The sequence below is a fragment of the Ruegeria sp. MALMAid1280 genome (assembly GCF_049195285.1).
GTDB lineage: Bacteria > Pseudomonadota > Alphaproteobacteria > Rhodobacterales > Rhodobacteraceae > Ruegeria.
In genome coordinates, this window is the sequence record NZ_JBMIRT010000056.1 from 1 (window position 1) to 55993 (window position 55993).

At 59.2% G+C, this 55993-nt stretch carries 56 protein-coding genes (1 of these 56 cut by a window edge); 29 read left to right on the forward strand and 27 right to left on the reverse strand.

Features of this window, described 5'->3' with window-relative positions; translation table 11 throughout:
• Positions 1-157: 157 nt before the first annotated feature.
• On the reverse strand, positions 158-817 hold the full coding sequence (locus ACOQFT_RS15420; protein ID WP_421598772.1) for a TetR/AcrR family transcriptional regulator: 660 nt from the start codon (positions 815-817) through the stop codon (positions 158-160).
• Positions 818-1068: 251 nt separating this feature from the next.
• On the opposite strand from ACOQFT_RS15420, the gene ACOQFT_RS15425 reads away from it, so the two are divergent.
• From ACOQFT_RS15425 to ACOQFT_RS15460, 8 genes are all read left to right on the forward strand, one after another.
• Positions 1069-2175: a sugar ABC transporter substrate-binding protein gene (locus ACOQFT_RS15425; protein ID WP_421598773.1), complete on the forward strand. Its 1107-nt coding sequence runs from the start codon at positions 1069-1071 to the stop codon at positions 2173-2175.
• A 90-nt stretch (positions 2176-2265) separates the two neighbouring features.
• A complete protein-coding gene (locus ACOQFT_RS15430) occupies positions 2266-3231 on the forward strand; it encodes an ABC transporter permease (RefSeq protein WP_170448823.1) in 966 nt (321 codons plus the stop codon).
• 10 nt (positions 3232-3241) lie between these two features.
• The gene (locus ACOQFT_RS15435; protein WP_421598774.1) at positions 3242-4750 is read left to right on the forward strand and encodes a sugar ABC transporter ATP-binding protein; all 1509 of its coding nucleotides are present in this window, start codon (positions 3242-3244) and stop codon (positions 4748-4750) included.
• 10 nt (positions 4751-4760) lie between these two features.
• Positions 4761-5702, forward strand: coding sequence for an ABC transporter permease (locus ACOQFT_RS15440; RefSeq protein WP_421598775.1), 942 nt, complete (start codon positions 4761-4763; stop codon positions 5700-5702).
• Positions 5699-6736, forward strand: a complete 1038-nt coding sequence (locus ACOQFT_RS15445) for a zinc-dependent alcohol dehydrogenase (RefSeq protein ID WP_421598776.1) — start codon at positions 5699-5701, stop codon at positions 6734-6736. The genes ACOQFT_RS15440 and ACOQFT_RS15445 overlap by 4 nt, the downstream gene beginning before the upstream one ends.
• Before the next feature lie 21 nt (positions 6737-6757).
• Entirely contained in the window at positions 6758-7315 is a 558-nt protein-coding gene (locus tag ACOQFT_RS15450) for a hypothetical protein (protein ID WP_421598777.1), read from the forward strand.
• 27 nt (positions 7316-7342) lie between these two features.
• Complete coding sequence (locus tag ACOQFT_RS15455; protein WP_421598778.1) at positions 7343-8845, forward strand: aldehyde dehydrogenase family protein; 1503 nt, start codon at positions 7343-7345, stop codon at positions 8843-8845.
• Positions 8845-10446: a GMC family oxidoreductase gene (locus ACOQFT_RS15460; RefSeq protein ID WP_421598779.1), complete on the forward strand. Its 1602-nt coding sequence runs from the start codon at positions 8845-8847 to the stop codon at positions 10444-10446. Before ACOQFT_RS15455 ends, ACOQFT_RS15460 begins: the two co-directional genes overlap by 1 nt.
• 74 nt (positions 10447-10520) lie before the next feature.
• On the opposite strand, the gene ACOQFT_RS15465 is transcribed toward ACOQFT_RS15460, so the two are convergent.
• Positions 10521-11339 (reverse strand): aldo/keto reductase, encoded by an 819-nt coding sequence (locus tag ACOQFT_RS15465; RefSeq protein WP_421598780.1) that lies wholly within the window; start codon positions 11337-11339, stop codon positions 10521-10523.
• Between the two features lie 143 nt (positions 11340-11482).
• On the opposite strand from ACOQFT_RS15465, the gene ACOQFT_RS15470 reads away from it, so the two are divergent.
• Genes ACOQFT_RS15470 through ACOQFT_RS15480 form a run of 3 tightly spaced genes read left to right on the forward strand, consistent with a single transcriptional unit; the run spans position 11483 to position 14163 of the window.
• Complete coding sequence (locus ACOQFT_RS15470) at positions 11483-13063, forward strand: acyl CoA:acetate/3-ketoacid CoA transferase (RefSeq protein ID WP_421598781.1); 1581 nt, start codon at positions 11483-11485, stop codon at positions 13061-13063.
• Entirely contained in the window at positions 13063-13827 is a 765-nt protein-coding gene (locus tag ACOQFT_RS15475; protein WP_421598782.1) for an enoyl-CoA hydratase/isomerase family protein, read from the forward strand. Before ACOQFT_RS15470 ends, ACOQFT_RS15475 begins: the two co-directional genes overlap by 1 nt.
• A 24-nt stretch (positions 13828-13851) precedes the next feature.
• Complete coding sequence (locus ACOQFT_RS15480; protein WP_421598783.1) at positions 13852-14163, forward strand: Dabb family protein; 312 nt, start codon at positions 13852-13854, stop codon at positions 14161-14163.
• A gap of 9 nt (positions 14164-14172) precedes the next feature.
• On the opposite strand, the gene ACOQFT_RS15485 is transcribed toward ACOQFT_RS15480, so the two are convergent.
• The 4 genes from ACOQFT_RS15485 to ACOQFT_RS15500 are packed head-to-tail and all read right to left on the reverse strand — an operon-like array spanning position 14173 to position 18109.
• On the reverse strand, positions 14173-15033 hold the full coding sequence (locus ACOQFT_RS15485; RefSeq protein ID WP_421598784.1) for a sugar phosphate isomerase/epimerase family protein: 861 nt from the start codon (positions 15031-15033) through the stop codon (positions 14173-14175).
• Between the two features lie 5 nt (positions 15034-15038).
• Complete coding sequence (locus tag ACOQFT_RS15490; RefSeq protein WP_421598785.1) at positions 15039-16187, reverse strand: dihydrodipicolinate synthase family protein; 1149 nt, start codon at positions 16185-16187, stop codon at positions 15039-15041.
• Between the two features lie 9 nt (positions 16188-16196).
• Entirely contained in the window at positions 16197-16967 is a 771-nt protein-coding gene (locus tag ACOQFT_RS15495; RefSeq protein ID WP_421598786.1) for a 3-ketoacyl-ACP reductase, read from the reverse strand.
• Positions 16964-18109 (reverse strand): acyl-CoA dehydrogenase family protein, encoded by a 1146-nt coding sequence (locus ACOQFT_RS15500; protein ID WP_421598787.1) that lies wholly within the window; start codon positions 18107-18109, stop codon positions 16964-16966. Before ACOQFT_RS15500 ends, ACOQFT_RS15495 begins: the two co-directional genes overlap by 4 nt.
• Before the next feature lie 158 nt (positions 18110-18267).
• Between ACOQFT_RS15500 and ACOQFT_RS15505 the strand changes: the two genes are divergently transcribed.
• The 3 genes from ACOQFT_RS15505 to ACOQFT_RS15515 are packed head-to-tail and all read left to right on the forward strand — an operon-like array spanning position 18268 to position 20197.
• The gene (locus ACOQFT_RS15505) at positions 18268-19284 is read left to right on the forward strand and encodes an aldo/keto reductase (RefSeq protein ID WP_421598788.1); all 1017 of its coding nucleotides are present in this window, start codon (positions 18268-18270) and stop codon (positions 19282-19284) included.
• Positions 19281-19736, forward strand: a complete 456-nt coding sequence (locus tag ACOQFT_RS15510; RefSeq protein WP_421598789.1) for a MaoC family dehydratase — start codon at positions 19281-19283, stop codon at positions 19734-19736. The genes ACOQFT_RS15505 and ACOQFT_RS15510 overlap by 4 nt, the downstream gene beginning before the upstream one ends.
• A gap of 35 nt (positions 19737-19771) precedes the next feature.
• Positions 19772-20197, forward strand: coding sequence for a GlcG/HbpS family heme-binding protein (locus ACOQFT_RS15515; RefSeq protein WP_421598790.1), 426 nt, complete (start codon positions 19772-19774; stop codon positions 20195-20197).
• 12 nt (positions 20198-20209) lie between these two features.
• Here ACOQFT_RS15515 and ACOQFT_RS15520 read toward each other — a convergent pair whose 3' ends face one another.
• The 10 genes from ACOQFT_RS15520 to ACOQFT_RS15565 all read right to left on the reverse strand — a co-directional run bounded on the left by ACOQFT_RS15520 (position 20210) and on the right by ACOQFT_RS15565 (position 29608).
• Positions 20210-21760: a polyamine aminopropyltransferase gene (locus ACOQFT_RS15520; protein ID WP_421598791.1), complete on the reverse strand. Its 1551-nt coding sequence runs from the start codon at positions 21758-21760 to the stop codon at positions 20210-20212.
• Positions 21761-21837: 77 nt separating this feature from the next.
• Positions 21838-22425 carry a hypothetical protein gene (locus tag ACOQFT_RS15525; protein WP_421598792.1) on the reverse strand — a complete coding sequence of 196 codons (588 nt, stop codon included), beginning with the start codon at positions 22423-22425 and terminating at the stop codon, positions 21838-21840.
• 9 nt (positions 22426-22434) lie between these two features.
• Complete coding sequence (locus ACOQFT_RS15530) at positions 22435-23742, reverse strand: rhomboid family intramembrane serine protease (RefSeq protein WP_421598793.1); 1308 nt, start codon at positions 23740-23742, stop codon at positions 22435-22437.
• Between the two features lie 7 nt (positions 23743-23749).
• The gene (gene speD / locus ACOQFT_RS15535; protein ID WP_421598795.1) at positions 23750-24139 is read right to left on the reverse strand and encodes an adenosylmethionine decarboxylase; all 390 of its coding nucleotides are present in this window, start codon (positions 24137-24139) and stop codon (positions 23750-23752) included.
• 239 nt (positions 24140-24378) lie between these two features.
• Positions 24379-24843, reverse strand: a complete 465-nt coding sequence (queF, locus tag ACOQFT_RS15540; RefSeq protein WP_421598796.1) for a preQ(1) synthase — start codon at positions 24841-24843, stop codon at positions 24379-24381.
• A 15-nt stretch (positions 24844-24858) separates the two neighbouring features.
• Complete coding sequence (gene queE / locus ACOQFT_RS15545) at positions 24859-25569, reverse strand: 7-carboxy-7-deazaguanine synthase QueE (protein ID WP_421598797.1); 711 nt, start codon at positions 25567-25569, stop codon at positions 24859-24861.
• A complete protein-coding gene (queD, locus tag ACOQFT_RS15550; RefSeq protein WP_421598798.1) occupies positions 25566-25919 on the reverse strand; it encodes a 6-carboxytetrahydropterin synthase QueD in 354 nt (117 codons plus the stop codon). The genes queE and queD overlap by 4 nt, the downstream gene beginning before the upstream one ends.
• A complete protein-coding gene (queC, locus tag ACOQFT_RS15555) occupies positions 25919-26620 on the reverse strand; it encodes a 7-cyano-7-deazaguanine synthase QueC (RefSeq protein WP_421598799.1) in 702 nt (233 codons plus the stop codon). The genes queD and queC overlap by 1 nt, the downstream gene beginning before the upstream one ends.
• Positions 26621-26781: 161 nt before the next feature.
• Positions 26782-28497 carry a caspase family protein gene (locus ACOQFT_RS15560; protein WP_421598800.1) on the reverse strand — a complete coding sequence of 572 codons (1716 nt, stop codon included), beginning with the start codon at positions 28495-28497 and terminating at the stop codon, positions 26782-26784.
• A 418-nt stretch (positions 28498-28915) separates the two neighbouring features.
• Positions 28916-29608 carry a winged helix-turn-helix transcriptional regulator gene (locus ACOQFT_RS15565; RefSeq protein ID WP_421598801.1) on the reverse strand — a complete coding sequence of 231 codons (693 nt, stop codon included), beginning with the start codon at positions 29606-29608 and terminating at the stop codon, positions 28916-28918.
• Positions 29609-29706: 98 nt separating this feature from the next.
• On the opposite strand from ACOQFT_RS15565, the gene ACOQFT_RS15570 reads away from it, so the two are divergent.
• The gene (locus ACOQFT_RS15570; protein WP_421598802.1) at positions 29707-30513 is read left to right on the forward strand and encodes a class I SAM-dependent methyltransferase; all 807 of its coding nucleotides are present in this window, start codon (positions 29707-29709) and stop codon (positions 30511-30513) included.
• Between the two features lie 53 nt (positions 30514-30566).
• Here ACOQFT_RS15570 and ACOQFT_RS15575 read toward each other — a convergent pair whose 3' ends face one another.
• The 6 genes from ACOQFT_RS15575 to ACOQFT_RS15600 all read right to left on the reverse strand — a co-directional run bounded on the left by ACOQFT_RS15575 (position 30567) and on the right by ACOQFT_RS15600 (position 37150).
• Entirely contained in the window at positions 30567-31253 is a 687-nt protein-coding gene (locus ACOQFT_RS15575) for a DUF1868 domain-containing protein (protein WP_421598835.1), read from the reverse strand.
• Between the two features lie 81 nt (positions 31254-31334).
• A complete protein-coding gene (locus ACOQFT_RS15580) occupies positions 31335-32345 on the reverse strand; it encodes an Ldh family oxidoreductase (protein WP_421598803.1) in 1011 nt (336 codons plus the stop codon).
• A 12-nt stretch (positions 32346-32357) separates the two neighbouring features.
• Positions 32358-32987 (reverse strand): DUF3726 domain-containing protein, encoded by a 630-nt coding sequence (locus ACOQFT_RS15585; protein WP_421598804.1) that lies wholly within the window; start codon positions 32985-32987, stop codon positions 32358-32360.
• The gene (locus ACOQFT_RS15590) at positions 32984-34672 is read right to left on the reverse strand and encodes a hypothetical protein (protein WP_421598805.1); all 1689 of its coding nucleotides are present in this window, start codon (positions 34670-34672) and stop codon (positions 32984-32986) included. Before ACOQFT_RS15590 ends, ACOQFT_RS15585 begins: the two co-directional genes overlap by 4 nt.
• Before the next feature lie 4 nt (positions 34673-34676).
• Positions 34677-35651: a membrane dipeptidase gene (locus ACOQFT_RS15595; RefSeq protein WP_421598806.1), complete on the reverse strand. Its 975-nt coding sequence runs from the start codon at positions 35649-35651 to the stop codon at positions 34677-34679.
• Positions 35651-37150 carry an aldehyde dehydrogenase family protein gene (locus ACOQFT_RS15600; protein ID WP_421598807.1) on the reverse strand — a complete coding sequence of 500 codons (1500 nt, stop codon included), beginning with the start codon at positions 37148-37150 and terminating at the stop codon, positions 35651-35653. Before ACOQFT_RS15600 ends, ACOQFT_RS15595 begins: the two co-directional genes overlap by 1 nt.
• 45 nt (positions 37151-37195) lie before the next feature.
• Between ACOQFT_RS15600 and ACOQFT_RS15605 the strand changes: the two genes are divergently transcribed.
• The gene (locus ACOQFT_RS15605) at positions 37196-38068 is read left to right on the forward strand and encodes a LysR family transcriptional regulator (RefSeq protein WP_421598808.1); all 873 of its coding nucleotides are present in this window, start codon (positions 37196-37198) and stop codon (positions 38066-38068) included.
• 92 nt (positions 38069-38160) lie between these two features.
• Here the strand turns inward: ACOQFT_RS15605 and ACOQFT_RS15610 are convergent, their stop codons facing one another.
• The gene (locus ACOQFT_RS15610) at positions 38161-40299 is read right to left on the reverse strand and encodes an ATP-binding protein (protein WP_421598809.1); all 2139 of its coding nucleotides are present in this window, start codon (positions 40297-40299) and stop codon (positions 38161-38163) included.
• Positions 40296-41003, reverse strand: coding sequence for a response regulator transcription factor (locus tag ACOQFT_RS15615; RefSeq protein ID WP_170448765.1), 708 nt, complete (start codon positions 41001-41003; stop codon positions 40296-40298). Before ACOQFT_RS15615 ends, ACOQFT_RS15610 begins: the two co-directional genes overlap by 4 nt.
• 219 nt (positions 41004-41222) lie before the next feature.
• Between ACOQFT_RS15615 and ACOQFT_RS15620 the strand changes: the two genes are divergently transcribed.
• On the forward strand, positions 41223-41951 hold the full coding sequence (locus ACOQFT_RS15620; RefSeq protein ID WP_421598811.1) for an adenylate/guanylate cyclase domain-containing protein: 729 nt from the start codon (positions 41223-41225) through the stop codon (positions 41949-41951).
• 133 nt (positions 41952-42084) lie between these two features.
• On the opposite strand, the gene ACOQFT_RS15625 is transcribed toward ACOQFT_RS15620, so the two are convergent.
• A complete protein-coding gene (locus ACOQFT_RS15625; protein WP_421598812.1) occupies positions 42085-42852 on the reverse strand; it encodes a DUF5765 domain-containing protein in 768 nt (255 codons plus the stop codon).
• Between the two features lie 73 nt (positions 42853-42925).
• Between ACOQFT_RS15625 and ACOQFT_RS15630 the strand changes: the two genes are divergently transcribed.
• Both ACOQFT_RS15630 and ACOQFT_RS15635 read left to right on the forward strand, forming a co-directional pair.
• Entirely contained in the window at positions 42926-43747 is an 822-nt protein-coding gene (locus ACOQFT_RS15630; protein ID WP_421598813.1) for a class I SAM-dependent methyltransferase, read from the forward strand.
• A gap of 138 nt (positions 43748-43885) precedes the next feature.
• The gene (locus ACOQFT_RS15635) at positions 43886-44896 is read left to right on the forward strand and encodes a fatty acid desaturase (RefSeq protein WP_421598814.1); all 1011 of its coding nucleotides are present in this window, start codon (positions 43886-43888) and stop codon (positions 44894-44896) included.
• A 72-nt stretch (positions 44897-44968) separates the two neighbouring features.
• Here the strand turns inward: ACOQFT_RS15635 and ACOQFT_RS15640 are convergent, their stop codons facing one another.
• On the reverse strand, positions 44969-46003 hold the full coding sequence (locus tag ACOQFT_RS15640) for a zinc ABC transporter substrate-binding protein (RefSeq protein WP_421598815.1): 1035 nt from the start codon (positions 46001-46003) through the stop codon (positions 44969-44971).
• 56 nt (positions 46004-46059) lie between these two features.
• Here ACOQFT_RS15640 and ACOQFT_RS15645 point away from each other — a divergent pair, with 56 nt between their 5' ends.
• From ACOQFT_RS15645 to ACOQFT_RS15680, 8 genes are all read left to right on the forward strand, one after another.
• Positions 46060-46572, forward strand: a complete 513-nt coding sequence (locus tag ACOQFT_RS15645; protein ID WP_421598816.1) for a Fur family transcriptional regulator — start codon at positions 46060-46062, stop codon at positions 46570-46572.
• A 2-nt stretch (positions 46573-46574) separates the two neighbouring features.
• Positions 46575-47315 (forward strand): metal ABC transporter ATP-binding protein, encoded by a 741-nt coding sequence (locus ACOQFT_RS15650; protein ID WP_421598817.1) that lies wholly within the window; start codon positions 46575-46577, stop codon positions 47313-47315.
• On the forward strand, positions 47315-48112 hold the full coding sequence (locus ACOQFT_RS15655) for an iron chelate uptake ABC transporter family permease subunit (RefSeq protein WP_170448748.1): 798 nt from the start codon (positions 47315-47317) through the stop codon (positions 48110-48112). Before ACOQFT_RS15650 ends, ACOQFT_RS15655 begins: the two co-directional genes overlap by 1 nt.
• Before the next feature lie 133 nt (positions 48113-48245).
• Positions 48246-48914 carry a Crp/Fnr family transcriptional regulator gene (locus ACOQFT_RS15660; RefSeq protein WP_421598818.1) on the forward strand — a complete coding sequence of 223 codons (669 nt, stop codon included), beginning with the start codon at positions 48246-48248 and terminating at the stop codon, positions 48912-48914.
• A 103-nt stretch (positions 48915-49017) separates the two neighbouring features.
• A complete protein-coding gene (locus ACOQFT_RS15665) occupies positions 49018-49230 on the forward strand; it encodes a YgaP family membrane protein (protein ID WP_421598819.1) in 213 nt (70 codons plus the stop codon).
• A 46-nt stretch (positions 49231-49276) separates the two neighbouring features.
• A complete protein-coding gene (locus tag ACOQFT_RS15670; RefSeq protein ID WP_421598820.1) occupies positions 49277-50161 on the forward strand; it encodes an MBL fold metallo-hydrolase in 885 nt (294 codons plus the stop codon).
• A 21-nt stretch (positions 50162-50182) separates the two neighbouring features.
• On the forward strand, positions 50183-51862 hold the full coding sequence (locus ACOQFT_RS15675; RefSeq protein ID WP_421598821.1) for a TIGR01244 family sulfur transferase: 1680 nt from the start codon (positions 50183-50185) through the stop codon (positions 51860-51862).
• Between the two features lie 82 nt (positions 51863-51944).
• Positions 51945-53705, forward strand: coding sequence for a SulP family inorganic anion transporter (locus tag ACOQFT_RS15680; protein ID WP_421598822.1), 1761 nt, complete (start codon positions 51945-51947; stop codon positions 53703-53705).
• Positions 53706-53756: 51 nt separating this feature from the next.
• On the opposite strand, the gene betI is transcribed toward ACOQFT_RS15680, so the two are convergent.
• The gene (gene betI / locus ACOQFT_RS15685) at positions 53757-54341 is read right to left on the reverse strand and encodes a transcriptional regulator BetI (protein WP_421598823.1); all 585 of its coding nucleotides are present in this window, start codon (positions 54339-54341) and stop codon (positions 53757-53759) included.
• Between the two features lie 143 nt (positions 54342-54484).
• On the opposite strand from betI, the gene ACOQFT_RS15690 reads away from it, so the two are divergent.
• Positions 54485-54844: a cupin domain-containing protein gene (locus tag ACOQFT_RS15690; protein ID WP_421598824.1), complete on the forward strand. Its 360-nt coding sequence runs from the start codon at positions 54485-54487 to the stop codon at positions 54842-54844.
• Between the two features lie 5 nt (positions 54845-54849).
• A protein-coding gene (betA, locus tag ACOQFT_RS15695; protein ID WP_421598836.1) for a choline dehydrogenase crosses the window boundary here: on the forward strand, positions 54850-55993 show its 5' portion. The gene runs 593 nt beyond the window's last position; the window shows 1144 of its 1737 coding nt (coding positions 1-1144); it begins with the start codon at positions 54850-54852; the stop codon falls past the right edge of the window.

The window sequence follows — 55993 nt, forward strand, 5'->3', positions numbered from 1 at the left end:
TCGTCGCCCCCGCACTCGGCGTCGCAGCAGCCGCCGCAGGCCTCGCAGCCGCAGGCGGCGGCGGTTCCTCAAACAGCACAACCACAACCAGCACCGTCAGTACAAACTAAACCCATAAAAACAAATCATAAAAAACGCGCCGCAGATTGGGGCGCGCCTAATCCTTGCGGACGATCCGCAAGATGCTTTCGACGTTAAAGTCCAGACGCTCGTTCAGGGCCTGTTCTTCCATCATGTCGCGTTGAAACAGATAGGACCCGGTAAACCGGTTGGTCAGGTAGTAATAACCGATAGCCGCGATGGTGATATTGAGCTGGGTCGCATCAATGCCGGGGCGGAATTCACCGCTTTCCTCGCCGCGTCTGAGAATGTCTTCGACCATCTCGACCAGCCCGCGGGTCGATTCAGGCAGGCTGGACAGCGATTTGATGTGACGGGCACGGTGCAGGTTCTCGCTGTTGACCAGAGTAATGAACTCGGGGTTCTTCAGGTAGTATTTCCATGTGAATCGAACCAGAGATTCCAAGGCGTCCGAAGGCGACAGGGATTCAAGTTTCAACTTGCGTTCGGCGCTTCGAATGTCGAGGTAGGCGGCTTCCAGTACCGTTTGGAACAGCCCCTCTTTGCTGCCGAAATAATGGTATAACATGCGTTTGTTGGCGTTGGCACGTTCGGCGATTTCGTCGACCCGCGCGCCGCCCAATCCGTGTTTGGCAAATTCCTTCTTCGCGGCCTGCAGGATGCGCGCCTTGGTCGCTTCGGCATCTCTTTTCTTTTTGATTGTCGTCTTTTCGACCACAGCCACCTCCTTTGTCATGTAGCTGTCCCGGCGCAGCAAATCTGGTTAGAGCATTTCACACAAATGGCCGAGGTTCTTCAACTGTTCCGTGCCAGCGGCAAACTCAGACTTTTCCTATCCTAGTCTTAACGCTTGACACATCGTTTCGTAAAGAAGTAACTAGTTAGTGCATTAATGGCGTAGAGTGCCGCTGTGCGGGATCGTCGCCGGGGAGGGGTCGACACGCGAACGCCTTTGATCCCATGTGCTGATGGAAAAGGGAGGACGTCATGTCATTCATCAAGAAATACATCGAACAAGAGACGATAACTCGTCGTAACCTGCTGTTGGCATCTGCCTATGGCGTAGGTGGTGCAGCGATCTCTACCATGCTGGGTGGCATGGCGCGTGCGGCGATCACGGATCCGACCGTTGCCTGGTCGTACCGCAACCGGACGAACCCCTATTGGAATGAAATCGTTTCGGGTGGTGAGGCTTTTGTAGAAAGCCTCGGCAAGCCCAAGGATTTCCTGACCCACCTGATCAACGAAGGCTCGTCGGAAAAGTCGCTGGCCGACGTCAAGGCGCTGCTGTCCAAGACCAATGGCGAGCTGGCACTGGCCATCGACACCAATGACGCGCCCAACGCGCGTCCGGTTGTCGAATCCTGCGTGGAGGCGGGCGCATATGTGTCGACCCTGTGGAACAAGACTGACGACCTGCACCCCTGGGATTTCGGCGATCACTATGTCAGCCACATGAGCTGGTCCGACGAAGGCCCGGCGGAACAGACCGCGCGCATTCTGCTGGACGCCATAGGCGGCTCCGGCGGTGTTGTCCATCTGGGCGGTATCGCTTCGAACAATCCGGCCATCGAGCGCCTGGCCGGTCTGAAAACCGCATTGCTGGACTACCCTGACGCGGAACTGCTGGCTGCGGAACCTGCGGACTGGGATACGCAAAAGGCCAATCAGGTCATGAGCGCCTTCCTCACCCGGTATGGTGATGAGATCAAAGGTGTCCACTGCGCCAACGACACCATTGCTTACGGTGTGCTCGAAGCGCTGCGGGCCGAAGGGATCGAAGACATGCCGATTGTGTCCTATGACGGCAACCCGCAAGCGGTCGAATTGGTCGGCGAGGGCAAAATCCTGGCCACCGTCTTTACCAACCCCCATTGGGGTGGCGGCATCACGGCGGCACTGGCCTATTACGCGGCCACTGGCCACTTCAAGCCGTCGGAAGAGCCGAATGAACACCGCGAGTTCTATGGTCCGACCATCATGGTCCGCCCCGAAGATGCGCAGGCGTTCAAGGCGCAGTATCTGGACAGTGCTCCGGCCTATGACTGGAAGGATTTCTGGTCCACGTCGAACGGCCAAATTCAGTACAAATAACGGTGCCTGCAGGCCGGTCTCTGAACCGGCCTGCTCACTCGGGTCTGCGGTGAGCGCGACCCCGCCAATTCACTCAGTGGGAGGAAGCACGTGAGCAATGTGCTGACACGGGATGTGCTGATCAAATGGGCGCCCCTGATCGTCCTTTTGGTTCTGGTCCTGTTTTTCACAGCGATGGAGCCCCGTTTCTTTTCGCTGCGCAATTTTGCCCGCATCGGGATCTCGTCCGCGCCAGCGCTGATGGTGGCCATCGGTGTCACCTTCATCATCATCATGGGGTCGATTGACCTGTCGATGGAAGGCACCGTGTCGGTCTGTGCCGTGGTTTTTGCCTTTGCCTTTATCGGTTTGGGCGGAACGCTGGCGTCCTGGGCCTGGCTGGCCATTCCGTTGGCCTTGCTCGTGGGTGCGGCCATCGGGCTGGTGAACGGCCTTGTGCATGTCTTGCTGAAAATCCCCTCATTCATGGCTTCGCTGGCGATGGGCTTTGTGGGCACCGGATTTGCCCTGCTGCTGACCGGCGGTGACAGGATCAGGGTCGAGGATGACCTGTTCCGCTCCCTGCTGACCGAGCGTTGGTTCGGGTTCCCGATAATGTGCTATGTCGCGTTGCTGTTCCTGCTGATCGCCTGGTTCATCCAGTCGCGCACCACGCTGGGCCGCAACTTCTATGCGGTTGGCGGTGGTGAGGAACTGGCCCACGCTTCGGGTCTGAACGTCAACCGTGTGCGGATCATGGGGTTTGCGCTGGCCGGTGTCTTCTATGCCGTTGGTGCGCTGCTGGCGGTTGGCCGGATCGGGATTGCCGAAACTGCGACGGGTTCGAACTTTATGTTCGTCTCGATCACCTCGGTTGTGGTTGGCGGCACCGCGCTGTGGGGCGGGATCGGCGGTGTGTGGAACACGCTGATCGGGGTGCTGATCGTGAATGTCATCAACAACGGCATGGTTGTGATCGGGCTGCCCGGCTACGTGCAGGACGGTGTTCTGGGCGTGCTGGTCATCGCCGCGGTGGTTCTGTCGACCGACCGCAAATCCGTAACCTTCGTGAAATAGGGGCGGGCTGATGTACGAACTGATCAATGTCGACAAAAAATTCCCCGGCGTCCACGCGCTGAAATCCGTGGATTTCAAGATCGGACGGGGAGAGATCGTGGGCCTCGTTGGCGAAAACGGCGCGGGCAAGTCCACTCTGATGAAGGTGATCTATGGCGCCTACCAGCCTGATGGCGGCGACATCACCATCGACGGCACCAAGGTCCGGTTTCAGAACCCCCGTCAGGCGATGGATCACGGCATCGGCATGGTGTTTCAGGAACAATCCCTGATCACCAACCTGACCGTGATGGAGAACATCTTTCTGGGGTTCGAACAGCAATTCGTCAGCTATGGGGTGATCAACTGGAAAGCCATGGCCGAGGCCGCGCGCAAGCAGCTGGCCAAGGTCAAGCTGGATATCGATCCGGCCATGACCACCTCGAAACTGTCCTTTGCGCAGCGTCAGCTGGTGGAACTGGCCAAGGTATTGACGCTGGAGGAACGGATCGACGGTGATCTGGTGATCCTGCTGGATGAGCCGACCAGCGTGCTGGCCAAGGAAGAAGTCGAGCTGCTGTTCAGCCTCGTGCGCGAGCTGACCAACCGCGCGTCGTTTATCTTTGTCAGTCACCGCATGGACGAGGTTCTGGATCTGTCCGACCGCATCTATGTGATGAAGGATGGCGAGATTGTCGATGTCGTTGCCCATGACGACGCCGAGGTGGATGCCATCCAGCACAAAATGGTCGGGCGCGACGTCGACAAGGAATATTACCGCGAGCAGAAGCAGAAACCCTACCAGGCCGAGGCGCAGCCGCTGGTTGCCTTCAGCGACGTTTCCGTGGCTGGCAAATACGCGAAGATCTCATTCGAGCTGCGCCCCGGAGAGGTTCTGTGTCTGGTCGGTACTGAAGGGTCCGGGCGCGAGGCAATCCTGCGAACGATTTTCGGCCTGGAAACGCCCTCTGCCGGCAGTGTCGCGCTCAAGGGGCAAACCGTCGGCAAGTTCAACGCCCAGTCCGGAGTGGCGGGCGGCGTGGGGTACATCCCGCGCGAACGCAAGGTCGAAGGCATCGTGGCCGGGATGAATGTCTACGAGAACATGACGCTCAGCCAGATGGGGAACTATGCCAATTCGGGTGTGCTGCGTATTGGCGAGGAAAAATCGCTGGCCAAACAGTGGATCGACCGTTTGGCGATCAAGACACCGGATGTCTACAAGGATTGCGGCGGGCTGTCGGGCGGCAACCAGCAAAAGGTGGTGCTGGCCAAATGGCGCTCGGCCGGGTCCGACATCATCCTGCTGGATCACCCGACGCGCGGTCTGGATATCGGCGCCAAGGAAGACGTCTACGACATGGTGCGTGAGATGTCGGATGACGGCGTCGGCATCATCCTGGTCGCCGACACGCTGGAAGAGGCCATCGGCCTCAGCCACACGATCATCGTCCTGAAGGACGGGGTCGAACAGAAACGTTTCGATTGCAGCCCGGGGGACAAGCCGTCGCTTTATGACCTTGTCCACCACATGATCTGAGGCCTGATCCATGAGTTTTGAACGTATCAAACCCCATCTGCCCTGGATCACCCTGCTGGTGCTGGTGCTGGTCGTCGGCGCGGCGGATTCCAACTTTCTGCGGCCGGCAAACCTGATCTCGATGATGGCCGACATCGTGCCATTGTTCATCATGGCGCTGGGGATGACCTTTGCGATCTATATCGGCGGTATCGATCTGTCGGCGCAGTCCATCGCCAACATGACCACCGTGGTCGCGACCATTGCCCTGCCGACCTTTGGCATCGGTGCGGCGCTGTTGTGCATCCTGTCGGGCGTGGTGCTGGGCAGTATCTCGGGTTACGTGACGACGCGGCTTTTCGTGCCCTCCTTCATCTCGACGCTGGCGGTTGGCGGCATCGCCTTTTCCGCGGCGCAATACATGTCGGGCCAGCGCGCCCTGTTCATGGATGCCACCCTGCGGGATTCGAACTTTGGCTGGATGACCGGCTCGGTCGCCGGGCTGCCAAGCGAGATGATCATTGCCGCCGTTCTGGTTCTGGGCGCGTGGTTCCTGCAATCGCGGACAACCTTCGGGCGCGCGCTCAAGGCGGTTGGCGCAGGGGAACCCGCTGCTGTCGCCTCGGGGCTGAACGTCAATCGGATCAAGATCATGGCATTTGCGTTGTCCGGCGGGCTGGCGGCGATTGCGGGCTTGCTGTTCTCGGTTAAACTCTCCGGTGGTTCTCCCACACTGGCGAACGGGTTCCTGCTGCCTGCAATCGTCGCGGTTCTGGTCGGGGGTACCCCGCTGACCGGCGGTGTCGGCGGGGTCATCAACACGCTGATCGGTACGCTGATCGTGGCGGTGATCCGGTCCTCGATGCTGTATTTCGAGGTTGATGCGACCCAGCAGCAGATGGTGTTCGGCCTGATCCTGATAGCGGCGATTGCCCTGACCATCGACCGGACCAAGCTGAGGGTCGTGAAATGACCGGCACCATGAAAGCTGCCGTCCTCGTGAAACCCGGCCAGTTCGACGTGCGGGATGTTCCCCGCCCCGAACCCGGCCGGGACGAGGTTCTGGTGCGCATTTCACGGGTCGGCATCTGCGGCACGGATATCCACATTTTCAACGGCCACTATGCGGCGGAAAACCTGCCGATGATCCCGGGGCACGAATTCACCGGGACCATCGCCGAACTGGGCGAGGGCGTCTCGGGCCTGACAGTCGGTGCGCCGGTTGTTGTCGATATGAATATCGGCTGTGGCTCCTGCTACTGGTGCAGGCGAAACGAGATCTTGAACTGTCCCGAGATGCAGCAGATGGGGATCACCATGGATGGGGCCTTTGCCGAGTACATTTCGGTGCCCGCGCGGCTGGTGATCCCTACGCCACAGAACGTCCCGGTCGAAGTGCTCGCCCTGACCGAGCCTCTGGCCTGCGTTGTACGTTGTGCCCGCAAGGCCAATATCAGTTTTGGCCAGTCCGTCGTTGTTCTTGGGGCGGGTCCCATCGGCAACCTGCACGTTCAGCTGTTGCGCACCATTGGGGCGGCGCCGATCATCGTCGCGGACTTGTCCGAAGACCGGGTGCAATTGGCATTGGAGGCTGGCGCCGATGTGGGTGTCACCAACCCGTCAGCGCTGGAGGAAACCGTCTTGCGCCATACGGAAGGGCGCGGTGCGGATGTGGTGATCGAAAGCGTCGGGCTGCCCGCGCTTTACCAACAGGCTGCGCAGCTGATCCGCAAAGGCGGGCATATCGCAGCCTTTGGCCTGACCGGCGCGGGAGAGACTCTGCCCGTCGATATTCTGCAAACGATCCTGCAGGAAAACTCGATCAAAGGGTCGGTTGCAGGCATGGGGCAGGATATGCACGACGCCCTGACCCTGCTGACCCATGGCCGGATCAAAACCGACCGTTTCACCGGTGCCTCATACGCGCTGGATCACATTCAGCAGGCGTTTGACAGCATCACTGACAGACCCGGTGACCTGAAGACCCAGATTGTACTGACGCATTAGACAAAGCGGGAGGAAACACCAATGACTGTCGAAGTTTACACGTCCAAACCCGAAGGTATGATCCCCAACAGCCGCTTTCCGCTGTTGATCCATCGCGGGGCTGTTCCAGGTGGCGGGGTTGATGCGGTAAAGGCCCGGTTTCGTGAAAACGGCTGGGGCAATAACTGGGAATATCCCGGGGTGTATGAATATCCTCATTTCCACTCGACGTCGCATGAATGCCTGGGCTGCGCCCGCGGCTGGATGGAGTTCAACCTGTCGGTCGAGGGCTGGACCCGGGTCCGGATCGAGGCCGGTGACGTGATCGTCATGCCCGCCGGGGTCAGCCATGAGATGGTCGGCCATTCCGAGGATATCATGATGTGCGGCGGTTACGCCGGGGGCCGCGATTGGGACAACATTCAGGAAGCGTTCCTGACGCCCCAGCTGTTTCAGGCCGCCGTCAAGCGGATCATGATGCTGCCGATCCCCGACAAAGACCCCGCAACCGGGGACATTCTGCATCAATGGCATGATGCGCCGTCATCCGTAGATGGCGGCTGGAACGATTTCCGCGACGGGCTGGACGCTTCTGCCTAGCCTGCGCCCCAATTCGGAGCTTTTCTGATGGACCAAAACAGTCAGATACTGACACCGCCCTCTGAACCCCGCGAATTCGGGTACTTCATGGACGGCGATTGGGTGCCTGCCGGGGATCGTGACGTGTTCGAGCGGTCTTCGCCCGGACATGGCGTCCCCGTCACCCGCATTCCGCGCTGCACCGAAGAGGACCTGAACGCTGTGGTTGCCTCGGCCCGCACGGCCTTTGATGACCGCCGATGGTGCGGCCTGTCCGGTGCCGACCGCGCCGCGGTGCTGTTGAAGGCGGCCGAACTGATCCGCCAGCGTACGGATGAGATCGCCTATTGGGAAACGCTGGAAAACGGCAAGCCGATCTCTCAGGCGCGGGCCGAGGTGTCAGGTTGCGTTGGCATGTTCGAATTTGCCGCCGGTCTGGCACGGGCACTGCACGGGGACAGTTTCAACAACAGCGGCGATGGCGCCATGGGCATCGTCACCCGCGAGCCGGTCGGCGTTGTTGGCCTGATCACCCCGTGGAACTTCCCGTTCCTGATTCTGTGCGAACGCGTGCCTTATATCCTGGCCTCGGGCTGTACGATTGTCGCCAAACCCTCTGAGGTGACCAGTGCCACGACCCTGATGCTGGCGGAAATTCTGTCGGAGGCCGGGCTGCCGGATGGCGTGTTCAACGTGGTCACCGGGTCGGGCAGTGTGATCGGTCAGAAACTGGCCGAACATATGGATGTGGACATGCTGTCCTTCACCGGCTCAACCGCCGTGGGACGCTCGGTTGTCGCCGCCGCAGGTCAGAGCAATTTCAAGAAGCTAGGGCTGGAGCTGGGCGGCAAGAACCCGCAGATCGTCTTCGCCGATGCTGATCTGGAAGACGCCGCCGATGGTGTCGCCTTTGGCATCGCGTTCAACACCGGCCAGTGCTGCGTGTCCGGCGCGCGCCTGCTGGTCGAGCGTTCGGTTGCGGACAAGTTCGCCGAAATGGTCGCCGACAAGCTGCGCAAGGTGCGCGTGGGCGACCCATTGGACGAACGCACACAGGCCGGAGCCATCACCACCGATGCGCAGAACCGCACCATTCTGTCCTACATCGCCAAGGGTCAGGACGAGGGCGCGACCCTGCTGACCGGTGGCACCACTCCCGAAATCTCGGGCGGGCAGTATATTGATCCGGTCGTGTTCACGGACGTTACAAATGACATGGCAATTGCCCGGGAAGAGATTTTCGGACCTGTTCTGGCGGTCATCCCGTTTGACTCGATTGACGACGCAATCGCGATTGCCAACGATACCGAATACGGTTTGGCGGCCAGCGTCTGGACCAAGAATATCGACAAGGCGCTGACGATTTCCCGCCGTGTTCAGGCCGGGCGGTTCTGGGTGAATACAACTCTGGCCGGTGGGCCCGAGCTGCCGATCGGCGGGTTCAAAGCTTCGGGTTGGGGTCGTGAGGCCGGGATGCACGGGGTCGAGGAATACACGCAGATCAAGTCGATCCATGTCGAGATCGGCAAGCGGTCGCATTGGGTGGAGTGATGGCGGAAACCGGATATGACTATATCATCGTTGGTGGTGGATCGGCCGGATGTGTTCTGGCCAGCCGCCTGACCGAAGACAGCGCGGTCAGAGTGCTGCTGCTTGAGGCGGGCGGCAAGGACAGCCATCCGCTGATCCACATGCCGGTGGGTTTTGCCAAGATGACCGATGGCCCTCACACATGGGGCTTTACCACGGTGCCGCAGGTCAACGCCAACAACCGCGAGATTCCCTATGCGCAGGGCCGCGTGATCGGCGGCGGCAGTTCGATCAATGCCGAGGTGTTCACCCGCGGCAATCCCATCGATTACGACCGCTGGGCCAATGAGGAAGGCTGCGAGGGCTGGGCGTTCAAGGACATCCAGAAATACTTCGTCCGGTCCGAGCGCAACGCCATCCTGTCGGGTGAATGGCACGGAACCGAAGGGCCGCTGGGGGTTTCGAACCTTGACGCGCCGCAAAAGATGACGCGGGCTTTTGTGCGCTCGTGTCAGGAGGCAGGCATCCCTTACAACCCGGATTTCAATGGCCCGGTTCAGGAAGGTGCCGGGGTTTATCAGACGACCACGTGGAACGCCAAGCGCTGTTCAGCGGCGGTGGGGTATCTGAAACCGGCCCTGTCGCGCCCGAACCTGACCCTGGAAACCGGATGTCAGGTGCACCGCGTGGTGATCAAGGGCGGCCGGGCCACCGGTGTCGAATACGTTCAGGGCGGACAGATGCGCAGGGCGGGCGCTGATCAAGAGGTTCTGGTGACCTCGGGCGCGATCGGAACCCCCAAACTGATGCTGCTGTCCGGTGTTGGACCGGCGGCGCATCTGCGCGAGCATGGGATTGAGGTCCAACAAGACCTGCCGGGTGTGGGGGAAAACCTGAATGACCACTTTGGTATCGACATCGTAGCTGAATTGAACGGCCATCACAGTCTGGACAAGTACAACAAGCCACACTGGGCGGTCTGGGCCGGTATGCAATATTACCTGTTCGGTTCGGGTCCGGTGGCGTCGAATGTCGTCGAAGGGGGCGCGTTCTGGTATGCGGACAGCGCCCAGCCTGCTCCGGACCTGCAGTTCCACTTCCTGGCCGGTGCAGGGGCCGAGGCCGGGGTGCCGAGCGTACCGAAAGGCAGCTCTGGCATCACGTTGAACTCTTATACCGTGCGCCCCAAGGCTCGCGGAACGGTGCGGTTGCGGTCAAACCGGGTTGAGGACATGCCTCTGGTCGATCCCAACTTCCTCGGGCATCCGGATGATCTGAAGGTCTCGGTCGAAGGGGTCAAGCACAGCGTCGAGATCTTCCGGCAGAAAAGCCTGCAGAAATACATCCGCCAGATTCGTTTCCCCGATGACAGTGTGAAAACGCAGGCTGATTACGAGGCCTATGCACGGCAATACGGTCGGACCTCCTATCACCCGACCTGTACCTGCAAGATGGGCGTGGATGAAATGGCGGTGGTTGACCCGCAGATGCGTGTCCGTGGGATCGATGGGTTGCGGATTTGTGACAGCTCGGCCATGCCCAGCCTGATCGGATCAAACACCAACGCACCGACGATCATGATGGCAGAGAAGGCATCAGACATGATCCGGGGCAATCACTGAACCTCCCGGCTCTCAACGGCTCAGGGGTTTTCCCGGTAAAAAGGCGGTACCTTAAGTGGTACCGCCTTTTTCATTCAGTCCCACTTGGGTGCCCAGGGTACCAGGTCTTCACCAACGATCCGGTACTCGGTGTGGGTTTTGGCATCAATCCGGGCCATATCGCTGCTGGACAGGGTGAAATCCATAACATCGAAATTCGCGTCGATATTGGCGCGTTTGGTCGACATGGTGTTGATCGAAACGCCCTTTTGCAAAATCCATCGCAAAACGACCTGACCCGCTGTTTTGCCATAAGTCTTGCCGATCTCGTCAAAAATCGAGTGTTTGAAGACCTCGCCGCGTGCAACCGAGCAATAGGACGACAGGGGAATGCCGGTTTCCGCCGCCGCTGCCAGCAGAGTGTCCTGGTTGAGAAGCGGGTGGAATTCGACCTGATTGGTGACCAGCGGCGTATCGATGATCTTGACCGCGTCGCGCATCATCTGGGCGGTATAATTCGACACGCCGATATTCTTGGCCAGCCCCTTGGCATGGGCCTGTTCCAGCAGTTTCAGCGACGGGGCGATATCCTCACCTATCGGCGGCCAGTGCAACAACAGGACGTCGACGTAATCCAGCTGCAGCTTTTTCAGGCTTTCCTCGGCCGACGGAATGAATGCCTCTTCGGTGAAATTGTCGGGGTGAACCTTCGTGGTGACGCAAATCTCATCCCGGTCGAAACCAAGTTCGGCCAGGGCGTCGCCGGTTTCCTTTTCATTCTCATACATTTGCGCGGTATCGAACGAGCGATACCCGACCTCGGCTGCGATTTTCATCGCGTCTCGCAGTTCGTCCCCGGTCAGGGGAAATGTGCCGAAAGTGCGTTGATTGGTTTTTTGAAAGTAAATGTTCACGGTAGTCCTCCCGAAGCAATCCCTAAAGTAACTTAATGGTTACTTAGGTTCAGGTCAATTCCCGGGCCTGCGGATTCCTGTTGATTTTCGCGGTCCCTCGCGGCATAACGATATAACCAGTTAGTTACTTTAGTGGGGACCGCATGACCAAGCAGATGACGGCACGCGATGCAGCAAATCTTGTTCCTGACGGGGCGACCGTTGCGGTGAATTCGTCAAGCGGCCTGTGCTGTCCGGACGCGGTTCTCAGGGGTCTTGGTGAACGGTTTGACGACGAAGGTGCGCCGCGGGACCTGACGACAATTCACCCTATTGCCGCCGGTGATATGTTTGGCACCAAAGGGGTGGATCATATCGCCAAGCCAGGGCTTCTGACCCGGATCATCGGAGGATCGTACCCGTCTGGTCCCAGCAAGGCAGAACCCCCATTGGTGTGGCAGATGATCACCGCCGAACAGGTTCGCGCCTACAACGTGCCATCGGGAATTATCTTCGACATGCTGCGCGAAGCGGCGGCCAAGCGGCCGGGCGTTCTGACAAAGGTGGGCATGGATACTTTTGTAGATCCCGATATCGAGGGCTGTGCCATGAATGACGCAGCGCGCGCCGAGCCCATCGTCAAACGCATGGAGTTCGAGGGCGAGGATTGGCTGTATTTCAAGTCCATGGCCCCCAATGTCGCGATCATCCGCGCGACCACGGCCGACGAAAAAGGCAACCTGAGCTTTGAGCACGAAGGCGCCTATCTTGGTGCGATGGAAATGGCGCTGGCGGCGCGAAACAATGGCGGAGTGGTCATCGCACAGGCCAAGCGCGTTGCCGCAGCGGGCAGCATCCGTCCGCATGACGTGCATGTGCCGGGCATTCTGGTTGATGCCATCGTTGAGGCGCCGGACCAGTTGCAAACCACGGCCACCGAATACGACCCGGCGATTTCGGGTGAACTGACACGCCCGATCGAAAGCTTCCGTACGGCGGAATTCAATGTCGGTAAGGTGATCGCGCGCCGTGTGGCCATGGAACTGAAGGACGGCTGGGCGGTCAATATCGGCTTTGGCATCTCGGCCAATGTGCCTCGCATTCTGGTCGAGGAAGGGCTTCATGGTTCGGTCACATGGATGATCGAACAGGGGGCCGTGGGCGGCGTGCCGCTGTTGGACTTCAAGTTCGGTTGTTCCGCCAATGCCGAGGCTTTCGTACCCTCGCCACACCAGTTTTGCTATTTTCAGGCGGGCGGGTTTGATGCCTCGCTCTTGTCCTTCCTCGAAGTTGACAAGAACGGGTCGGTCAATGTCTCGCGCCTGTCGGCCATTCCGCACCGCACGGCGGGGGCGGGCGGTTTTGTCGATATCACGGCGCGAGCCCGCAAGATCGTGTTTTCGGGCAATTTCAACGCCGGGGCCAAGATGACGATTGAAAATGGGCAGGTGAAAATCCTGCAAGAGGGCAAGGTTGCCAAATTCGTGGATGAGGTCGACCAGATTTCCTTCTCGGGCAAGCGCGCAAAGGCGCAAGGGCAGGATGTAACCTATGTGACCGAGCGCTGCGTGATCAAGTTGACGGATCAAGGGTTGATGGTCACCGAAATTGCGCCCGGCCTGGACGTGCAGCGGGACGTTCTGGATCAGGCGGCAACGCCTTTGCTGGTGTCGGATGATCTGAAAACCATGGATCCGGCCCTGTTTGATCCGGTGCTTATGGGTCTGAACCTGTCTGCCGCGTGATGGACCATTTCCAGCTGGATATCGGCGACGGGATTGCCCGCCTGACGCTCAACCGGCCCGAGCGGCTGAACGCTCTGACCGAGCAGATGATGGATGATCTGATGGCGCTGTGCCGCCAGATCGAACATGCCGAGGATGCGCATGTGGTGATCCTGACCGGGGCCGGCAAAGCCTTTTGCGCCGGTGGAGACATTGATGCCTGGGCGGCCCGGTCGGCGGACGGCTTCGGGCGTCACTGGCTGCGCGATGGGCATCAGGCATTGGACGCGCTGGCTCGTCTGCGTCAGCCGGTGATCGCGGTTTTGAACGGCCACGTTCTGGGCGGCGGATTGGAGCTGGCGGCCTGCGCCGACTATCGCATTGCGGAATCGCATATCCGCATCGGGCAGCCGGAGCCCGCGCTCGGGATCATCCCCGGCTGGTCCGGGACACAGCGCACAGTGCGCCGTTTCGGCTCGCAACTGGTGCGGCGCATGGCGATCTTTGGCGAGGAGTTTTCAGCCGAAGCGGCGCTTGCGGCAGGGATCGTCGATCAGGTTGTTGAAAAAGGGCAGGGGATTGACGCTGCAACGGAACTGGCCGACCGGATGCGCCATCGCGGTCCGGTCGCGACCGAACTGGTGAAAATGCTGATCAATGCCGCCGAAGGCGAAGAGAGTGAGCGGGTGTTTGAATCGCTAGCGGGCTGGATTGCCGCTGCGCAGCCCGAGCTACAGGTCGGACTGGCTGCATTCAAAGACCGCAAAAAGGCAGATTTCTGGTAAATGTCTCTGGGAAGGAAGAATGAAATGATACGTCATCTGGTGCATCTGCGCTTTGAAAGCGATGTTTCCGAGGCTGAGAAGTCCTCGCTTTTCAAGGATCTGGAAGGTCTGAAAGGACATATCGACGGCATTCTCGATTTCCAGAGTCGCAGGAACGTGTCCGTCGAAACCGATCTTGTGCGCGATTTCAACGACATGTTCTGGTTCGATTTCCGCGATGTTGCGGTGCGCGATGCCTATCTTGTCGATCCGACCCATCAGGAGATCGGCGGCCGGATCGTTGCGAAGACCGTGGGCGGTGTGGATGGCGTGTTTGTTTGCGATATCGAGGTCTGATCGCGGGGCCTAACAACAGGTTCTGAAGCGATTCACGATCACGTCCCGAACCTCATTCGGGTCTCGTTTCCACCAGTTCCCGGCCGAGAAGATTTCAACCTCGCACAGGCCATCGTACCCCGCATCTTCAACGGCGGCGCGCAGCGCGTACAGATCGGCAACGCCGTCGCCCATCATGCCCCGGTCCAGCAGGATGTCCGAGGTGTCGGCCAGCCAGTCGCACAGGTGATAGCCGAGAATCCGACCCTTGGCCCGGGTTGCCAACGTATCGGCCAGGGTTGTGTCCCACCAGACGTGATAGACATCGATCGCGACACCCACATTGTCTGCGCCAACCACATCACAGACATTCAACGCATCTGCTGCGGTCATCAGGCAGGTACGATTGCCGGCGGTCGCTGGGTTCAGTGGCTCAAGGGCCAGTTTCACGCCGCGTTCAGCAGCGTATGGGGCCGCGCGCGCCACGCGGTCCGCAAGGATTTTCTGGCTTTCCAGAACGCCTTTGGTGCCCGGTTCCGGGCCGCCGGTCACGATGGTCAGAACCTCGGTTTCCAGCGCCGCGGCCTGATCGATGGACAGGTGAAAATCGTCCATGATTTTCTGATCCGATGGCAAGGCAAGTGGCCCGGTCAGGAACGGTGAGCGGCACAGGCCTACAACCTGCATCCCGGCGGCGCGGACACGCTGGCCGATCTGCGCCGCGCGCCCGTCCAGCTCGCGCCGCCAGAAGGTGATCCCGCCATATCCACGTGCCGCGCAGGCATCGATCACCTGCTCGGGGCTCCACCCCGCGCCATGGCCATCCAGATTGTGACCCAAGGTCGCCGTGTTCAGCGCCAACGCGGAATGGTCTTGCGAGAAATCGCGCATCGCTTTCAGATCCCGTAGAGTTTGAGCATGTGCCCCATCCGCTCAGTCGCCAGATCGGGATCGCGCAGCAACCCGCACTCATCGGCCATTTTGAAGCAATTGGTGAAATAGGGCAGGGACCGTGTCGCCTGCGCGCCGTTCAGCATGATGAAATGGTCTTGAAACCCGTTCAGCCAGGCCAGGAACACCACCCCGGTTTTATAGTACTGCGTCGGCGCACGGAAGATATGGCGGGCCAGCGGGACCGTCGGGTCCAGCGTCGCGCGGAAGGTTTTGGCGTCTCCTTCGCTCAGCTTGCTGACCGCATAGGCCGCTGCCGGGGCGAGGGGGTCGAATATCCCCAGCAGCGCGTGCGAGTGGCCCTGATCGTCGCCTTCAATGAGTTCGGGGTAGTTGAAGTCGTCGCCCGTATACATGCGGACGCCTTCGGGCAGGCGGCGGCGCATGATCACCTCTTTCTCGGCGTCCAGAAGTGAGATCTTGATCCCGTCCACCTTGTCTACATTGGCGCCGATGATCGACAGGGCGGTTTCCAGCGCATTGTCGAAACTGTCCGATCCCCAGTAACCGGCAAGCTGCGGGTCAAACATCTCACCCAGCCAGTGCAGGATGACGGGCTCATCGCAGGCGGCCAGCACATCGTTGTAGACCGCGATATAGTCGTCCGGCCCGGTCGCCACTTTTGCCAAAGCGCGCGAGGCCATCAGGATGATGCGCCCGCCCAGTTTCTGGATCGCCTCGACCTGCTCAAGATAGGCTCGGCGCACGTCGTCCAGCGATTTCGCGTCCGCGGGGTCCAGATGATCCGTGCCGCAGCCATTGCCGACCAGCGCGTCGGGCAGTTCCTCTTTGGTGCGCCGGATCAGTTCCAGCGCGCCGCTCCAGTCCAGCCCCATGCCGCGCTGCGCGGTGTCCATAGCCTCGGCAATGCCCATGCCCATACCGGCCAGATAGTGGCGGAATTCCATGGTCTTGCCCCAATCGACATGAGCCGGGCCGGTCGGGTCGTGATCACCAAACGGGTCCGCCACCACATGGGCCGCCGAATACAGAATCCGGGCCGAGTTCGGGGTCAGTTTCGAAGGCTGAACCGGGGTGCCGACCAGCGCGTAATCATGCAGTTTTCCGGTGGTATCGGGCAGCTGAATTTTCATCGAAATACCTCAGAAACGGGGAACAAGCATTCCGGCATCCGCCGAGATGGCCTGGCCGGTTGTGTAGGGAAGTTTGCCGCTGGCCAGAGACGCGATGATCCGGCCCATATCCTCGGGCTGGCCGACGCGGGGAAACAGGGTCAGCCCGTCTTTGGCGCGCTGGTCATACATCTCGATCACCGGGGCGGTCATGTCGGTGGCAATGAGGCCGGGCTGCACATCATAGACGGCGATATTTTCCTGACCCAGACGCACGGCGAAGGTTTTCGAAATCATCGCGGCCGCCGCTTTGGACGCGCAATACTCGGCGCGCGGAACGGCCACCGCCACCGCGTTCGAGGACGTCACATTGACGATACTGTAAAACAGCTCGGCATCGCGGTCGCGGGCGATCAGCCGCTTGGCAAAGGCCTGCGACAGGAAGAACATCGCCTTGGTGTTGATCGCCATGCAGCGGTCATAGCTGGCCTCACTGACCTTCAGCAGATCACCGCGTTGCATCACACCGATGCCAGCGTTGTTCACCAGGGTTGTCAGCGGGCCGATTTCGGCTTCGATGGCGGCCAGTTGGTCGTCATGCGCGCCGATTTCGGAAACATCAAAGGGTGCTGCAACGGCAGGCACGCCGAGGGCGCGGATCGTGTCCAATGCGCCCTGTAGTTCGTCGTCCAACTGGGGGCCGTTTATTGCGATGGCAAAGCCTTCGTGTGCCAAGGCAACGGCCGCCGCCAGACCGATCCCCCGAGAGGACCCTGTGACAAGTGCTGCGGGGCGGCTCATGCGGCAGCCCCTTTTGACAAGAGTTCACGGGCAATGATCATGCGCTGAATCTGGTTGGTCCCTTCGTAAATCTGGGTGATCTTGGCGTCGCGATACAGGCGCTCGACCTCGAACCCGCGAATATAGCCCGACCCGCCAAAGACCTGCACCGCGTCCGACGACCGCTGCACCGCCATGTCCCCCGCAAAGCACTTGGCCATCGAGCACGCCTTGGTGGCATCCTGTCCGGTGTCGATCTTGTAGGCGGCGGAATGGACCAGAAGGCGGGCGGCCTCGACATCCTTGGCAATGTCGGCCAGCAGCCATTGGACCCCCTGAAAATCCGCGATGGGCTTGCCGAACTGTTTGCGCTGTTGGGCATAGTCGGTCGCGGCCTCAAGCCCCGCCTGACCGATGCCAACCGCCAGTGCGGCGATACCGACGCGCCCCTTGTCCAGAACGCTCATCATCATGTGAAAGCCACGCCCTTCGGTGCCCAGCAGGGCATCAGTCGGCAGGCGGACGTCATCGAAAGACAGCGGGCCAACCTGGCTGGCGCGCTGACCCATCTTGATCTCTTTGGGGCCGCGGGTGACACCATCGGCGTGCAGATCGACGATGAAGATCGACATGCCACGGTGCCCCGCCTCAGGGTCGGTCCGGGCCAGAACAAAGCCGACATCAGCGACCGGAGCATTGTGAATCCAGATCTTGCCGCCGTTCAGCACCCAGCCATCGCCATCACGCACCGCCGTCGTGCGAATGCCCGACACATCGGTGCCGGCTTCGGGTTCGGTGATGCAATAGGCGGGGCGCAGCTTTGCGGCCAGCAGATCCCCCAGCCATTTGCCTTGCTGTTCTGGCGTTCCGTGGCGCACCAGCAGCGTTGAGACCAGTTCAAGCAAGCCGCATTGATCGGCGATCGAGGCGTAGCCACGCGACAGCTCCTCCATCACCAGCGCGTAGGTGACCGTGTCGAAGCCCGGCCCGCCAAGTTCCTCGGGTACGCCGATGCCGAACAGGCCCAGTTCGGCCATCTGGTCATAGATTTCGGTTGGAAAACGCGAGTCGCGATCCAGTTCCTCGGCGGCAGGGCGAATGACGTCCTCGGCGAACTGCCGGGTCATATCGCGAACCTGTTGGTGGGTTTCGGTCAGAAACATCGTAGCGCCCCGTAATGTAACTAATCAGTTACTAATACGCGTGCCCAGGGCGGTTCGTCAAGTGGGTTGATCGGTTTCGCCACTTGAGGTAAATAACCAAACAGTTACTTATTGACTGCGCAAATACCGGCGATCCGGTTTGCATTTGGGAGGCTTGCATGAATCCGCACACACTGAACAAGTTTGGCCGGGTGGATCTGAACGTATCCGCCTTTGGCTTTGGCACTGCGCCGATCGGCAACATCTTTCGCGAGATTGACGAGGCAACGTCTGACGCGATGATCCAGCACGCCTGGGACAAGGGTGTTCGGTATTTCGACACTGCCCCGATGTACGGGCACGGCCTGTCGGAAATGCGGACAGGACACAGCCTGCGCTGGAAGGACCGTGGTGATTTCATCCTGTCGTCCAAGGTTGGACGGGTTCTGAAACCCGCGCGTCGTCAGGACATCAATTTTGAGCCCTGGACCAACGCCGCGCCTTTCACAATGCATTTCGACTATAGCTATGACGGGATCATGCGGTCATTCGAAGACAGCCTGCAACGCATGGCACTGGAACATATGGATATCTGCTTTATCCACGATATCGACGTGTTCACCCGTGGCGCCGAGCAGCCCGAAGTGTTCAAACAGGCCATGGATGAAGCCTGGAAAGCGCTGGAAAGCCTGCGTGATCAGGGTGTTGTCAAGGCCATCGGTGTCGGCGTGAACGAATGGGAAGTGTGCCATGCCGCCCTTGAGCAGCGAGACTTTGACTGCTTCCTTCTGGCCGGGCGCTATACGTTGCTGGAACAGGACGCTTTGGACAAGTTCCTGCCGCTCTGCGAAGAGCGCGGCGCCGCAGTTGTGGTCGGCGGCGGCTTCAACTCGGGCATTCTGGCGACGGGTGCCAAGGAAGGGGCCAAGTACAACTACGCTCCGGCCCCTGCCGATATCATGGACAAGGTCCGCAAGATCGAAGCTGTCTGCGCCGAATACAACGTGCCACTGCCAGCCGCTGCTCTGCAGTTCGTGGTGGCGCATCCAGCGGTGCCGACCTTTATGGCGGGCACCCGCACGGTCGAGCAGCTGGATCAGAACCTGAACTGGTTCAGCCATGACATCCCGACCGAGTTCTGGGCGGACCTGAAAACCAAGGGATTGCTGCGCGAAGATGCTCCGGTTCCGGAATGACCGCCAGGCCACTGACTGCAGGGACCTATGGCTTTCACGATCTGCAGATCGGGGACGTGATGAAAACCGGGTCTGCCGAGATAACGGCAGATCTGATCACGGTTTTTGCTGAACTGACCGGCGACAAATACCCGTTGCATCTGAATGACGATGTGGCCCGACAGCTTGGCTATAGGGCGCGGGTGGCGCATGGGCTATTGGTCCTGTCGGTTGTCGATGGGTTGAAGTTTCAGTCCGATGCGCGGCCTGACGGGTTGGCCTCGCTGGGGTGGAACTGGCGGTTCGAACAGCCGGTTTTTGCCGGGGATACGATCCGGGCCGAGCTGAATGTGGTGTCAAAACGCGAAACCTCATCCGGTCGGCGCGGGATCGTGGCCTTCAGGTTCGACGTTTTCAATCAGGCGGGTCAACGGGTTCAGCAGGGTACGAATGAGTTGATCTTCGATCTGTGACCAAAGCCGCAACACTCCAGGATCAAGGGAAAGACATGTCTGTTTCATTCACCAAACGCTTCATCTCGCAAGGTGCTGCAAACACGGCGGTGCAGGAGGCCCTGGCTCATGCCGCTGAAAACGGGTGGCAGGTTGCGGCCGTTGTTGTTGACCCCAGCGGTCACATGGTTGCTGCGGGGCGCATGGATGGTACCCCGGCGGCAGTGGCCGAATTCGCCTCGGACAAGGCCAGAACCGCCGTTTTGGGCAAAACCACACGCGCCTTTGCTGAACGCATGTTGTCGGCGCCTGCATTGCAATTGGGGCTGGCAAACCGCCCAAATCTGTGCGCCTGGGATGGTGGAATGCCCATTCTGGAAGATGGCCAGCTGATCGGTGCGATTGGAGTGTCAGGTGCCGCTGGCCCGGATGACATTCTGTGTGCCGAGGCCGGGGTGCGGGCAATTGGCCTGACCACGTGATACGGTTCTACCTCAATAGCCGGACACGTCGCGCGAATATTCGTGGTAGATGCCGGGATCGAAGATCGAGTTGACGGCCAGTTCGCGCTTGGGCCGCAGGTCCTCGGAAAACACCTGGGCGGCCGCGAATACCTTGGGAGTTACAAACCTCAGACCTTCGGGCAGATCACCCAGCGTTGAATTCGGATCATTGGCCGCAAGGTTGTACCCCCAAATCCCGAATGATGGGATCGACATCTGATAGTTCACGACCTGCGGGAAAATCTCGGACAAGGTCTCGGAAACCGTCCAGTAGGTATGGGGCGAGAAAAAGGGTGAGCTGCTTTGCGTGACCAGCACCCCATCCTCAGACAGGATGCTCTGGACCATGGCGTAGAACTCGACCGAGTAGAGTTTCGACAGCGCCTCGTTATGGGGATCGGGGAAGTCGATGATGATCCGGTCATAGGTCTGATCAGTGGATTTGACATAGTTGAACGCGTCGGTGTTGTGGATGTTCAGCGCCGACGCCTCCATGCTGTGTTCGTTCAGGCGGGCAATCGGGGCCAGATTGCGCCCCAGGTCGGTCATCGCAGGATCAAGGTCGACCAGGTCAATGCGTGACACGCCGGGATGTTTAAGGACCTCGCGCACGGCGAGCCCGTCACCTCCGCCCAGCACCAGAACGGACTTCGGGTCACTGTTGCCCCAGGACAGAACCGGATGCACGAGCGCCTCGTGATACCGATATTCGTCCGCTTCGGCGAATTGCAGATGGCCATCGATATAGAGGCGCACGTCGTTTTTTTGCCAGGTATTGGTGACCACAAGTGACTGGTATTGCGACTGTTTGCGCCAGACGATGCGGTCAAAATACAGATGGTCCTGCGCAAAGGCGGTGATCCGCCCGGCCAGCAGGGTCAGTGCGAACAGCAGGACAATGGTGCCAATGGCGCAGGCCAGCATCCGTTTGGGTGCGTCCAGCTGGTCGCGCAGACAAAGAACGCTCAGCAGGGCGACCATGGCGTTGGTCAGGCCGATGGCGAACGAGGATGAGATCAGCCCAAGGGACGGCAGCAGCAGGATCGGGAACAGAACCGATCCGCCGAGCGCACCGATATAGTCCAGCGAAAGCACATCGGCGATGGATTCCCGCGTGGTGCTGCTTTCGGACAGAACCCGCATCAGCAGCGGTATTTCCAGCCCGACAAGAAACCCGATCGACGAGATGAAGGTGAACATGCCGACCGTGTAAAACCACGGCGCATAGGGAAACAGCATGAACAGCGACACGCTGCACAGGCCGCCGATCAGCGCCAGGATCAACTCAACCCAGATGAATGTCTGGATCAGGTTGCCGTGGAAAAAGCGCGACACATAAGAACCGACGCCCATGGCGAACATGAAAAACCCGATGGTCAGTGAGAACTGATAGACCGAGTTGCCCAGCAGGTAGCTGGACACCGTTCCGATGATCAGTTCGTAGACAATGCCACACAGGGCAACAACAAGGATTGCGCCCAGCAGAACCATTGCCTGCCGGCGGGGCAGGTCCGTGTAGCGCGGTGTCAGGGTGTCGGTCATGCAAATATCCGGGAAACTGGAAAGCCCGGCGCGATCGATGCGCCGGGCCCTGGTAGGGTGTTATGTCAGTGCAATGTTTACTTACCGGCGCGTAGACCGCCCGAGCGGGCACTGCGCGGGGCCGAATAGCTGGTGCGCGGAGTCACCGTGCGGTTGTTGAAGCTGGCGGCGCTGATGCCGGCCGAACGCTGGCGGCCGATCAGGTTGCCAATCAGCGCACCGGCCAGAAAGCCCGCACCCGAGAACCGCAGGCCAGCGGACTGACCGGTGGTGTCGGTGGCGATCAGGCGGTTGTTGGCCTCGTCGATCTCGATGGTGAAAATCTCACCCTCACCCGTGTCGCGGACGCCGTTTGCGTTCGGATCGGCATAGCCCGAGAATTTGGCGTCTGACAGAATTTCCAGACCCAGAGCAGTGTCGTAAAACCGCGGCTCCGAATTCATCACCTGCGTCAGATAGCCGGTGAATTCATCCACTTGCGCGTCAGAGGCTTCGGCGATGCTGTTGGCCTCAAGATACTCTTGATATTGGATGATGGCGAATTCCGTGCGGTCAAGAACCTGCCCGAGATCGGCAGTCTGTTCCGATTTCGGGGCAAGGAAAATTGAATAGGCCGCAAAGCCCAGAACGCCCAAAATGACGATCGTTTTCAGTTTGCCAAACATTGAATACTCCTATGGATTTTCAAACTGTGTTTTTTCAAGTTCGCAGCGCCACCAGGTCTGGTGCAGGTCTTTGCCGTAGAACTCTTTGAGTTCACCGCATTTTTGCAGACCCTGCGCTTGCAGGCCCGCCGCATTGGCGTTGGACAGGTCGGATGGGATAGCCAAGACAGCCATGCGGTATTTCTGGGTGCGTGCCAGCGAAAGCTGTTGATCCAGACCGCTCAGCCCGGTGTTGGTTTCGCGCCAGCGCAGGCCCGCCACGTCGTTGGTTTCGGGGGCTTTGTGAACCTCGAAGATCGACAGGCCGGTATTCGGAGAAGGTTCCGCAGGCAGGATTTCGGGTGCTTCGGGGTTTTCCAGCCCATAGACGATCTTGGCCTCGTTCGGGCCGTGATATGCGGGCACGGTCAATTCGACCGAGGCCCCGAACTCTTCATAGAGTTTATGCGCGGCGGCATAGAGTTTCTTGCCAAACTCTTCATAGTCGCTGGTTTCGATGAAGATCTTGCGAACCTGCAACTGCGCCAGCTTCCCCAGCAGGTCGTTCAGCATCAGGTTGCCCAGGCCCTTTCCGGTATGGGCCTGATCCAGATAGGTCCAGGACAGCCAGGCAACGTCCGGCACATCCTCGTCCAGGCTATAGCCGATCAGACCAATCACGTTGCCCTTGTCCTGCAGGACGAACATGTTGTCCGTCCCGTCTTCCACGAACTTGCTTTCCGCCTCGGTCGCGTCATCCTCATCGGTCTGCGCGATGATCTGGATGGCAGAAGACACGTGCCGCCACTCCATCGGTTTGAGCTTGGGCCCACCCGAGCCGAAAAGGGCGCTAAACATGGCCAGTCCTCCGCCGATCAAGGCGCTTGCGATATGGGTGAAAACAGCGATCTGAGGGCGCAGAAACAGCCACTCGGCCGCAAGAGCGACGCAGATAAGGGTCAGCGTCCAGCCGCGCCGTTCCGGTCTGCTTGCGGTCGTCAAGCCAAAGGAAACAAGGCCGTATGCAACACCCGACAGCCCAACAAACCCCGGTCCGCCGAACAACAGCTCGGCGGTTGTTCCGGCAAAGGCGAACAAGACGGCGAGCGCCAAAGTTCGAAGCCAGCCCAGAACGGGTTCGGTCAAGCTCCCGCCGACAAGGATCAGCAGGCAATTGAGCGTCAGGTGACTTGGATTGCCATGCCGAAACATGAACAGCAGATGATCGGGAAAATCCACGATCGGTCCGGAATACCGGACCGGACCCAGCAAGGCATAACCCGCAATCGCGCTTAGTATGAGGCCTATCGTAACCGGGCATCTGCGCAGCTCTTCCATTCGCCTTTCAGAAACCCGCCGCAGCGAACCGATGCGTCGCGTGGCCAATCAGGCCGCGACGTATGGATTGCACATTGACGCGTTGCGGACGGAAATAGGATTTCAGAACGTCCAGACTGAGCTGTGGTTCTGCATCGCCGCACATGAAGATATCGATGGCGGCATACCCATGTTCGGGCCAGGTGTGGACCGAGATATGCGACTCGGCCAGCAATGCGACCCCAGTGAACCCCGCCCGTTGCCCGAAATCATGGGTATTCACCCGCAGAACATGCGCTTTGGCAGCACTTGCGGCGCGTCTCAGGGCTTTTTCGGCGGGGACGGGATCGTAAAGCGCGCTTGAGTCGAAAAAATCTGCTATAAGGTGTATGCCCAGCGAAGACGAAATGCCGTCCATAAAAAACCTAAGCCCCAGAACTCAAACTATTGGACCATGTGTAATATACTGTTCCATATCGTCAATCTCAGTTTGAGCAGATCTGGGGTCAAGTATCATTCTGTGACAAAATGGCACAACCGGCAGAGGATATGTAACTCGACCGGAAACCTGCTTGGGTATGTTGTATGGACCGCTTCCAAAGCTGCGCCAGTTCTTTTGCCGGAACGCCGCCCCGATCGCGGAGTTCCTGTAACGGCCTAGCCGCGACCGCGATAGGGCGGCACGCCCTGATCGGGGATCCAGACGTGATCGGGGGTGGCTCCGGTTTGCCAGAACACGTCGATGGGAATGCCGCCACGCGGATACCAGTAGCCGCCGATCCGCAGCCAGCGCGGGTCCAGAAATTCAACCAGACGGCGGGCGATGGACACGGTGCAATCCTCGTGAAATGCGCCGTGGTTGCGGAACGATCCCAGAAACAGCTTCAGGGATTTCGACTCCACCAGCCAGTCGCCCGGCACATAGTCGAGCACCAGGTGGGCAAAGTCCGGCTGTCCGGTCATCGGGCAGAGCGAGGTGAACTCGGGCGCGGTGAACCGCACACAATAGTCGATATCGGCCTGCGGGTTTTGCACCCGCTCCAGCTCGGCCACATCGGGTGAGGCCGGCAGTTCTGTTTTCCCGCCCAGCTGGGTCAGGTCGCTGTAAATGGTTTCCATCATGTGCTCCTTTCGGGGTCAGACCCCGCGTTTGTTGCCCCAAAGCAGGACGTGCAGTTGCGGCAGGACCCGTGGCGTGAACCAGCCATCGGCGGTCACCTTTTCCACCAGCCACAGCAGCCGGTCCGACAGGGTTTGCGGATCGACGGGCAGGTCGGGGTCGACCTCGGAATTGCCCGGTTGCAGGTAAAGCGCCAACGTCGGATAGCGGTCGGCTACGGCGCGGGCCCAGTCATAGTCAGCCTCATCGAAGACCACGATTTTCACCACCACCTTCGGGCCATCCTGCGCCGCCTCGATGCAGGCCGCGAAGGCGCCCCAGTCCACGGTTTCACCGCTCGAGGGCGGCTTTGGGCTGAGGACCAGCGTGTCCAGATCACCGAACCACGGCTTTGCAATCGATCCTTGGGTTTCGCAGGCAAAGCGATACCCTTCGGCCTGGCCCCTTGCGATCAGGGGGGCAAAGTCCTGAATGGCCGGATTGCCCCCGGAAAGCGACACAGTCAGAGGCCGCCCACCCGACAAGGTGCGCACCCGGTCCCAGACCGCATCCGTAGCCATCGCCGCCCAGTCGTGGCGAAAGGCGGTATCGACCGCGTGCAGGCTGTCGCACCAGCTGCAACGATAGTCACAACCGCCGGTGCGCACGAACACGGTAGGTTCCCCGATCAGCGCGCCTTCGCCCTGAATCGTGGGGCCGAAAATCTCGGCTATGCGCAGGCGGGTCATGGGCGATACTCGGCCCAGGTCTTTGGCGTTTCGCTGACCCGCACGGCGGCGGTTTCCGGCCAGCGCGCGGCGCACCAGTCATAGAAATGGCGCGCCATGTTTTCCGCCGTGGTCAGAATGTTCATCACGTCGTTCAGGTGGCGATGATCGAAGGTCTCGTCGACATAGGTCTTTAGCGGCTTCAGCTCGCCATAATCCCGCACGAACCCGTCGACGTTCAGTTGGGGCGCGGCCAGTTCGACCTCGATGATATAGTTGTGCCCGTGCATCCGCGCGCATTGGTGATCATCGGGCAGATGGGCCAATTGGTGTGAGGCGGAAAAGTGGAACTCTTTGGTGATCCGATACATCAGGCGGTTTCCTTCTGCGCCGTGGCGGCGACCCAGAAATCGGGATCTTCATATGTTGTCGGGTCCTCGATACCGGCCAGATGGAACGCCTCGCGCCGTTCGACGCAGGTGCCGCATCGCCCACAGTGATGCTCGCCGCCCTTGTAGCAGGACCATGTCTGCGCGAACGGCGTGTCCACGCGTGCGCCATCGGTCACGATATCGGCCTTGCTGCGATGGACAAACGGGGTGAGCAGCGACACATCGGCATAGCCGTCCAGCGCATGTTTCTGCATCGCCTCGAAGGCCCGCGTGAAAGCTGGGCGGCAGTCGGGGTAGATAAAGTGATCCCCGCCATGCACCGCCGTCGCCACCGCATCTGCCCCGCGTGCTGCGGCGGCCCCAAAGGCCACGGTCAGCATGATCGCGTTGCGGTTGGGCACCACGGTCACGCGCATACTGTCCTCGGCATAATGCCCATCAGGCACGTCCACATCATCGGTCAGCGCCGACCCGGTCAGAACCGCCCCGACCGAGCGCAGGTCAACGATGTCATGGGGAACGCCCAGCCGCTGTGCGCAAAGCGCGGCATAGTCCAGCTCTTTCCGGTGGCGCTGGCCATAGTCAAAGGAAATCAGTCCGGTCAACTGGTGGTCGCGCGCTACCATATGCGCCAGCGACACCGAATCCAGCCCGCCCGAGCAGATTACGATCGTTTTCATGTTTTGAACCCTTGTTTTGTTACCCGGGTAGGCTGCGACCGGGATGCGTCCTGTTATACCCGGGAACCGGGCGTGCCAAGTCTCATTTGCGCAATGTTTGCCCGAACGACATCCGAACTGCGGCAAGACCCTTCATGTCCAAATTGAAAGTGGCGCGGCCTTCACAAGCCTGACGCCACAAGGACCAAAAGCGCGAACAAAATGACAAACAGCAAGCCAATGTAACTGCAAACGCGCATGAATTTTCCCCATGCACTCAGTGATTTCCACGGTCTTTTCTGCGGCTTCGAGGGTGTTTGCGGCTCTGGATCGGGGGGGTCGGGTTTCAAGGTCTCCGTTATGCGGTGTTGGGCCGAAGAGAGGGCCTCGCCCGCACCCGCTTTGAGATACGCCAGCTTCTCGCCAAGGTTTAAGCGGCTTTCAGGATCAGCGGGCGTCGGTTCCGCCTGTTCGGGTGGTGCAGTCGGTTTGGCTGCACCTAGCCGATCCCATTCATCAAAAAACAGGCCAGGTTTGAAGTCACCCTTCAAATGTTTCTCCAACAGCCGGAACCGGCGACGCTGCAGTGCGTCCATCTGGTCGAGGTTCAGCTTCAACAAGCCCGCCAGCCGGTCCGATTGGCTTTCGGACAAGAACCCGTCATGCTGCAGGTCATTGACCCGTTTGCGCAGATTCCGGGCAAGGTCGCGATGGGGGTGCAGCCCGGTTTTGCGCAAGGCAACTGCACCGCTGCCTTGAAAGTTGAACTTCTGCGGGCGCTGAAGGTGTTCGGCCTTCATCATTTCTTCGAGATAATCAAACAGCTCGCGCGTATCGACAGAGCCGTCGCCGTTACGGTCCGCCGCGCCCTTCAATCCGTTCAGCAAGTGCTTTGTGAACACGCCGTGGCAGTAGTTCTTGGCTTCCCGGGCAACTTGGGTGCTGGTGGCTGACGTCATCACCAATGTGCGGCTGTTTGCGCCAAGCTCGGTTTGCAGTTGCTCGCTTAGGGCTGAGCGAGAGGCGTCGTCGGCTGCCGCACCGGCATAGCAGCAATCGAGTATGATCAGCCGGACACGCGCGGCCGCCTGTTCGACAACATCAAGAAGGTTGCCGTATTTCAACGCGGTTGAATGGACCAGGGTCGTGTGAGTGTTGGCAAAGGCCAGATGCAGCTTTTGATTTCGCACCAGACCGTGGCCCGCGTAGTAAACCAGCAAAAGGTCACAGCGCCCTGTCTTGGTGGCGATGCGTTCGATTTTGGTCAGCGCGTCGGAATGGTTGCCCCGGGTTATCAGTTCGACATGATCGAATTGCTCGCCCGTTTCACCCTGCAGCAGATTATGAAGCGCCGTTGCGTCGTTTCGCGCATAGCTCAGGTCATCCAGTTCGGGGTCTTCGAAACTGTCTATACCGATGACAATCGCGGTCTTTCGCGCCGTTTGACCGGCCCCTGTCTGTTTCTCGGGCGGCTCGAACAGTTCGACGATCGCGTCTGATGGACCTGTTTCCGTGACAGGTGGCGGTGAGGTTCGGGTAAAATCAGGAACCAACCGTGACAGAACGGCAAAGACCCGATCTTCGCTGAAGTTCCTGGCATCAAAGGTGACTTTTGCGCCATCATCCGTTTGAAATGCAAGGCTGACGGACTTTTCCCGGATTAGGTAAGCTTTCAGGACCTGGATGAGGGATGACACGGCGGCGGATTGCCCGACCTCGATCCAAAGCTGCGGGTTAAGCAGCAATTCCAGCGCACGCTCGCCCGTAGCGGGCTTGCGCGTTGCTCGCAAGGAACTGATCCCGTCAGCATCGTTCAAGTCACGATCCAGCTGTCCCACAAATGCCGACAACGCTTGATCGTCCAGTTCAGACGATTGAATGTCCAGCTTGAAGCCCATGATACGTTACCCGGAACAGCAAAAAACAATGAAAACGATTGCCGTAGCAGATTTACCAAAGATAACAGATGTCGCCGGACCTGTCCAAAATGCGACGGCGTAGGTGAACAGATCCGCTTTCTGTCAGGCTGACATCGCGCCTATTCCGTTCCAGATCGAGAAACGCCGGGCAAGGTTGGTTGCTGAGACGCTCTCGTACCTGCGTTGTTCCCGCCGAAACCTCTGATGCGGTGATGGGCCTCATCCTGAGCGCCCGGCCTTTCCGGCGGAATTCGCAGAGGCGACAAGCCACTTTGCAGCCTTACTTGATGCACCACTTACGCTGGGTGCTGGTTCCTGCGGTGCATATGTGGATCTGCAAATGGACTGACCATAATCCCCGAGGGTGCCGCAGTTCCGGCAGCGACAGCTTGGCAACTCAGCAGTCGGCAGGGCGGCACGATTCGATGGCCGTCAGCGGGCTGAGATTAAGCCATTTGATGAAAGCCCGTTTTGCCCATCCGTCACCAAGAACTTCTAGCTTCTGCGTTTCTATTGCCTTTGATGGGGTGATATCGCCCCTTACAATGTAGATGGCGACCGGAAGCGTGCAGGCCAGATACAAGTTGACCTCTCCGCCGGGGTCCTCGACGCACAGCTCACACCGTCCATTCCGGTTCAGAAACCACCAATACCTTTTTGCCTCGGTTTGATCGCTCAGTTCCAGCCGAATGAGGCAGCGTCTTTTACCGAAAGCACTGGCATTGGATGTGCTTTCCAGGCTCCAGACCAGCAATCCCAGATCAATCTCATGGTCTTTGAGTTGCCGCCTAGTCCATCGTTGCCCCCAGATGCCAAGAGCCTCGACCAGGGGAACGAATTCACGCCCCGCATCGGTCAGCGCATAGCCCGGGCGCTTTTCGCCAATATCCTGGCGCGCAACGACGCCCTCTTCGATGAGCCATTTCAACCGCGAAGACAAAAGCGACGGCGACATCAAAGGTACGCCGCGTTTCAATTCGGTGTACCGGCGCGGGCCAGCCGCAAGATCACGGATGATCAGAGCATTCCAGCGCTCGCAAAAGAGCTCAGCCGCTTTGGCGACCGGGCAGAATTGGCCATAGGATTTCATCCTGTGCCACCTGTCATTTGCTACAGATTTAGAACTATATCCCGCGAACCGCAACGTGTCACTATTGGTCCGAACGCAACCAAAAAAGCGGGTGATCCATGTTGAAAGATGCTGCTTCTGCCGGTCAGGTATCGAAATCCGCAGCTGAAATATACGATGAGTTCTTTGTCCCGGCACTGTTTGGCGAATGGGCGGGGCGCCTTTGTGAACGCGCCAGAATTGCCCCTGGATGTGCTGTGCTGGACGTTGCCTGCGGCACCGGAGCCACAACGCGCGACGCCCTCACAAGGGTGGGCTCTGCAGGTCGTGTCGTTGGCCTGGACCGAAACCCGGATATGCTTGACGTGGCGCGCAGGCGAACCCCGGATGTCGACTGGACCGAGGGCCGCGCCGAGGCGCTGCCGTTCGCGGACAGGTCTTTTGATGTTGTTCTTTGCCAGTTCGGGCTGATGTTCTTTGACGATAGGCGCCAGGCACTAAAGGAAATGCGGCGGGTGGTGCGTTCAGGTGGCGTGGTTGCGGTCTCTGTTTGGGATGACGCCGAGACCTCGCCCGGATATGCCCGGATGATCGAGCTGATTGACGAAATGTTCGGAGCGGCCGCCGCAAATGCGCTGAGGGCGCCTTTTGTCCTTGGGCACAAGCCGTCATTTCTGAGCGCGCTTGAAGACGCGGGATTTCGGGAAACAACTGTAACCACCGTCACCGGCGCCGCGCGGTTTGCCTCGATCCGCGAATGGGTCCGAATGGATGTCCGCGGGTGGACATTGGCCGAATTCATCGACGATGCCGGGTATGAGGCTATGGTCGCAGAAGCGGAAAAACGTCTGGGACAGTTTGTTGTCCCGGATGGATCGGTGGAATTTCCTGCGCCCGCGCATCTGGCTGTGTGGACAGCTGATTGACGCAAGCCGCAGGAAGTTGGTGCTTTTTGTCCGTGTACTGTCGAATGGGCTGTTTAGCTTTTCAGCACTCGGATTTCTTCGAACCGTGTCATGTCGGCGAACTGACAAAAGGCGGGGGCGGTAAGTGGAATGACAGGCGCGGCATCTGCAAGGTCTGCAAGAATTGCACCAAGTTCAGCTTCCCAGACGGGCAGCACGGTATCGGGCAACCAGTTGATCGGGTAGGCAAAGGTCATGTGGTGCTGATACGCGTCGTGGTCTTCGTGTCGATAGGCAAATGGTTTGGCCAGCGCCTCGCGCCAGGCCCGCATCTTCGCGTCGTCTTCTTTGGTGGCACCTTTAAGTGCAAGACCCGTAGGGCTTAAGCCCGCCGCACGCACGGCAAAGCCCGGTGGCGCAGAAAAATCAGCGAGCCGATCGATCATGGCTTTGGTAACGCTGGTCACAGACGCATCGCGGTCCAGATCACGGGGCCAGGTGTCCGCTGTGCGGCGGGTTTCGATAACGCCTTCGAACACCGTCATGTGCAGGCTTTCGACAGGGGTGAAAAGAAAACGTTTGGCTTCCGGCAGTGCCATCATTCTTTTGCGCGCCTCCAGCACGGCCTGGTGAGCCGGGGCATCGAAATCAAGATGGCAGACAACGGTATTACCTGCCTCGGGCAGGAATGCCTCAGCGTTGTATCGCTGACCAAACCGCCGCGGGGCGTTTGGGTTGGTGCTGGCTGCAAATGGTGCCACGTCGACGTCCAAATACAAGGCAAAGCTCCGTTTTTTGCGCCGTTACGAAATCTGTTGCAGGCTTAGGACCGCATCATTCATCTAGCCCAAGAGCGCGTCAATCCTGGACAGCGTTGCCGTGTTCACCGCCACACCATCTTTGCGGGCTGCCAGACGTTTGGCCCGGCGACCGTCACCGGGCAGATGCGCCCCGTCCTGAATACGGATAGCCTCGATCAGGCCGGCGACACCGGCCTCAAACGATCCACCGGCTGTTGCCTCGGGGTCTATGGCTATGAAAAACTGGCCGGTTTTCGGCGGGCCGCCTGCAGTGCCCGAAAACGGCGAGGCATTGATGCCCAATGTTGCCCCCGTCAAAGCCGCAGCCAAAACCTCGACCAGCAGCGCGACGCCGACGCCTTTGTACCCGCCCGATGGTGCCATTGACCCCTTAAGGCCGACCTCGGGATCGGTGGTCGGGTTGCCCTCGGCGTCCAACGCCCAGCCAACCGGGATCGGCTTGCCTTCGCGCGCATGTTTCATGACCTCGCTTTTGGCAATCGTGCTGGCGCTTTGATCGATCAGCAAGGCTGGTTGACCATCGGTTCCGGGGACTGCGACAGAAAATGGATTGGTGCCCACGACAGGTTTTGAGCCACCGGACGGGGCAATCGAGGCCGGCGCGTTGGTAAACCCCAGCCCAACCAGTCCGGCTTGGGCAAGCCTGTAGGTGTGATAGCCCAGAACACCGCAATTGTAGCTGTTCTTGACGGCAAGAACCGCAACGCCTTGTTCCCGCGCAGCCGTGATCAGAGCGTCAAAACCCAGATCAATGGCAGAATGGGCAAAGCCGGTTGCGGCATCAGCGGTCACTACGCCCGGCCGGGGGCGTGACAGTACAGGTTTTGCCACCCCGTCGACCTTGCCGCATTGCACATGCTCACAATAGATCGGGATATAGGCCAGGCCGTGGCTGGCGACGCCGTCGGCCTCGGTTGCGGCGGTTGCTTGTGCCAACGGACGAGCGTTGGCCTCGGATGTTCCGGCCGCCACCAGAGCGCGGAAGGACAGCTCTTCTATCTCGGCGAGGGTAAGGGTCCGTGTGTCGGTCACTTTGGTCTCTTTTCAGTCGTTGTCGGAAAGCCCGGCCCCTGCGCCCAGCAGGCGGGATTCCTCGGTTGCGGGGGCATAGGTGCGGTGGGCAAAACGGTTCAGAACAGCCCAATCATCCAACGTGGGCTGCGCGCGGGTGTGCCGATTGCGCGGAACATCGGGCGCAACGCCCTGCGAAACAGTGACCCGTCGGGCTGTGATCGGCAAAATGTCGGGGGCTGCCAGATGGTCGCCATCCGTGACCGCCCGCACCCCGTCGATTTCAATGCTTATGCAGGATTTCAGAACACGTGCCGCATTGGCGGCAAAGGGCAACAGCAGAGCAGGCGACACAACCGCTTGCAGCTCGACCGGGCCAGTTTTCAGCAGATGGGCGCAGTCGGACAAGAGAGGACCCGCCGACAGCGGGCACAGGTCGCCGTCGCCCTGCCAAGGGCCATCAACCTGCCGGGGTCGGTGTGCGGCAAGGTCCGAGGCCAGCCCGAGCGTCAACAACCGGGCAAGAGCCCCGGCGCCATCCATGCCTTGGGCGCACAGCCAACGCGCTGCTTTTGACGCCTCTTCCGCTTGTCCCCAGGAATATCCGGCCCCGCGGGTGGCGCGTTTGGCGGTTGCCTCCATCTCGTTCAGCGAGAAGCTCATGTCGGCACCTCTGGATAGACCCAAAGATCGGCGTTTTCAGATGTCAACTCCTCGGGGTAGGGCGCACCGGCATACATGCAAATGCGGACCCATCGATCCGAACGCGGGTCAAAATGCGTGGCGCCGAAGAACGACAGCTTTGCCCGCAACATGTCGAGGGGCACCACCGTCGCGCCAATCGTGTTGTCCCGGATTTCGCCATAAGGCGCGGTGCGGGTCATCTGCGCGCGCCGGACAGAGTGACGGTGTTCGGGATGACGCAGCAGGAATTCTGCAATGGGCTGGGCTCCGTCCCATCCGCTCAACTCCGCATAGATCGCCACTGCATCCCGTGCCGGAGCCCAAGGTTGTTCGTAGTCTTCGATGGGTTCTTCGAACCGTTCGCCCATGCGGGGTTCCAGTTTCTCTTCGGACACGTACCATGCGCGGGCACAGTGTTCGCGGGACGTCCAATCCAGTTCCAGCGCCCAACCAAACGCGCCCCGGATCAGGTCACGGACGTCACTGACGGGCATCGCCCCGTCGATCACAAAAGCTGCAGCATCGCCGTCGGCCATGCACGAGGCCAGCCCGTCCACGAGGTCTGCGTAGGGTTCAAGGATCAGCGAGGCGAGATATTCCTGCCCTTCCTCGCTGAGCGCGGTTTGCGACCAGAGCACCAGCCGGTTCCAGGGATGGCTGCCGGTCAAACCGTCCTGATCCACATAGTCCGAGATCGCCTGCAGGTCAGCGTTCAAAGCCGCCAGTTTTTCGATTTGTATGGGATGTTCGGACCGCCACCACGTTATCGAAATCTGGCTGCGTTCGAAAACTCGCCGGAAGTGCTCGACCTCGGCCGCAGATGCGGATTCCACGGACCGGACACGCGCAATCGCCTCTTCCCGCGCCATGACCCAGTTGTTGAACAGGATGGGGTGGTTGACGATGAACGGTGCCATACCAAGGCCGGTGGAGTTGCCGATGCCCAACCACGGCGCGATGTCTGGGTCCAGTTTTGTGGCCTGATCGCCGCCCTTGGCGTTAGCCATGTGCTGTACCAGATCCCGCACGAAGGTCCGGGTCAGAAAAACCGACAGCATCTCGGCCTGAAAGGGGGCGCTGGTTTCCGGGCGGTTTGCGATGTTCTCGCGATCTGCGGCACCAAATTTGCCCGAGCCGTAAACGGCCGTTGTACGCATCAGGTAACCGACCTGATAGATTTGCTGCACATCCGGTTGCTGCCCTGCGGCCAGAGCATCGACGACATGTTCCCACAGCCGGACCGAACGGTTGGCGCGAGATAGGGACAACTCGGTTTCACTGACGCGCCCGGCTTCCTGCAGGGGGACGTTTTTCGAAAGACGCTCGATATCCGCCTCGGTCGGGATGCCATCAAACAATGCGAATGTGGCGTCCCATGCGTCGGCAATCACGCGGTCCGAGCGTTTCTCGGGCGGCAGGTCGTGCGCGAAGGCAACCAGCGAATACGCCCTGTCCGGCCCGTGCGCGGTATAGACCGCTGTCCCGACGCCTTGGGCGTCAATGTCAAATACGGGGCGTGAAAACGACCAGTTTTCCCGCGCCATACGTCGGGTCAGCTGTCGCATGAAGCTTAGCCGACACTGGTGCAAAGACCCCAGCCGCGACAGTCGCATGACGGTAGCCGGATCGCGTCGGTCGATGTGAATTTGCGCCTGTGTTTCCATTCGGTTACCCCCGGGCAACGAAGTTTTTGGCAAAGAACCTGTACCAGTTTCCCCCCATGATCCCGGCCACTTCGTCATCGCTCAGACCGGTCGCACGCAACCCATGTTCAAGGTTCCCAAAGTCGCGGTTGTCCCGGAACCAGGGCGGCATCGGAGGGAAGCCCGGGTTGCTGGCCGATCCCTCGCCATAGTCGATCTGTTTGGACCAACGCCCCACACGCATCCATTCGACCACGCTGTCGGGCTGATCCTGGCACAAATCCGTGCCGATCCCGAGGTGCTCTGCACCGTATTTCTCAGCCGTGCGCGCAATCATCTCGCAAAAGCTGTCCAAGGTGCAGTCCGACTTGTCTTTCAGGTGATGAGGATAGACCGAAAATCCCAACATCCCACCGTTTTCGGCCACCGCCCGGATCACCGCATCCCGCTTGTTGCGCAGAGCGGGTGACCATTCGTGCGGGTTCGCGTGGGTGATGGCGATCGGGCGTTCGGACAGTTCAGCCGCTTCGATGGTGGACCGGTCGGCCGAGTGGCTCATGTCCACCACAAGCCCGACCCGGTTCATTTCCTTGATCACCTGACGGCCCATGCGGGTGATGCCGGTATCTTCGGCCTCATAGCAGCCCGTGGCCAACAGGGATTGGTTGTTGTAGGTCAGTTGCATAAACCGTGCGCCCAAAGTGTGCACGATTTCGACCAACCCGATATCGTCTTCGATGGGTGATGGGTTCTGAAAGCCAAAGAATACAGCCGTGCGCCCGGTTTCGCGCGCTTTGTCTATGTCGCTGGCCCAAAGCCCTTTCATGATCAGGTCGGGGTATTGCTCGAACCAGCGGTTCCACTTTTCAAAGTTCAGAACCGTTTCACGGAAGTTCTCGTGATAGGCGATGGTGACGTGGATTGCGTCCACGCCCCCTTCGCGCAATTGCCGAAAGATCTTCTCGGACCAATTGGTGTATTGCAGTCCATCGATCCGCATCACATCGGCTTTCCAGCGCTGATATAGGCGGTTTTGACCGTCGTGTAGAACTCAGCTGCGGCCTTGCCCTGTTCACGTGGGCCATACGAGCTGTCACCACGGCCGCCAAAAGGTACGTGATAGTCAGTACCCGCGGTGGGCAGGTTCACGGTCACAACCCCGGTGCGCGCGTTGCGGCGGAAATGCGTGGCGCGGGCCAGGCTTTGGGTGACGATGCCCGAGGTCAGGCCGAAATTGGTGTCGTTGACGGTGGCCAGAGCCTCATCATAGCTGCCGACCTTGATGACCGAGGTCAGCGGCGCAAACATCTCTTCACGGTTGATGCGCATGTCGTTGGTTGTGTTCAGGAACACGCCGGGGCTCATGTAATAGCCGTCTTGGGGCATCTCCAAACGCTGGCCACCGCAGGCCAGTTCGGCACCTTCTGACTTGCCCAGGTCGACATAGGCCAGATTTTCGGCCAGTTGCTGTTCACTGACGACGGGACCCATCTGGGTGCCCTCAGCCAGCGCGTGGCCGACTTTCATCGCCTGCGTACCGGCCACCAGTTTTTCCACAAAGGCATCGTGAACGGCGGCATGAACCACCAGCCGAGAGGATGCCGTGCACTTCTGACCGGTGCCGCCGAACGCACCACCCAGCGCCAGCGAGACAGCAAGGTCGAGATCGGCGTCGTCCATCACGGCCAGTGCGTTCTTCGATCCCATCTCCATCTGCACCTTGGTCAGGTTCTGAATGGCGGCCGCGGCAATGCCCTTGCCGACCGGCACCGAACCGGTGAACGAGATGGCGTTGACCTTGGGGCTTTCCACCAGCCGCTGTCCGATGGAGCGGCCCGATCCCATGACAAGGCTGAACAGGCCCTTGGGGATGTCCTGACGGTTGATGATCTCGGTCAGGGCGACAGCCGAAGCCGGGGTGATATTGGCGGGCTTCCAAACCACCGCATTGCCATAACACAGCGCCGGAGCAATCTTCCACGACGCCGTGGCTGTGGGAAAGTTCCAGGGGCTGATGACGGCAACAACGCCAACTGCCTCGCGGCGAACGTCGATTTCAATGTCAGGGCGCACGGAATCGGCGTTTTCACCGATCTGGCGCAGGCATTCAGCGGCGTAATAGGTGAAGAACTGTCCGGCGCGGTAAACTTCGCCTTTGCCTTCGGCCAGCGGTTTGCCCTCTTCCCGGCTGAGCAGGGTGCCAAGCTCTTCGGCGCGGGCCATCAGTTCGGTGCCGATATTCATCAGTACCGCCTGCTTGCGCTCAAGCCCGTATGCCGCCCATTCAGCCTGCGCGATACGCGCCTGATCCAGCGTCGCCTCAAGCTGATCCGCATTGGCCTGAGCAAAATGGCCGATCAGGTCGCTCAGATCCGACGGATTGCGGTTTTCGATCTCGCTTTCACCAGCCAGCCATTCGCCGGCGATCAGGTTCAGATTGGTCACAATAGGCCCCACGTCAAAATTGGTCTGGCAGAGAATGGACTTTGCAATCCGCATCAGTCAAACTCAAACAATTGAACAAAACTTCAGGAAAATTGAAGTATGGCCATCAAGATCGAAATGCTACGCTGTTTTTGTACGGTCGCCCAGACGGGCAACCTGACCGAGGCAGCGGACCGTTTGGGGCGCACACAATCGGCCGTTTCGATGACGCTGAAGCAGTTCGAGAACCACTTGGGCAAAAAGCTGTTTGCAGGAGAACGAAAAACGCATCTGTCCGCCCTGGGCGAGCAGGTTTTTGAATTGTCCCTGAAACAGGTTCGCCAGTTTGATCAGACCGTGCAGTCCATCGAGGCGGCTGCGGATGCCACCCACGGCCTGATGCGCATCGTGTCGGTTCCCTCGGTCGCCGCGTTGGTCTTTCCCTCCGCTCTGGAATATCTGACCCATCGTTTTCCCGGCTTGAAGGTCGAATTGCGGGACACGGATACGCAACAGGTGCTGGATTCGCTTGTGGATGGCAAAGCGGATATCGGAATTGCTTCGGGGTTCCATCCGTTGAAAGGCATCAAGGCTGTTCCCTTGTTCGAGGATCAGTTTGGGCTTGTTTGTGCGTCTGACCATCCGCTTATCACACGACCAGCGCCGCCCACCCTGGATGACGTGATGGCCGCCGCATTTGTTCGGAATGCCCTGTGTGGTCTTATCCAGACACCCAAATTCGTGCAGGCAATCGCAGATGCCGATGTCACCATTCACAATACGCATTCGCTGATTACCATGGTCAGAACCGGCAAGTGGGTGACCGTGCTGCCACAAACCGTCGCGCGTTTTCTACCCGAAACCACCGCATTCCGCGCCCTCTCGGACCTGCCGGACAAACGGAAGGTCTATCTGTACGTCAAGGAAAAACCACGGTTTCAGGAGCTGGCGGATGCGTGCAGCGCCTTCATCCTGAGTAGAAAACTGTTTTGAAACGATTGAATAATCCGGGTTGTCAATTTCGGCGGATCAGCGGTCAATACTTGTCTGATGTGCTCATATCCCGAATGGAAGAGCGCGACCTGTCAAACCGTTCGTTTTTTGAGGCCCTTCAACACGGCACCACATGAATCGATCAGCTCTTTCAACTCGACGCCATAGTTTTCAGTGCCGCTTTGCAATAGCGTCTCGACCGATTTTGCCATGTTTGCAAGCTCGGTTTCACCAAAGCTCGATACGCTGCCATATACCCGGTGAACCAGAAACTCTATCCGATCCCGATCACCCTGTTTCTGAGCTTTTTCAAGCTGCGAGTGGCAATCTTCCAATGACTCCCTGAACGCCACAAAGACCTGTTCCATTTCTTCGCCGCTCAGGAACTTGCTGAGGCGCGCTTTGGTGGCTTCTGACCCCCTGGACACGTATGGCTTGTCCGAGGGGTGTTTGCCTATCGACGCCCGGATCGCGCCGTACAGAACACGTTCGTCCAGCGGCTTGGAGACGACGGCATCGAAACCCGCCGTCGTATATTCATCCAGATCTTCGGGCATCACGTTCGCAGTGACGGCTATGGTCGCAATCGTCCTTTCGGGCCGATTGGCCTTTGCAATCCTCTTGAGGTCACGCGCCAGTTGAACGCCTGTCGTATCGGGAAGGCGGATATCGGTCAGGATGCAGTCAACGTCGTCTGGCCGGAACAGTTCTTTTGCATCGCGGCCGTTTGCTGCTGCGGTGACCTCATGGCCATCTCGCTCCAACAGGCTTTTGAGGATTTCCATGCTGGTGGGATCGTCTTCGACAATCAGCACGTTCTGCTGTGTTCCCACGGTGATGGCCATTCCCGATGCCTCGGATTGGGGCGAGGGGGCGGGGGCGGCCTGAAACGGGACTTCCACCCGGAAAACCGTGCCTTCGCCCAGGCTGCTTTTCACGGAAACCTGCCCTTCCAGCGAGGTCACAAGCCCGCGCACGATCGAAAGCCCCAGCCCGGTTCCACCTATTTTGCGGGAATCTATGTTCGACGCCTGCGTGAAGGGTTCAAAAATACTGGCAACCTGATCCTCGGGGACACCGATTCCGGTGTCGCTGACCGTGAAGGCCACGGACTGTTTCGATTGCTCGAACGACAAGGTCACCGAACCTTCGTGGGTGAATTTCACCGCATTTCCAAGCAGGTTCAGCAAGATGTGCCTCAGATGCCCGCTGTTGCCGCTCAGGTAAACGCCGTCGTCGAACTGAGGGATGATCAATTGCAGATTTTTCGAACGGGCCAGCGGGCGCAGTACGGCCTCGAGATCCTGAAGGATTTCAGACAGGTTAAAGGTTTGAAATTCGTGGTCTTCGGCTTTTTCCTCAAGCCTTGCGATGTTCAGAACGTCATCGATGAGGTTTCTCATCGCCAGGCTGGACCGTTCGATTTCGTCCAGCCTTTGATCCAGCGACGCGCGGTCTTGCGGCGTCAGTTTGATCAGCCGGATATTCCCGACGATGCCGTTCAGCGGCGTGCGAAGCTCATGGCTTGCTGTCGCCAGAAACTGCGATTTTGCTTCATTCGCCTTTTCCGCGTCGTTGCGCGCCTTTTCAAGATAGACGCTTTGAACAAAGTTCGCCCGCAACGTCCTTTCCGAGAAGAACTTGGCATAAAGGCCAATCAGAACAGTCGAGCACAAAACAAAAGATGGCCCGATCCAGGTATCGATGCCGCTGCCGGAGTTATCAAACACCAGATAGTAGGACACCGGGATGAAAAGCATAAGTTGCAGCGCTGCTGAGTGAGAAAATACAAAGGGCAGAAAGACCGTTCCCGCCAAGCTGATCAGAGCAAAACGGTACAGGAAGTCTTTGGACGCATGGTCGCCGGAAAACGCAAACGCAGCCCAGATCGCCAGATACATCATGGTCCAGCCGACCGAAATGATGATGGGCAGCGTACGCGCCGGCAGCTTGTGCGAGAAAAAGAAAAGCCCAAAGATAAACGAGATGATGAACAGTCTGGCGCCCCAGACCGCCAGATCCTGTCCCGAGAATGAACGCCCATTCAGAACGAAGACTTCAAGAAGAGCGTAAACGACGTAGAACGACGCCCCGAACAACAAGGCCGTCCGGAATTGGCCGCGCGTGGATTCGAAATACCACTCGCGGTATCTGCCCTCGACGGTCTTATCAACGAAGTTCTGCGTAACCGCGTTGATAGGTTCGTCATATATGTAGGCGCGCGGTTTCAACTTCGCACCAGCCCCAGCCGATAGCCGACGCCATGAACAGTTGAGATGATTTTGGGTCCATCGCGCCCGCTGGACAGCTTTTTCCGGATTTTCGCCACCAACGCGTCGATTGTGCGCTCGCCGGCATCATGATCCGGCGACAGGGCAACAGCATCCAACAGGACCGCGCGGGACAACACCCGCCCGTTTGCGTTGACGATCGCCATCAACACATCAAATTCAGCTCGGGTGAACGGGGTCGTTTCCAGCCGCTCGTTCCACACTTGTCGTGTGTCGAGGTCAATTTCAACGTCCCCCAGACGCACGCGGGTTTCCCGGCGCGGTGCCGATGCATGGGCGTTCGTCCGCCGCAGAACCGCGTTGATGCGCGACAACAGCTCGTCGGGATCAAAGGGTTTGGTCAGGTAGTCGTCACCCCCGATGTCCAGCCCGCTGATCTTGTCGCTGGCACTGTCCCGGGAGGACACGAAAATGATGGGGGGCTGCGCCGATTTCGCCCGCATCGAACGTGCCAGCACCAGGCCGTCTTCGTCCGGCAGCCCAAGGTCAAGCAGGGCGATATCCACCGGTTTTGAGGCCAGGATCGCGCGGGCATCTGCCACGTTCGAGGCCTGCAGGACGCTGAAATGAGGCTTGAGAAGTGCGGACGTCAAAGCAAGCAGCGACGGATCATCTTCTACCAACAGTACATTCAGCTTTTTCAAAGTTCAGTCCCCAACACTCTGTTTCGATACGCGATTTCACATGGATGGACGTCGCGGCCCGCTGTGCTCTGACCCCTTTTTGGAATATGTATCCCGTGAGGCACAAGCCTAGCGTGCGCTAAACCAGCCGCTGTTAACACTTCATTAACATTTGCGTCGCGGCTTGTTGACAATATGCAAGTAGCCTGCGGTGCAAATACCTTATTTGGTGGTGCACAAATGCTGAACACATCGTTTTCAATTATTGAGCCTGTTGATTACCCCGAGATGCCCGAACCGCTGACGCCTTGGAAGAACCTTGGTTCGTTGGGCGTCATAGACATAAGCCGCGACGATCCTTCGGTCGTGAAAAGGTTCCCGACCCGGCCCGGCAAGACCAAGTTGGGTCAGGACAATCTGATCGATCAGACTTTTGAAGAGAATATTTCGCTGTGTTCCGGGGACAGCGAAAACGACAGTCTTCTGATCACGATCATGATGACTGACGTTGTGAACTCGACCGAAATAATTTCTCGTCTTGGCGACGCGAAATGGCGGGACGTGTTGGACTGTCTCGATGCGGCCGCAATCCGGACTGTTGCCCGGCACGATGGCACGCTGATCAAGCTGATGGGCGATGGGCTGCTGGCCGCCTTCCCAAGACCCAGCGCCGCAATAGCATGTGCGCGCGAATTTCAGGCCGAGGCAAGTAAGTCCGGCCTCAAGATCCGCACCGGGATTCACGCGGGCGAATGCCTGCGCACCGTGAACGACGTGACCGGGATCGCGATTGCAATTACGGCCCGTGTTCTCAGCCTCACGCCGGGCGGACATGTTTGGGTGTCCAGCACCGTCCGCGATCTGGTTCTTGGATCAGGCCTGGACTTTTCCAAGGTGGGGCCGAAGACATTGAAGGGCCTGTCGGAAGAGTGGGTCCTTTATCAACTGGCCGAGGAAGGCGCGGCTTAGGGCCGGTGTCGGTTAGGATTTTCGACTCTCACATGCGCGAGGGGGGTCTGAATGTTCAGTAGTGAACGCATTCAGATCGCAAGCACGACGAGAGGAGAAATGGTGATGCGCGGGTGAACGGGTTGTTTGGTTTCTAGAGTGTTCTTTTATATCTACCGTTCACCCTGCGCAGCACATCCCACAAAGGCCAGGACTTCACGAACAGAAACTCCCGCAAAGGCGTGAAGACAATTGTCATCACGATCCCCAGCGAAAACAGACACCAGATCGCAGGCATTTCCGTGGGGCTGGATGCTGTTGCCCAGGCCAGGGTCGGTCCGACCATCAGCTGAAAACCGGCAACTTTCCAGGCTCCGAACAGGGCTGGAAGTATGAACATCACGGAGAAATAGACCGGGAAATTCAGATCGTATTGTCGGCCAAATACCGTCGCGGGCAGGCGCTCGCCCAGGTCATTCAGCGGCAAGTGCCAACCGATATGCCAGCTTTCCTTCTTGACGCACAGATGGTCGCTGCACAGCAACCGACCGGGCCTGCACGCGCCGGCCCATTCGAAGGGGTAGATTTGTATCAACAGATACGCTCCGGTCAGCGCGCCGATGCCCAGCACCACCGGCATGATCATCCGGCGCACGTCGCTGGGGATGAAATAAAGCGCAAGGATGCAGGTGAACAACGGCTGGAACGCGATGTGCATATAGGCCAGCAGGGTTGCGACCTGGTTCTGGGGCAGGGCACATTGGCCTTCGACCGAGTAGGAGTAGCCCTGCAACATCTCGATGGCCGTAAAATACACCAGCGGAGACCAGAGCAAGGCGCTGTCGCCCTGACGAATTGCTTTTACGGTGGCGACGACCCCGACGGCGGCGATCGTATAAGAAGCTGGTCCACTCCAACACATTGTTCTATCAAAATCCGAAACTTACCATGTCGGGATCAGTATGCATTCGTTGAACCACCGAGAAAGGCCTTTTTTGATCGATGAGGTTCTGGGCGATTTCGCAAGGTTCGATTTCCCGCTGAAAGACATCTGGCTCAGCGCCGCCCGGTTCCATTTTCAGAATCTGGACCCTGAGGTTTCAGCCCTGCCGCCGGGTGCCCGCGCGCTTGAGATCGGCTGCGGGGCCGGAATACTGTTGACGTTGCTGGGGCAAAAGAACCCCGGCATCGTTCTGGAAGGGATCGAACCTTTTGCCGAAGGGTTCGAGACAATGGAAGGTGTATTGCAACACGCCCAGCGGTTGGGGGCGCAGATTCACCGGTCGGCTTACGAGGAGTATGACGCGTCACAAGCCTATGATCTGGTCTATCTGGTCAATGTGCTGGAGCATCTTCCCGATTGGCGGCACTTTCTGGATACGTTGCCGCGGTTCCTGAAACCGAAAGGGCGGTGTCTGGTGCTGTGCCCCAATTACGGGTTTCCCTATGAGCCCCATTTCAACATCCCCGTCGTCGGGTCAAAGGCAACAACCGGGCGCATGTTCCGGCGGCGCATTGACTGGGTCGAGAACACCTACGATGTGCACGGCCTTTGGAACAGTCTGAACTTTGTTCGCCTGTCTCAGATCAAGCGGCATCTGTCGGGGTCGCAGCTGAAACTCCGTGTGCGGCACGAGATAACGGACCGGATGATCGACAGGTTCAACACCGATCCCGTGTTCCAGAAGCATATCGGAGTGTTCAACACGATTGGACGCACCGCAAAGGCCCTTGGCGTGACGAAAGCGCTTCGCCTTGGGCCTTGTGAGAACATTCAGCCTTACATGTTTTTGGAGTTTTCCCGCGTGTCCGAGTGACAATTGATCATGACCGCGACCACTGCGTCATGGCAGGGTGTCTCTTCGGGCAATCGATGGGTTGACCGACCCTTGCTAAGATCAGACTGTTGGTGGCACAGTGCTTTCAGATTAGTAGATTTTGCCCAACGACAAAGAATGAACTCGATCAAAGTTCCGCGCCAGTTTGCACGAGCAGACAATTGGTCCGCCTGCAAAGCCCTGGCGATCAGTTTAATCGTTGTCGCGCTTGGGCTGGGCTTTCCCGCCGCGTTTCCCGGATCCTGGCTGTCGCTGTGTGGTGGCGCGTTGCTTTTTGGCGCGGGGATTCTGAGGCTTTATTCGATTCAGCATGATTGTGGGCATTACAGCTATTTCACGGATCGGAAGCTGAACGATCTTCTCGGCAACGGGCTTTCGATTTTTTCGGGCATTGCGCACAGCGTCCTGAGGTACAATCACAATCTGCACCACTTGCATCTGGGTGATCTGGAACACCGGGATGTCCACGAGGTTTACGTGATGACACGGCGCGAATATGAGGCGGCGCCGGTTTCCAAAAAGCTGTTTTACCGCGTCTACAGGCACCCTGTTACATTGTTCCTTCTTGGGCCGCTGCTGGTCTATTTTGTGCAATACCGCTGGCCCAGAAACACGTTGAAAGTTAGTGTTCGGGACGTACTGCTGCAGAATTTCGCAATGTTCGGGTTCTGGTTCCTGGTGGTCACGCTTCTGGGGTGGTGGGCTTTTTACGCCTTGATCCTCGGAAGCATCCTTGCGGGCAGTTTTGGCATATTTGTCGTCTATGTCGGCCACAATTTCGAGGAAACCTACTGGCGGGACACGGGCAACAAAAACGCTCATGCTGCGGCATTGAACGGGGCAAGCTCACTGCGATTGGGAGTTCTTGTCGATTTTGTTCTGTTGAATTTCGGGTTTCACGATCTGCATCACTATAACGCGAAGATCCCCTGCTATCGCCTGAAGGAATGCAATGCTGCGATAGCCCAGGACTGGAACAACGCGGCCATCGGGCTCAAGGAGTCCGTCGAATGCCTGCGGTGGCGGCTATGGGATGAAGACGCAAACAGAATGATCCCATTTCCACAATCTTTCCGGCGCGATATTCGGTCCGGATTGGCCAGTGCGTCGCGATCAGGCGGGCTGTAGGCCCCGCAAATTCGCGGGGCGCCCATCAACGACCGTCCCCGGTTCAGCTTTTGACCGGGTATTTCGCATGAACTAAAGGCAATCGGCCAGCGTCCTGGCCATGTTGCGGATGACTTGCGGGTACAGCGCCGCACCGGGCTCAAGATCGGACCCGAGCGGATCGATCACACCGGTTTTGGCTTCGGTCCCGTCCAGCACTGTCTCGACAATCCCCGGATTGAACTGCGGTTCTGCCAACACGCAATCGACGCCCTCTTCGCGGATGCGGTCCTGGATTTCGGCGATGCGCGCCGGGCTTGGGTCGGCTGCGTCACCGATCGAAATTGCGCCCGAGGCGGGGATGTCAAACGCGTCCTCGAAATACTGGTAGGCGTCGTGGAACACGACAAAACTGCCGCCGCGGACCGGTTCCAGTGTCTTGGCAACCTCGGCAGACAGCGCGGCCATTTCTTCGCGTGCGGCCGCAGCGTTTACAAAATAGGCGCCCGCATTGTCAGGGTCGGCAGCCGACAGTTGCGCCGCGATCAGGTTCAGCCAGGTTTCTGCATTTGCCGGAGACAGCCAGGCATGGGGATCATGGTCACCATGGGCGTGCTCTTCGTGGTCATGATCGTCATGCTTTTCGTGATCCTCGTCGTCATGCGCGTGCTCTTCGTCATGACCGTGGTCATCATGATCCTTGTCTTCGGAATGCTCTTCATGATCGTGGTCGTCATGCTCCTCGCTTTCCCCATGTTCATGCATCTCGAACAGGGCACTTTCACGGAAATCCAGAAGAACCGTGCCGTCCGAGTCCAGCAACGATGTGACAGTTGCACCACCGGCCAGCGTTCCCACTGCACCTTCCATCCAGGGTGTCAGGTCTTGACCGATCCAGAACACCAGATCGGCCTCTTGCAATGCGGCGGCTTCCGACGGGCGCAGGTTGTATTCATGCGGCGAGGCACCGGGCGGAACAATCAGATCCGGAGTACCAACTCCCTCCATGACCCGGGCCACCAGCGAATGAACCGGTGCGATATCGACCGCGACGTTAGGAACATCCGCCATGGCCGTTCCACCTATAAGTGCAGCCGAGATCGAGACTGGGAGAAGCTTTCTGGACATCAGACCCTCTATGTGATTTTATAACGTTACGAGCCGCATACATGATATGGAATAACATGACAAGTGACACGCATCCCATACCGGTCGAGGGGACGGCTGCGGTTGGGTTCCAGAAACATGACCACGAGCATTGCGTCGATACAGCGCTGGCCACAGCGGAAGCGCGATGCAAAGAGGAAGGTCTGCGTCTGACCCCGGTTCGGCGCAAGGTTCTGGATATGTTGCTGCAGGAACATCGGGCGCTGGGTGCCTATGCCATCCTTGATCGTTTGCGTGACGAAGGGTTCGGGTCTCAGCCGCCGGTGGCCTATCGCGCGCTTGATTTCCTTGTCCAGAACGGGTTCGTGCACAAGATCGAACGGTTGAACGCATTTGTCGCTTGCTCGCACCCCGGCGCGGCGCATTCTCCGGCATTCATGATCTGCAGAAAATGCGATGCGGTGGCCGAGGCTCAGTCCGCACCGGCCAAGGGTGTTTTGGGCGCAGCGGCGCGCGCGGCGGGTTTCGAGATCGAGCGAACGGTTGTAGAAGCCGAGGGAATCTGCCCCGACTGCACCAAAAAGGCGTAGAGATGACCCTGATCACCGTTAAGAACCTCAGCGTGCGCTATGGCGCAAATACCGTTCTGCGTCATGTGGATATGGCAATCGAGTCCGGTGAGATCGTTACCATTGTCGGTCCGAACGGATCGGGCAAGACCAGCCTGTTGCGGGCGATCATTGGTGCCACCAAGCCATCCGTGGGCAAGATTTCCCGCAAGCCCGGTCTGAAGATCGGATATGTCCCGCAAAAACTGCACATCGATCCGACCCTGCCAATCTCGGTTGAGCGTTTCATGGGTCTGACCCACCGTGTTTCACGCAAAAGCTGCGAAAAGGCGCTTGAGACGGCGGGCGTGCCTGATCTTTTGCAGCGTCAGATGTCGCAATTGTCCGGTGGGCAGTTCCAGAGGGTGTTGCTGGCCCGCGCTCTGATCAATCGGCCGGATATCCTGCTTTTGGACGAGGCGACTCAGGGGTTGGACCAGCCGGGATCGGCCGCATTCTATCGCCAGATCGAAGATGTGCGGCGCGAAACCGGCTGCGCCATTCTGATGATCAGCCATGAATTGCATGTGGTCATGAGCGCGTCGGACCGGGTAATCTGCCTGAACGGGCATGTGTGCTGCGAAGGGTCGCCAGCTGTTGTCGCCTCGGCCCCGGAATACCGGGCGCTGTTCGGCACCGGCACCGGCGGCGCGCTGGCCCTTTACCGTCATGATCATGACCACGATCACGACCACTGTGACCATTCTCAGGAAGCAGCAGAATAATGCTTGATGATTTCATGACCCGTGCCACGCTTGCGGGTGTTGGCGTGGCCTTTGCCGCCGCCCCCCTTGGATGTTTCGTCGTCTGGCGCCGAATGGCGTATTTCGGAGACGCGACGGCGCACGCAGCCATCCTTGGCGTTGCGCTTTCACTGACCTTTCAAATGTCTGTCTTCACCGGCGCATTGGCGGTTGCTTTGATCATGGCACTGACGGTCACCTTGCTGGCCGGGCGTGGCTATGCGATGGACACGTTGTTGGGGGTTCTGGCGCATTCCGCACTTGCTTTTGGCCTTGTTGCGGTGTCGTTTTTGTCGGGTGTTCGTATTGACCTGATGGCGTATCTCTTTGGCGATATTCTTGCAGTGTCACGCTCTGATCTGCTGGTGATCTGGGGTGGGGCCGCGCTTGTCGTGGCGCTGATCGCGTGGCGATGGTCGCAACTGCTGACCGCGACGCTGAACGAAGAACTGGCCTATGCCAGCGGGTTCGATCCCAAACGCGAGCAGTTGATCCTGACGCTTTCCCTGGCCGTAACAGTGGCGGTGGCAATCAAGGTGGTGGGTGTTCTGCTGATTGCGGCCATGCTGATCATTCCTGCAGCAGCCGCGCGCAGTCTGGCAAAGTCCCCGGAAACGATGGCTTTGATCGCCGCCGTAATCGGTGCGTTTTCCGCCGTTGCTGGGCTGAGGGCTGCTTACGTGTTCGATACGCCCGCAGGCCCGTCGATCGTCTGCGTTGCCGCGATCTTGTTTGGCTGCTTCAGCCTGGTTGGCTGGCAGACACGGCACCGGGCCTAGGCCGCCCGGCCATCTGCGCTGGCGGCCCCTGAGTTTGGTCAGAAAGGTTTACAACAGGCGGCAGATACGATTTCACCTTAATGAATGTGTTTGTTGGGGAACGCCCCAACGCGCCTTAGTTGAGTGGGACGCCATGGATCACACGTGGATCGACAAGTTCAAAGGTCTGAGCCGTCTGCCCGAAGATATTCGGGCAGAGCTTGTTGCAGGCAGTCAGGTCATTTCGCTGCCCGCAGGCACTCAGGTCTTTGCGCCGGGTCAGACGGCGGACAATCTGTTGCTGTTGCTGGACGGCACCGTTCGGGTGCAGCAGAAATCGGATACCGGCCGAGAGGTTTTTCTGTACCGGGTTCATGCCGGTGAAAGCTGCGTCTTGACCACCGCCTGCATGCTGGCGTTCGAGGATTACTCGGCCGACGGTCTCGCCGAAACCGACATCACCGCCGTTGCCATCCCCCGAAACACGTTTGACGGTCTGGTTGCGAAATCGACGGTGTTTCGCGAGTTTGTCTTTACCGCATATTCCCGGCGGATCACTGATCTGTTCACATTGATCGACGACATCGTTTTTCAACGCATGGACGTACGACTGGCCGCACGATTGCTAGAGCTTGCGGACGACTACAACGTCGTGCATGCAACCCACGCCATTCTTGGAACCGAGCTGGGGACCGCGCGCGAGGTGATCTCGCGCACCCTGTCCGAATTCCAGCGCCGCGGCTGGGTCGAGCAAGCCCGAGGTGAGGTTCGTCTGACCGAACGCGAAGGGCTGGAGCATATGGTCAAAGCCAGCGCCGCCTGAGATATTCCGATTTTCCATAACTCGCGGCTTTGGTGACCAAGTCACCAAAGGTCCGACCCCGGCTGTGCGATTGAAAGCCCATCGATTCTCGATGGAGTGAGACATGACCACAAATATGGGAAAAATTGACCGCACCCTGCGCATCGTGATTGCCGCTGCCCTGGCTTATGCCGCCCTTGGAACAACCGTGCTTGGCACCGGTGCCCTGTTCTGGCTGGCGTTGATCGTCGCGGCGGTCTTCACGCTGACGGCTTTTGTGGGGAACTGCCCGCTCTACCGCATCGTCGGCCTGAAAACCTGCAGCAATTGTGGCTGACCGGAACGGTTGCCACACCCTGAATACGACCCGGAGGAGACACCACATGACGACCTATCCCGTAAACATGGCCGTAAAACCCGACGTTTTCGCGTATTTTGACGCGGCCACGAATACCATCAGCTATATCGTCAAGGATCCGGGTTCGAACGCCTGCGCCATCGTCGACAGCGTCATGGATATCGATTACGCGGCGGGCCGTATCACCTTTGATCACGCGGAGGAACTGATCCGCGTGATCACGGAAAAAGGGCTGAAGCTGGAGTGGATCATCGAAACCCATGTCCACGCCGATCACCTTTCGGCCGCGCCGTATATTCAGGAAAAGCTTGGCGGCAAGATCGGGGTCGGTGCCAAGATCACCGTAGTGCAGGATACATTCGGCAAGGTCTTCAACGAAGGCACCGAGTTTCAGCGCGACGGGTCGCAATTCGATGCCCTGTTCGAGGATGGCGACACCTACATGATCGGCACGATGCAAGCCTTTGCCATGTATACGCCCGGTCACACCCCGGCCTGCATGGTGCATGTGATGGGTGATGCGGCCTTTGTTGGTGACACCTTTTTCATGCCCGACGGCGGCTCGGCCCGTGCTGATTTCCCGGGCGGGGATGCGGGGGTTCTCTACGACTCGATCCAGAAGGTTCTGGCCCTGCCAGATGAAACTCGGCTGTTCATGTGCCACGACTACGGGCCCAACGGGCGCGATATCGCCTGGGAAACCAGCGTGGCCGAGGAAAAAGCCCACAACATCCATGTCGGTGGCGGCAAGACGAAGGAAGAGTTCGTCAGGTTCCGCACCGAACGCGATGCCACGCTTGCCATGCCCAACCTCATCATCCCCTCCCTGCAGGTCAACATGCGGGCCGGAGAGGTGCCGACCGACGCGGATGGCAAACCGATGCTCAAAGTGCCGGTCAACGGGCTGTAAGCCGCAAAAGGGAGGAGAGTCATGGAACTGCGTACCATATCACCCAAGTTCACGGTCAGCCCGCAGATCTCGGTTGAGGACATCCAAACCATCGCGGCGCAGGGATTTCGCGCGATCATCTGCAACCGGCCGGATGGCGAAGGCGCCGACCAGCCATCGTTCAAGGAAATTGCCGCCGCTGCCGCCGCCGCAGGGATTGAGGCGCGCTATGTCCCGGTGCAGACGGGGATGGTGAAGGATCAGGATGTTTCAGCGTTTGGTGACGCTTTGGAGGACGTTCAGCGCCCGGTGCTGGCCTATTGCCGGACCGGAACACGTTCGGCCACGCTGTGGTCGTTTCACGAGGCCAAGAAACGCCCCATGTCCGAGATCCTGATGGCCACCAAGGCCGCAGGCTATGACATGAACGGTGTTGCCCGCCGCATCGCCAATGGCGGCAAAACCCCAACCGACACGGGCGACGCGCAATTTCAGATCGTGATTGTAGGCGCGGGCGCGGGGGGTATTTCGGTCGCGGCCAGCCTCAAATCGCGGCAACCTGATCTGGACATTGCGGTGATCGACCCCGCCGATATTCACTATTATCAGCCCGGCTGGACCATGGTGGGCGGCGGCATCTTTGACGCTCAGACAACGGCGAAAACCATGGGCAGCCTGATCCCGAAAGGGGTTCACTGGATCAAGGCCGCGGTTGCCGCGTTCGAGCCGCAGAACAACGCCGTCGTTCTGGACGGGTGCCGGGTGGTGAAATACGACCGCCTTGTCGTATGCCCCGGGCTGAAGCTGGATTGGGGCAAGGTCGAGGGTCTGGAAGAGACCTTGGGCCGCAATGGTGTGACGTCGAACTATCGCTATGACCTTGCGCCCTACACCTGGCAACTGGTGCAAGAGATGAAAGAGGGCAAAGCGCTGTTTACTCAGCCGCCGATGCCGATCAAATGCGCCGGTGCGCCGCAAAAGGCCATGTATCTGTCAGGCGATGCCTGGTTTCGCAGCGGTGCGCTGAAGGATATCGACATCCAGTTCATGAACGCGGGCGGCGTTCTGTTCGGGGTCAAGGATTATGTCCCGGCGCTGGAGCGGTATGTCGAGAAATATGGTGCCACGCTGAATTTCTTCCACAATCTGGTGGCGATCGACGGGCCGGCCAAAACGGCGGTTTTCGAAGCGATCAAGCCGGATAGCGACCCGGATAAGGTCGAGGTCGAGTTTGACATGATCCATGTCTGCCCGCCCCAGACGGCGCCCGATTTCGTGCGTGTCTCACCTCTGGCCGACGCGGCAGGCTGGGTCGATGTGGATCAATCGACGCTGCGCCACAAGAGCTACGACAACATCTGGTCGCTGGGTGACGTGATGAATGCGCCCAATGCAAAAACCGCCGCTGCGGCCCGCAAACAGGCACCAACCGTGGCGGGCAACATCGTGGCTGACATCGCTGGTCGCTCGGCTGTGGCGCAATATGACGGGTATGGCTCCTGCCCGCTGACGGTTGAGCGCGGCAAGATCGTACTGGCCGAGTTCGGCTATGGCGGCGCACTGAAACCCAGTTTCCCGCGTTTCCTGATCGACGGGACACAGCCAAGCCGCATGGCGTGGTTCCTGAAGGAAACCCTGCTGCCGCCGATCTATTGGAAGGCCATGCTGCGCGGCAAGGAATGGATGGCGCGGCCCGAAAAGCTGAATGTCGCACCAGAATAAGAACTGGGTTTGTGTGTTTTGCGCACGACGACAAGCGGGGGGTGCTGACTGCACCGCCCGCTCTGAACACCGGAAAGTCTAGATGATCGAACGCCTCCGCCAATATGTCCCCGTTCTGGACTGGGGCCGAACCTATACGCGTGGCGCCTTTTCAAACGACCTCATTGCGGCCCTGATCGTGACGATCATGCTGATCCCGCAATCGCTGGCCTATGCATTGCTGGCCGGGTTGCCCCCCGAGGCGGGGATCTACGCATCCATCGTGCCCATCGTGCTGTATTCGATCTTCGGCACCAGCCGGGCGCTGGCGGTTGGACCGGTGGCGGTGGTGTCGCTGCTGACCGCAACGGCCATTGGGCAGATGGCTGAACAGGGGTCGGCGGGCTATGCGGTTGCGGCGCTGACGCTGGCCTTCCTGTCCGGCGGGCTTCTGGTGCTCATGGGGGTTTTGCGCCTTGGGTTTCTGGCCAATTTCCTCAGCCATCCGGTCATTGCCGGGTTTATCACGGCCTCGGGTATTCTGATTGCGACCAGCCAGGTCAAACACATACTGGGGGTCAGCGCACATGGTCATACGTTGCCGGAAATGCTGGGTTCGATCTTTCAACACCTGCCCGAGGTCAACTGGGTGACCGTGGCGATCGGAACTCTGGCAACCGGGTTTCTGTTCTGGGTGCGAAAAAACCTCAGACCGTTTCTGAACCGGTTGGGAGTGCCGCCGGTGCTGGCAGATATCCTGACCAAAGCCGGTCCGGTCGCAGCCGTGGTCGCCACGACCGTCGCCGTCTGGCGGCTCGATCTGGCCGCCGAGGGTGTGCAGATTGTCGGGCGCGTGCCTCAAAGCCTGCCGCCCCTGACCCTGCCGGGATTTTCCCCGGATCTGATCAGGGCGCTTGCAATTCCGGCCATTCTGATTTCGATCATTGGTTTTGTCGAAAGCGTCTCGGTCGCGCAGACTCTGGCGGCCAAGAAACGTCAACGCATTGATCCGGATCAGGAACTGATTGGTCTGGGGGCCGCAAATCTGGGCGCCGCCTTTACCGGGGGGTATCCGGTGACCGGCGGCTTTGCCCGCTCGGTTGTCAATTTCGACGCTGGCGCGGAAACACCCGCAGCGGGTGCATTCACCGCCATCGGTCTGGCCATCGCGGCGGTGGCGTTGACACCTTTGGTCTTCTACCTGCCCAGGGCCACGCTGGCGGCGACCATCATCGTCGCAGTGCTCAGCCTTGTTGATCTGTCCATCCTGAAGAAAACCTGGCGCTATTCCCGCGCCGATTTTACCGCTGTGACCGCGACCATTCTGCTGACGCTGGGACTGGGGGTCGAGGTTGGGGTGGCTTCCGGTGTGGCGCTCTCGGTTCTGCTGCACCTCTACAAGACCTCGCGCCCGCATGTGGCCGAGGTTGGCCTTGTTCCCGGAACCCAGCATTTCCGGAACATCCTGCGCCATGATGTGGAAACCGTTCCTTCGCTGGTGACGCTGCGCGTTGATGAAAGCCTGTGTTTCGTGAACGCACGATTTCTGGAGACGCTGATCCAAAGTCGCGTGACCGAAGGATGTACGGTTCGGAATGTGGTGCTGATGTTCTCGGCGGTGAATGAGGTGGACTTTTCAGCTCTCGAAAGCCTTGAGGCGATAAACCACCGGCTCATTGACATGGGCGTCGGTCTGCACCTGTCCGAGGTCAAGGGTCCGGTCATGGACCGGCTGAACCGCACACATTTTCCCGATAAGCTGAACGGGCAGGTGTTTCTGTCGCAATATGATGCCTGGTCAAGCCTTGCCCAAAGCGAAACCAGCGCGGGGGGTGCGACGAGGTTGTCTTCGGTCGGTGGGTAACCTTCGACCCCGGTTCTTCGATCGCGTCGCGCGGGTAGTCTACGGTCCGTCTCAGCGGTGCGCTGACAGCGCCTGTTCCGTCAGGGTGGTTACCAGATTCTGCGCCGCCGTCAGGTCGACGGGTTCGACGCGCGTTGCGTGTTGCAGCCACACCCCGTCGATCAGCGCAACAATCATGCGCGCAATGTGCCCGCCCTCTTCATCGGAATATAGCGGAGCAATGGCCGAGCGGACCACGTCGAGGTTCCGCTGCTGATAGCGCAGCAGTTCCTGATGATAGTCGGCGTCTGACCCTGCAAGGCAATAGAGCGTCAGCCACACCGATGACAGCCGTTTGTTCGATTGCTCGGGCGCCAGCGCCATATGCACCAGCGACAAGACCTTATCCCTGGGCGGAGTGTCCTGTGCCGCAATCAGATCCAACTGCTCGCCATAAGAGGTCACCGCATGGCGGATCGCCGCCAGCAGCAGCCCCTGTTTGGTGTCGTAGTAGTGGCAGACCAACCCGGCAGAAACACCCGCCTGACGTGCCACATCCCGGATCTTCAGCGCACAGAACCCCTGATCATTCAGCACGTCCATGGTGGCCTCGATGATCTGGAGCTTGCGGATTTCGATGTCTGACAAACGCGACACGGGGTGACCTCTTGTGACTTCGGGCCTTTGTAGGCGGCACATGGACTGAACGCCAGTCACATTATTGAACCGCTGTTCAACAATTTATTGAACCACGGTTCAATCAATGCTAGCCGTTCCGCAACACATGTCCGGAGGCCCAAATGATCCGCGCAATCAATCTGACCGATGCTGGGGCACATGCCCTGATGGCTGCTCCCCGCCAGATGATCATGAGCTCACCCGAGGTGGCCGCGCCGCTGGAATGGGAAAAACTCGTGATTGATCGTGCCTCGGATGAGGTGCGCGTCGGTACCTGGAAATGCGAGCCCTACACCGACGAGATCGTCGATTATGCCTATGACGAGTTCATGTTCATGATCGCTGGAACGGTCGAGTTGATTTACCCCGATGGCAGCTCTGACCGGTTCGGGCCCGGCCAAGCGTTCCTGCTGCCCAAGGGGTTCACGGGTACGTGGAAACAGCCCGAAACCGTTGTCAAATTCATGGCGATGATCCGCTGAACCGGATGGAGCACTACGACTATATCATTGTGGGCGCAGGCTCTGCGGGTTGCGTTCTGGCGAACCGCTTGGGTGAAGATACACGCAAGCGCATTCTGGTGCTCGAGGCCGGGGGCAGCGACAATGCCACGATCGTTCGAATGCCGTCGGCCCTGTCGATCCCAATGAATACCAGACGCTTCAACTGGGGGTTCGTGACCGAACCCGAACCGCATCTGGATGGGCGTGTCATGAACCTGCCGCGCGGCAAGGGGCTGGGGGGATCAAGCTCGATCAATGGAATGTGCTATGTGCGTGGCAACCCGATGGATTACGAACTTTGGGCGGATCATGGGGCGGCGGGGTGGAACTGGGCCAACGTGCTGCCCTATTTCAGGCGATTGGAAAACGCTTCGGACGCAGGTGCGTTTCGGGGGCGCGGCGGCCCGGTCAAGGTGACACGCGGGCCCGAAATCAACCCTCTGTATCAGGCGTTCATCGAAGCGGGCGTTCAGGCCGGATACGCCCGCAGCGCCAACATGAACGACCTCCAGCATGAGGGCTTCGGTCCGATGGAAATGAACGTGGACGCGGGTGAGCGATGCAGTGCCGCCGTCGCCTATCTGCGCCCGGCCGTGGCGCGGGGCAATGTCCGGGTCGTGACCCACGCCCACACAACGCGCATCCTGACTGAGGGGCGCAAAGCGGTTGGCGTTGAATACGACCACAAGGGAAAACGGGTTCAGGTGCTGGCCTCAGAGGTAATCCTGTCCGCAGGCTCGATCATGTCCCCGGTCATTCTTCAGCGCTCAGGCATCGGACCGAGGCGCGAGATACAACAGGCTGGCATCGCCGTTGTTCACCACTTGCCCGGCGTTGGTGGCAATCTGATGGATCATCTGGAATTGTACGTGCAGCAGGAATGCACGCAGCCGGTGTCGCTTTACCCGCATATAAGCCTTTTGGGCAAAGCTCGGATCGGATTGCGCTGGCTGCTGCGCCGCGACGGGTTGGGGGCCACCAATCATTTCGAGGCCGGGGCCCATATCCGCAGTCGCGCTGGTATCCTTTACCCCGACATACAGTTTCACTTCCTGCCGTTGGCCATTTCCTATGACGGGAAAGCGCTGGCCAAGGGGCACGGGTTTCAGGTGCATGTCGGCACGAAGC

What these genes read in the sequence shown, in the direction of transcription:
- ACOQFT_RS15670 (WP_421598820.1), top strand. Translation starts at nt 49,277, where the DNA reads ATGACGACCTATCCCGTAAACATGGCCGTAAAACCCGACGTTTTCGCG.
- ACOQFT_RS15490 (WP_421598785.1), bottom strand. Translation starts at nt 16,187, where the DNA reads ATGAAAATTCAGCTGCCCGATACCACCGGAAAACTGCATGATTACGCG.
- ACOQFT_RS15590 (WP_421598805.1), bottom strand. Translation starts at nt 34,672, where the DNA reads ATGGAAACACAGGCGCAAATTCACATCGACCGACGCGATCCGGCTACC.
- ACOQFT_RS15505 (WP_421598788.1), top strand. Translation starts at nt 18,268, where the DNA reads ATGAATCCGCACACACTGAACAAGTTTGGCCGGGTGGATCTGAACGTA.
- ACOQFT_RS15510 (WP_421598789.1), top strand. Translation starts at nt 19,281, where the DNA reads ATGACCGCCAGGCCACTGACTGCAGGGACCTATGGCTTTCACGATCTG.
- ACOQFT_RS15660 (WP_421598818.1), top strand. Translation starts at nt 48,246, where the DNA reads ATGGATCACACGTGGATCGACAAGTTCAAAGGTCTGAGCCGTCTGCCC.
- ACOQFT_RS15425 (WP_421598773.1), top strand. Translation starts at nt 1,069, where the DNA reads ATGTCATTCATCAAGAAATACATCGAACAAGAGACGATAACTCGTCGT.
- ACOQFT_RS15460 (WP_421598779.1), top strand. Translation starts at nt 8,845, where the DNA reads ATGGCGGAAACCGGATATGACTATATCATCGTTGGTGGTGGATCGGCC.
- ACOQFT_RS15570 (WP_421598802.1), top strand. Translation starts at nt 29,707, where the DNA reads ATGTTGAAAGATGCTGCTTCTGCCGGTCAGGTATCGAAATCCGCAGCT.
- ACOQFT_RS15600 (WP_421598807.1), bottom strand. Translation starts at nt 37,150, where the DNA reads ATGCGGATTGCAAAGTCCATTCTCTGCCAGACCAATTTTGACGTGGGG.
- ACOQFT_RS15530 (WP_421598793.1), bottom strand. Translation starts at nt 23,742, where the DNA reads ATGGAAGAGCTGCGCAGATGCCCGGTTACGATAGGCCTCATACTAAGC.
- ACOQFT_RS15645 (WP_421598816.1), top strand. Translation starts at nt 46,060, where the DNA reads ATGACAAGTGACACGCATCCCATACCGGTCGAGGGGACGGCTGCGGTT.
- ACOQFT_RS15565 (WP_421598801.1), bottom strand. Translation starts at nt 29,608, where the DNA reads ATGAAATCCTATGGCCAATTCTGCCCGGTCGCCAAAGCGGCTGAGCTC.
- ACOQFT_RS15625 (WP_421598812.1), bottom strand. Translation starts at nt 42,852, where the DNA reads ATGTGTTGGAGTGGACCAGCTTCTTATACGATCGCCGCCGTCGGGGTC.
- ACOQFT_RS15620 (WP_421598811.1), top strand. Translation starts at nt 41,223, where the DNA reads ATGCTGAACACATCGTTTTCAATTATTGAGCCTGTTGATTACCCCGAG.
- ACOQFT_RS15445 (WP_421598776.1), top strand. Translation starts at nt 5,699, where the DNA reads ATGACCGGCACCATGAAAGCTGCCGTCCTCGTGAAACCCGGCCAGTTC.
- speD (WP_421598795.1), bottom strand. Translation starts at nt 24,139, where the DNA reads ATGGACGGCATTTCGTCTTCGCTGGGCATACACCTTATAGCAGATTTT.
- ACOQFT_RS15450 (WP_421598777.1), top strand. Translation starts at nt 6,758, where the DNA reads ATGACTGTCGAAGTTTACACGTCCAAACCCGAAGGTATGATCCCCAAC.
- ACOQFT_RS15520 (WP_421598791.1), bottom strand. Translation starts at nt 21,760, where the DNA reads ATGACCGACACCCTGACACCGCGCTACACGGACCTGCCCCGCCGGCAG.
- queE (WP_421598797.1), bottom strand. Translation starts at nt 25,569, where the DNA reads ATGACCCGCCTGCGCATAGCCGAGATTTTCGGCCCCACGATTCAGGGC.
- queC (WP_421598799.1), bottom strand. Translation starts at nt 26,620, where the DNA reads ATGAAAACGATCGTAATCTGCTCGGGCGGGCTGGATTCGGTGTCGCTG.
- ACOQFT_RS15680 (WP_421598822.1), top strand. Translation starts at nt 51,945, where the DNA reads ATGATCGAACGCCTCCGCCAATATGTCCCCGTTCTGGACTGGGGCCGA.
- ACOQFT_RS15495 (WP_421598786.1), bottom strand. Translation starts at nt 16,967, where the DNA reads ATGAGCCGCCCCGCAGCACTTGTCACAGGGTCCTCTCGGGGGATCGGT.
- queF (WP_421598796.1), bottom strand. Translation starts at nt 24,843, where the DNA reads ATGATGGAAACCATTTACAGCGACCTGACCCAGCTGGGCGGGAAAACA.
- ACOQFT_RS15525 (WP_421598792.1), bottom strand. Translation starts at nt 22,425, where the DNA reads ATGTTTGGCAAACTGAAAACGATCGTCATTTTGGGCGTTCTGGGCTTT.
- ACOQFT_RS15690 (WP_421598824.1), top strand. Translation starts at nt 54,485, where the DNA reads ATGATCCGCGCAATCAATCTGACCGATGCTGGGGCACATGCCCTGATG.
- ACOQFT_RS15470 (WP_421598781.1), top strand. Translation starts at nt 11,483, where the DNA reads ATGACCAAGCAGATGACGGCACGCGATGCAGCAAATCTTGTTCCTGAC.
- ACOQFT_RS15605 (WP_421598808.1), top strand. Translation starts at nt 37,196, where the DNA reads ATGGCCATCAAGATCGAAATGCTACGCTGTTTTTGTACGGTCGCCCAG.
- ACOQFT_RS15650 (WP_421598817.1), top strand. Translation starts at nt 46,575, where the DNA reads ATGACCCTGATCACCGTTAAGAACCTCAGCGTGCGCTATGGCGCAAAT.
- ACOQFT_RS15655 (WP_170448748.1), top strand. Translation starts at nt 47,315, where the DNA reads ATGCTTGATGATTTCATGACCCGTGCCACGCTTGCGGGTGTTGGCGTG.
- ACOQFT_RS15485 (WP_421598784.1), bottom strand. Translation starts at nt 15,033, where the DNA reads ATGCGCGATTTCTCGCAAGACCATTCCGCGTTGGCGCTGAACACGGCG.
- ACOQFT_RS15440 (WP_421598775.1), top strand. Translation starts at nt 4,761, where the DNA reads ATGAGTTTTGAACGTATCAAACCCCATCTGCCCTGGATCACCCTGCTG.
- ACOQFT_RS15665 (WP_421598819.1), top strand. Translation starts at nt 49,018, where the DNA reads ATGACCACAAATATGGGAAAAATTGACCGCACCCTGCGCATCGTGATT.
- ACOQFT_RS15420 (WP_421598772.1), bottom strand. Translation starts at nt 817, where the DNA reads ATGACAAAGGAGGTGGCTGTGGTCGAAAAGACGACAATCAAAAAGAAA.
- ACOQFT_RS15515 (WP_421598790.1), top strand. Translation starts at nt 19,772, where the DNA reads ATGTCTGTTTCATTCACCAAACGCTTCATCTCGCAAGGTGCTGCAAAC.
- ACOQFT_RS15435 (WP_421598774.1), top strand. Translation starts at nt 3,242, where the DNA reads ATGTACGAACTGATCAATGTCGACAAAAAATTCCCCGGCGTCCACGCG.
- ACOQFT_RS15500 (WP_421598787.1), bottom strand. Translation starts at nt 18,109, where the DNA reads ATGTTTCTGACCGAAACCCACCAACAGGTTCGCGATATGACCCGGCAG.
- ACOQFT_RS15585 (WP_421598804.1), bottom strand. Translation starts at nt 32,987, where the DNA reads ATGAGCTTCTCGCTGAACGAGATGGAGGCAACCGCCAAACGCGCCACC.
- ACOQFT_RS15675 (WP_421598821.1), top strand. Translation starts at nt 50,183, where the DNA reads ATGGAACTGCGTACCATATCACCCAAGTTCACGGTCAGCCCGCAGATC.
- ACOQFT_RS15480 (WP_421598783.1), top strand. Translation starts at nt 13,852, where the DNA reads ATGATACGTCATCTGGTGCATCTGCGCTTTGAAAGCGATGTTTCCGAG.
- ACOQFT_RS15640 (WP_421598815.1), bottom strand. Translation starts at nt 46,003, where the DNA reads ATGTCCAGAAAGCTTCTCCCAGTCTCGATCTCGGCTGCACTTATAGGT.
- ACOQFT_RS15595 (WP_421598806.1), bottom strand. Translation starts at nt 35,651, where the DNA reads ATGCGGATCGATGGACTGCAATACACCAATTGGTCCGAGAAGATCTTT.
- ACOQFT_RS15455 (WP_421598778.1), top strand. Translation starts at nt 7,343, where the DNA reads ATGGACCAAAACAGTCAGATACTGACACCGCCCTCTGAACCCCGCGAA.
- ACOQFT_RS15635 (WP_421598814.1), top strand. Translation starts at nt 43,886, where the DNA reads ATGAACTCGATCAAAGTTCCGCGCCAGTTTGCACGAGCAGACAATTGG.
- ACOQFT_RS15475 (WP_421598782.1), top strand. Translation starts at nt 13,063, where the DNA reads ATGGACCATTTCCAGCTGGATATCGGCGACGGGATTGCCCGCCTGACG.
- ACOQFT_RS15560 (WP_421598800.1), bottom strand. Translation starts at nt 28,497, where the DNA reads ATGGGCTTCAAGCTGGACATTCAATCGTCTGAACTGGACGATCAAGCG.
- queD (WP_421598798.1), bottom strand. Translation starts at nt 25,919, where the DNA reads ATGTATCGGATCACCAAAGAGTTCCACTTTTCCGCCTCACACCAATTG.